The organism is Microbacterium sp. CH12i, assembly GCF_000685355.1.
In the GTDB taxonomy this organism is placed as follows: Bacteria; Actinomycetota; Actinomycetes; order Actinomycetales; family Microbacteriaceae; genus Microbacterium.
Window position 1 is genome coordinate 224,190 of record NZ_JHET01000002.1, and the last position, 57,671, is coordinate 281,860.

The 57,671-nt window shown below is 64.8% G+C and carries 48 protein-coding genes, 1 tRNA gene and 7 pseudogenes (2 of these 56 cut by a window edge); 22 read left to right on the forward strand and 34 right to left on the reverse strand.

The genetic code is table 11. The annotated features are described in order from the left end of the window. Positions 1-1,853, reverse strand: partial view of an FAD-dependent monooxygenase gene (locus DC31_RS02910; RefSeq protein WP_036276746.1) — the 5' portion only. 34 nt of this gene lie to the left of the window's left edge; only the first 1,853 of its 1,887 coding nucleotides appear in the window; its start codon is at positions 1,851-1,853; its stop codon lies off the left edge, out of view. A gap of 173 nt (positions 1,854-2,026) precedes the next feature. Here DC31_RS02910 and DC31_RS19070 point away from each other — a divergent pair, with 173 nt between their 5' ends. Continuing rightward, positions 2,027-2,380, forward strand: coding sequence for a hypothetical protein (locus tag DC31_RS19070; protein WP_235201288.1), 354 nt, complete (start codon positions 2,027-2,029; stop codon positions 2,378-2,380). Continuing rightward, positions 2,377-3,213: an MFS transporter gene (locus DC31_RS02915; protein ID WP_235201289.1), complete on the forward strand. Its 837-nt coding sequence runs from the start codon at positions 2,377-2,379 to the stop codon at positions 3,211-3,213. The genes DC31_RS19070 and DC31_RS02915 overlap by 4 nt, the downstream gene beginning before the upstream one ends. 21 nt (positions 3,214-3,234) lie before the next feature. Here the strand turns inward: DC31_RS02915 and DC31_RS02920 are convergent, their stop codons facing one another. The 9 genes and pseudogenes from DC31_RS02920 to DC31_RS02960 form a co-directional block, all read right to left on the reverse strand. Next, positions 3,235-4,947, reverse strand: coding sequence for a long-chain-fatty-acid--CoA ligase (locus tag DC31_RS02920; protein WP_036276765.1), 1,713 nt, complete (start codon positions 4,945-4,947; stop codon positions 3,235-3,237). A gap of 112 nt (positions 4,948-5,059) precedes the next feature. Then, positions 5,060-5,974, reverse strand: a complete 915-nt coding sequence (locus tag DC31_RS02925) for a diaminopimelate dehydrogenase (RefSeq protein WP_327036793.1) — start codon at positions 5,972-5,974, stop codon at positions 5,060-5,062. A 34-nt stretch (positions 5,975-6,008) separates the two neighbouring features. Beyond that, a pseudogene (locus DC31_RS02930) lies at positions 6,009-7,210 on the reverse strand (thiolase family protein). Further along, positions 7,114-8,115 carry an IS481 family transposase gene (locus DC31_RS02935; protein WP_081813647.1) on the reverse strand — a complete coding sequence of 334 codons (1,002 nt, stop codon included), beginning with the start codon at positions 8,113-8,115 and terminating at the stop codon, positions 7,114-7,116. The pseudogene DC31_RS02930 and the gene DC31_RS02935 overlap by 97 nt, the downstream one beginning before the upstream one ends. 601 nt (positions 8,116-8,716) lie before the next feature. Further along, positions 8,717-8,806 (reverse strand) — tRNA-Ser (locus tag DC31_RS02940). 33 nt (positions 8,807-8,839) lie between these two features. Continuing rightward, positions 8,840-10,510, reverse strand: a complete 1,671-nt coding sequence (gene cydC, locus DC31_RS02945; protein WP_036276768.1) for a thiol reductant ABC exporter subunit CydC — start codon at positions 10,508-10,510, stop codon at positions 8,840-8,842. Next, a complete protein-coding gene (gene cydD / locus DC31_RS02950) occupies positions 10,507-12,183 on the reverse strand; it encodes a thiol reductant ABC exporter subunit CydD (protein ID WP_036276769.1) in 1,677 nt (558 codons plus the stop codon). Before cydD ends, cydC begins: the two co-directional genes overlap by 4 nt. Continuing rightward, positions 12,180-13,190 carry a cytochrome d ubiquinol oxidase subunit II gene (cydB, locus tag DC31_RS02955; RefSeq protein WP_036276772.1) on the reverse strand — a complete coding sequence of 337 codons (1,011 nt, stop codon included), beginning with the start codon at positions 13,188-13,190 and terminating at the stop codon, positions 12,180-12,182. The genes cydD and cydB overlap by 4 nt, the downstream gene beginning before the upstream one ends. Before the next feature lie 11 nt (positions 13,191-13,201). Then, positions 13,202-14,616: pseudogene (locus DC31_RS02960) on the reverse strand (cytochrome ubiquinol oxidase subunit I). Between the two features lie 165 nt (positions 14,617-14,781). On the opposite strand from DC31_RS02960, the gene radA reads away from it, so the two are divergent. Next, a complete protein-coding gene (gene radA / locus DC31_RS02965; protein ID WP_036276774.1) occupies positions 14,782-16,149 on the forward strand; it encodes a DNA repair protein RadA in 1,368 nt (455 codons plus the stop codon). A 66-nt stretch (positions 16,150-16,215) separates the two neighbouring features. Here radA and DC31_RS02970 read toward each other — a convergent pair whose 3' ends face one another. The 4 genes and pseudogenes from DC31_RS02970 to DC31_RS02985 all read right to left on the reverse strand — a co-directional run bounded on the left by DC31_RS02970 (position 16,216) and on the right by DC31_RS02985 (position 20,627). Beyond that, a complete protein-coding gene (locus DC31_RS02970) occupies positions 16,216-16,632 on the reverse strand; it encodes a hypothetical protein (protein WP_036276776.1) in 417 nt (138 codons plus the stop codon). A 204-nt stretch (positions 16,633-16,836) separates the two neighbouring features. Continuing rightward, entirely contained in the window at positions 16,837-17,499 is a 663-nt protein-coding gene (locus DC31_RS02975) for a hypothetical protein (protein WP_051606347.1), read from the reverse strand. Next, positions 17,499-17,998, reverse strand: a pseudogene (locus DC31_RS02980) (amino-acid N-acetyltransferase). Before DC31_RS02980 ends, DC31_RS02975 begins: the two are co-directional and overlap by 1 nt. Positions 17,999-18,095: 97 nt before the next feature. Next, positions 18,096-20,627, reverse strand: a complete 2,532-nt coding sequence (locus DC31_RS02985) for an ATP-dependent Clp protease ATP-binding subunit (protein WP_036276779.1) — start codon at positions 20,625-20,627, stop codon at positions 18,096-18,098. Positions 20,628-20,837: 210 nt separating this feature from the next. Between DC31_RS02985 and DC31_RS02990 the strand changes: the two genes are divergently transcribed. The 3 genes from DC31_RS02990 to DC31_RS03000 are packed head-to-tail and all read left to right on the forward strand — an operon-like array spanning position 20,838 to position 22,316. Continuing rightward, positions 20,838-21,476, forward strand: coding sequence for a hypothetical protein (locus tag DC31_RS02990; RefSeq protein ID WP_036276782.1), 639 nt, complete (start codon positions 20,838-20,840; stop codon positions 21,474-21,476). Further along, on the forward strand, positions 21,469-22,077 hold the full coding sequence (locus DC31_RS02995; protein ID WP_152545320.1) for a hypothetical protein: 609 nt from the start codon (positions 21,469-21,471) through the stop codon (positions 22,075-22,077). Before DC31_RS02990 ends, DC31_RS02995 begins: the two co-directional genes overlap by 8 nt. Next, positions 22,074-22,316, forward strand: a complete 243-nt coding sequence (locus DC31_RS03000) for a helix-turn-helix domain-containing protein (RefSeq protein ID WP_036276788.1) — start codon at positions 22,074-22,076, stop codon at positions 22,314-22,316. The genes DC31_RS02995 and DC31_RS03000 overlap by 4 nt, the downstream gene beginning before the upstream one ends. A gap of 106 nt (positions 22,317-22,422) precedes the next feature. Here DC31_RS03000 and DC31_RS03005 read toward each other — a convergent pair whose 3' ends face one another. Continuing rightward, positions 22,423-23,955 (reverse strand): HNH endonuclease signature motif containing protein, encoded by a 1,533-nt coding sequence (locus tag DC31_RS03005; RefSeq protein ID WP_036276791.1) that lies wholly within the window; start codon positions 23,953-23,955, stop codon positions 22,423-22,425. Positions 23,956-24,023: 68 nt separating this feature from the next. On the opposite strand from DC31_RS03005, the gene DC31_RS03010 reads away from it, so the two are divergent. Beyond that, a complete protein-coding gene (locus tag DC31_RS03010) occupies positions 24,024-24,260 on the forward strand; it encodes a hypothetical protein (protein WP_036276950.1) in 237 nt (78 codons plus the stop codon). 238 nt (positions 24,261-24,498) lie between these two features. After that, on the forward strand, positions 24,499-24,705 hold the full coding sequence (locus DC31_RS18625) for a PIN domain-containing protein (protein WP_200872857.1): 207 nt from the start codon (positions 24,499-24,501) through the stop codon (positions 24,703-24,705). 40 nt (positions 24,706-24,745) lie between these two features. Here DC31_RS18625 and DC31_RS18365 read toward each other — a convergent pair whose 3' ends face one another. The 8 genes and pseudogenes from DC31_RS18365 to DC31_RS03035 all read right to left on the reverse strand — a co-directional run bounded on the left by DC31_RS18365 (position 24,746) and on the right by DC31_RS03035 (position 32,013). After that, positions 24,746-24,922 (reverse strand): hypothetical protein, encoded by a 177-nt coding sequence (locus DC31_RS18365; protein WP_160173195.1) that lies wholly within the window; start codon positions 24,920-24,922, stop codon positions 24,746-24,748. A gap of 84 nt (positions 24,923-25,006) precedes the next feature. Continuing rightward, the gene (locus DC31_RS19075; RefSeq protein WP_235201290.1) at positions 25,007-25,486 is read right to left on the reverse strand and encodes a hypothetical protein; all 480 of its coding nucleotides are present in this window, start codon (positions 25,484-25,486) and stop codon (positions 25,007-25,009) included. Beyond that, positions 25,483-27,555 (reverse strand): GIY-YIG nuclease family protein, encoded by a 2,073-nt coding sequence (locus DC31_RS03020; RefSeq protein WP_235201291.1) that lies wholly within the window; start codon positions 27,553-27,555, stop codon positions 25,483-25,485. Before DC31_RS03020 ends, DC31_RS19075 begins: the two co-directional genes overlap by 4 nt. Beyond that, the gene (locus DC31_RS19080) at positions 27,548-28,375 is read right to left on the reverse strand and encodes an Eco57I restriction-modification methylase domain-containing protein (protein WP_235201306.1); all 828 of its coding nucleotides are present in this window, start codon (positions 28,373-28,375) and stop codon (positions 27,548-27,550) included. Before DC31_RS19080 ends, DC31_RS03020 begins: the two co-directional genes overlap by 8 nt. Continuing rightward, positions 28,376-28,462 (reverse strand): annotated as a pseudogene (locus DC31_RS20445) (hypothetical protein); the annotation flags it as partial. Between the two features lie 7 nt (positions 28,463-28,469). Continuing rightward, entirely contained in the window at positions 28,470-29,225 is a 756-nt protein-coding gene (locus DC31_RS19830) for an Eco57I restriction-modification methylase domain-containing protein (protein ID WP_268748208.1), read from the reverse strand. Continuing rightward, on the reverse strand, positions 29,222-31,369 hold the full coding sequence (locus tag DC31_RS03030) for a GmrSD restriction endonuclease domain-containing protein (protein WP_036276792.1): 2,148 nt from the start codon (positions 31,367-31,369) through the stop codon (positions 29,222-29,224). Before DC31_RS03030 ends, DC31_RS19830 begins: the two co-directional genes overlap by 4 nt. Then, positions 31,366-32,013: an SAM-dependent methyltransferase gene (locus tag DC31_RS03035; protein ID WP_235201292.1), complete on the reverse strand. Its 648-nt coding sequence runs from the start codon at positions 32,011-32,013 to the stop codon at positions 31,366-31,368. The genes DC31_RS03030 and DC31_RS03035 overlap by 4 nt, the downstream gene beginning before the upstream one ends. Positions 32,014-32,084: 71 nt before the next feature. On the opposite strand from DC31_RS03035, the gene DC31_RS16780 reads away from it, so the two are divergent. Together DC31_RS16780 and DC31_RS03045 are read left to right on the forward strand one after the other, a co-directional pair. Next, positions 32,085-32,387, forward strand: coding sequence for a helix-turn-helix domain-containing protein (locus DC31_RS16780; RefSeq protein WP_051606349.1), 303 nt, complete (start codon positions 32,085-32,087; stop codon positions 32,385-32,387). Between the two features lie 89 nt (positions 32,388-32,476). Beyond that, entirely contained in the window at positions 32,477-32,812 is a 336-nt protein-coding gene (locus DC31_RS03045) for a hypothetical protein (protein ID WP_036276798.1), read from the forward strand. A gap of 36 nt (positions 32,813-32,848) precedes the next feature. On the opposite strand, the gene DC31_RS03050 is transcribed toward DC31_RS03045, so the two are convergent. Then, positions 32,849-34,600 carry a cation:proton antiporter gene (locus DC31_RS03050; RefSeq protein ID WP_036276801.1) on the reverse strand — a complete coding sequence of 584 codons (1,752 nt, stop codon included), beginning with the start codon at positions 34,598-34,600 and terminating at the stop codon, positions 32,849-32,851. Between the two features lie 73 nt (positions 34,601-34,673). On the opposite strand from DC31_RS03050, the pseudogene DC31_RS03055 reads away from it, so the two are divergent. After that, a pseudogene (locus tag DC31_RS03055) lies at positions 34,674-35,719 on the forward strand (LLM class flavin-dependent oxidoreductase). 256 nt (positions 35,720-35,975) lie between these two features. Continuing rightward, positions 35,976-36,479: an endonuclease domain-containing protein gene (locus tag DC31_RS16785; RefSeq protein ID WP_235201303.1), complete on the forward strand. Its 504-nt coding sequence runs from the start codon at positions 35,976-35,978 to the stop codon at positions 36,477-36,479. 91 nt (positions 36,480-36,570) lie between these two features. Here the strand turns inward: DC31_RS16785 and pheA are convergent, their stop codons facing one another. Continuing rightward, a complete protein-coding gene (pheA, locus tag DC31_RS03065) occupies positions 36,571-37,509 on the reverse strand; it encodes a prephenate dehydratase (protein WP_036276804.1) in 939 nt (312 codons plus the stop codon). 99 nt (positions 37,510-37,608) lie between these two features. On the opposite strand from pheA, the gene pgm reads away from it, so the two are divergent. Beyond that, positions 37,609-39,255: a phosphoglucomutase (alpha-D-glucose-1,6-bisphosphate-dependent) gene (pgm, locus tag DC31_RS03070; protein ID WP_036276806.1), complete on the forward strand. Its 1,647-nt coding sequence runs from the start codon at positions 37,609-37,611 to the stop codon at positions 39,253-39,255. Between the two features lie 50 nt (positions 39,256-39,305). On the opposite strand, the gene DC31_RS03075 is transcribed toward pgm, so the two are convergent. Next, positions 39,306-39,902, reverse strand: coding sequence for a TetR/AcrR family transcriptional regulator (locus DC31_RS03075; RefSeq protein WP_235201293.1), 597 nt, complete (start codon positions 39,900-39,902; stop codon positions 39,306-39,308). A gap of 96 nt (positions 39,903-39,998) precedes the next feature. Between DC31_RS03075 and DC31_RS03080 the strand changes: the two genes are divergently transcribed. Together DC31_RS03080 and DC31_RS03085 are read left to right on the forward strand one after the other, a co-directional pair. Further along, on the forward strand, positions 39,999-40,820 hold the full coding sequence (locus tag DC31_RS03080) for a sugar phosphate isomerase/epimerase family protein (protein WP_036276808.1): 822 nt from the start codon (positions 39,999-40,001) through the stop codon (positions 40,818-40,820). Beyond that, complete coding sequence (locus DC31_RS03085; protein ID WP_036276811.1) at positions 40,820-41,941, forward strand: Gfo/Idh/MocA family protein; 1,122 nt, start codon at positions 40,820-40,822, stop codon at positions 41,939-41,941. The genes DC31_RS03080 and DC31_RS03085 overlap by 1 nt, the downstream gene beginning before the upstream one ends. A gap of 47 nt (positions 41,942-41,988) precedes the next feature. Here the strand turns inward: DC31_RS03085 and DC31_RS03090 are convergent, their stop codons facing one another. Further along, positions 41,989-42,942 carry a LacI family DNA-binding transcriptional regulator gene (locus tag DC31_RS03090; RefSeq protein ID WP_036276960.1) on the reverse strand — a complete coding sequence of 318 codons (954 nt, stop codon included), beginning with the start codon at positions 42,940-42,942 and terminating at the stop codon, positions 41,989-41,991. 229 nt (positions 42,943-43,171) lie between these two features. Here DC31_RS03090 and galT point away from each other — a divergent pair, with 229 nt between their 5' ends. The 5 genes and pseudogenes from galT (at position 43,172) to DC31_RS19090 (ending at position 47,996) form a co-directional block, all read left to right on the forward strand. After that, positions 43,172-44,305 carry a galactose-1-phosphate uridylyltransferase gene (gene galT / locus DC31_RS03095; protein WP_036276814.1) on the forward strand — a complete coding sequence of 378 codons (1,134 nt, stop codon included), beginning with the start codon at positions 43,172-43,174 and terminating at the stop codon, positions 44,303-44,305. Then, positions 44,302-45,499, forward strand: a pseudogene (gene galK / locus DC31_RS03100) (galactokinase). The gene galT and the pseudogene galK overlap by 4 nt, the downstream one beginning before the upstream one ends. 58 nt (positions 45,500-45,557) lie before the next feature. Then, a complete protein-coding gene (galE, locus tag DC31_RS03105; protein WP_036276817.1) occupies positions 45,558-46,532 on the forward strand; it encodes a UDP-glucose 4-epimerase GalE in 975 nt (324 codons plus the stop codon). Beyond that, entirely contained in the window at positions 46,529-47,848 is a 1,320-nt protein-coding gene (locus tag DC31_RS03110) for a carboxylesterase family protein (RefSeq protein ID WP_235201294.1), read from the forward strand. Before galE ends, DC31_RS03110 begins: the two co-directional genes overlap by 4 nt. Position 47,849: 1 nt before the next feature. Beyond that, complete coding sequence (locus DC31_RS19090) at positions 47,850-47,996, forward strand: hypothetical protein (RefSeq protein ID WP_235201295.1); 147 nt, start codon at positions 47,850-47,852, stop codon at positions 47,994-47,996. Positions 47,997-48,021: 25 nt separating this feature from the next. On the opposite strand, the gene DC31_RS18630 is transcribed toward DC31_RS19090, so the two are convergent. The 4 genes and pseudogenes from DC31_RS18630 to DC31_RS03125 form a co-directional block, all read right to left on the reverse strand. Further along, positions 48,022-48,555: a gluconokinase gene (locus tag DC31_RS18630; protein WP_200872858.1), complete on the reverse strand. Its 534-nt coding sequence runs from the start codon at positions 48,553-48,555 to the stop codon at positions 48,022-48,024. Beyond that, a pseudogene (locus DC31_RS18635) lies at positions 48,535-49,485 on the reverse strand (DNA-methyltransferase); the annotation flags it as partial. The gene DC31_RS18630 and the pseudogene DC31_RS18635, both read right to left, overlap by 21 nt. Then, positions 49,482-50,531 (reverse strand): lipoate--protein ligase family protein, encoded by a 1,050-nt coding sequence (locus DC31_RS03120; RefSeq protein WP_036276819.1) that lies wholly within the window; start codon positions 50,529-50,531, stop codon positions 49,482-49,484. The pseudogene DC31_RS18635 and the gene DC31_RS03120, both read right to left, overlap by 4 nt. A gap of 54 nt (positions 50,532-50,585) precedes the next feature. Beyond that, entirely contained in the window at positions 50,586-51,443 is an 858-nt protein-coding gene (locus tag DC31_RS03125; protein ID WP_036276964.1) for an alpha/beta fold hydrolase, read from the reverse strand. A gap of 73 nt (positions 51,444-51,516) precedes the next feature. Between DC31_RS03125 and DC31_RS03130 the strand changes: the two genes are divergently transcribed. Both DC31_RS03130 and DC31_RS03135 read left to right on the forward strand, forming a co-directional pair. Then, the gene (locus tag DC31_RS03130; RefSeq protein ID WP_036276821.1) at positions 51,517-51,957 is read left to right on the forward strand and encodes a MarR family winged helix-turn-helix transcriptional regulator; all 441 of its coding nucleotides are present in this window, start codon (positions 51,517-51,519) and stop codon (positions 51,955-51,957) included. Positions 51,958-51,962: 5 nt separating this feature from the next. Next, complete coding sequence (locus DC31_RS03135; RefSeq protein WP_081813693.1) at positions 51,963-53,288, forward strand: MFS transporter; 1,326 nt, start codon at positions 51,963-51,965, stop codon at positions 53,286-53,288. Between the two features lie 19 nt (positions 53,289-53,307). On the opposite strand, the gene rocD is transcribed toward DC31_RS03135, so the two are convergent. The 3 genes from rocD to DC31_RS03150 all read right to left on the reverse strand — a co-directional run. Beyond that, positions 53,308-54,501, reverse strand: a complete 1,194-nt coding sequence (gene rocD / locus DC31_RS03140) for an ornithine--oxo-acid transaminase (protein WP_036276826.1) — start codon at positions 54,499-54,501, stop codon at positions 53,308-53,310. After that, on the reverse strand, positions 54,498-55,394 hold the full coding sequence (gene ddaH / locus DC31_RS03145; RefSeq protein WP_036276828.1) for a dimethylargininase: 897 nt from the start codon (positions 55,392-55,394) through the stop codon (positions 54,498-54,500). The genes rocD and ddaH overlap by 4 nt, the downstream gene beginning before the upstream one ends. 178 nt (positions 55,395-55,572) lie before the next feature. Continuing rightward, on the reverse strand, positions 55,573-57,671 hold the 3' portion of the coding sequence (locus tag DC31_RS03150; RefSeq protein ID WP_036276829.1) for a proline dehydrogenase family protein. The gene runs 1,543 nt beyond the window's last position; 2,099 of the gene's 3,642 nt are visible here — the last part of the coding sequence; its start codon lies beyond the right edge, outside the window — the gene reads right to left on this strand; it ends in the stop codon at positions 55,573-55,575.

Below are 57,671 nucleotides of genomic sequence, written 5' to 3' on the forward strand. Positions count from 1 at the left end.
TCTTCGCGTGCGGTCAGCGGCAATACCTGGGCGACGTACTGGTCAGGGCGCACCAGCACAATCGCGCCCTGGTCGCGATCCACGCCGCGCGCGTCGAACAGATCAGCCCCGCGGGTGATCGAGCTGAACGCCTTCTCGTGATCGACGAGCCCGAACCGCCCCTTACGGGGACGAAGCAGCGAGGGCAGCTCGCCGACCTCGACCTCGCGGTGCGGTCGCTGCAGGATGCCGCGCACATCGATAACGGCGTCGATGTCATCACCCTCGGGAGTGTGACGAACGATGGGAGACGCGGGATCCTTCTCCAGCCAGTCGCACAGCGCGGCGAGCGCCGATTCGTCAGCACCGCTGAATGCATAGAGACGCCAGCGGCCGTCGGCACGGTGCACGTGACCGAGCTCGAGGTGTCGAGCATCCGCAATGCGCGTCGCGGGCGACGAGTGGAATCGTGTGCCGACCTCAAATCCGCTGGCGAGCTGCTGATGAGCATCGCTGCCCGTCAGCGTCGAGGGCGTGTACTGGGTCGCGACGCCGGCGGTGTATCGTCCGGCGCTGACGAAGTACTCCTGCAGCTCATCAGGGTCAACGCCTCCACGTTCGGAGTGAGCCGGATCCTTGGGAGGAGCGGCCATCATCGCCGACCACTCCTTGTCGAAAGCGATCAGCCGCTCTGCGACCGGAACGCGCTCGGTCGAATACGTCTCCAGCAGTTCGGGCCGGGCTGCGCCGCGCAGCACAGCGCTGAGCTTCCACCCGAGGTTGAGCGCGTCTTGCATCGACACGTTCATGCCCTGACCGGCCTTGGCGCTGTGCGTGTGGCACGCGTCGCCGGCGATGAACACCCGCGGGTCCTGGCCATCTCGACCAGCCACGTCGTCGAACCCATCGGTGACGCGCTGCGCGACCTCATAGATCGACCACCAGATGGTGTCTTTGACGTCGAGAGAGTACGGATGCAGCACGCGGGAAGCCGCTTCGACGAGCTGCTCCTTGCTCTTTCCGCGCACCTCGGCGCGGTTGTCATCGGTGACCGTGCCGAGGTCGACGTAGATGCGCACGAGGTAGCCGCCCTCGCGAGGAATCAGAAGGATGCTGCCGGCCTCAGACTGGATCGCCGCCTTCACACGGAAGTCAGGGAAGTCACTCACCGCGAGAACATCCATGACACCCCAGGCGTGACCGGCCGATTCGCCGTTGAGCGTGCGGCCGATTGCCTTGCGGACGCCACTTCGCGCACCGTCGGCGCCGACGACGTACTTCGCACGCACGGTGGCGAGCTCACCGGCGGTCGATCGCATTGTCACCAGCACGGGATGCGCGTCGGTGCGGTCAGTCTCGAGACCGGCGAACTCCCACCCGTAGTCGGGCACAAGGCGCGTGGCGCTGCGCTGCATGAAACCGAGCAGGTAGTCGTTGATGCGCGCCTGGTTCACGATGACGTGTGGAAACTCTGACAGTCCGTCTTCGACATCGCGGATGAGCCCGGTGCGCACGATGTCTGTGCGGTTCGACGTGTCCGGCCGCCAGAACGAGGTCTCCGTGACGTAGTAGCTCTCCTGCAGAAGTTGCGACGCGAGCCCGAAAGCTTCAAACGTCTCTACCGTGCGACAGGCTATTCCGTCAGCCTGGCCGAGCACGAGCGGACCTTCACGCTGCTCAATGATGCGCGTGGATATCTCGGGGAACTGCGACAGATACGCCGAGAGCATGAGCCCCGCGGGGCCGGATCCGACGATCAGGACATCAACCTCGGCAGTCGCCGAGGTGTTGAATGCTGGGCGGTCGTCGACACCAGCAGCAGGGATGGCAATGGTCGGGTCACCGGCGTGGAAGCCATTGAGGTGGAACTGCATACGAACTCCTTTGAACGCTTTAGTCGATAGTAGTTTGCATACCAACTATTTGTCCAGTGGAAATTTGAAGTAGCGTAAAACACTGATCGCGCCGCAGCCTGACGAGCACGTTCTGCAAGCCATCCGACAGGACTGAGAGGACTCCGATCATCGCTGATCTTGAACGCCGTCGGATGCTGCCCGCTATCGCCGGCGTAATCGCTCTGAGTCTCGTCGCCGTTGTAATGCGACCGGCGATCACCGCCGTGGGGCCGCTGATCGACCGGATGGCAGCGGACACCGGCATCCCGCTCGCACTGCTCGGCGCGCTGTCGACGATCGTGCTGATCACGTGGGCGATTGTGTCGCCGTTCGCGCACGGGGTCGGGCGACGTCTGGGGCTCGGGGGTGCCGTGCTCGCGGCGCTGGGCCTGCTTGCCGTCGGTGTGATGGTCCGCTCGCTCCCCGGGTCGACCGCGTGGCTGTGGATCGGCACCGCCCTGATCGGCATCGCACTCGCGATCGCGAATGTGTTGATGCGGCGGTGATCAAGCGGGACTTCCCGCTGCGGGTGCCGATGATGATGGGGGTGTACTCAGCGATTCTGGGCGGAGCGGGTGCGATGGCATCCGGCCTCGCGGTTCCCCTTGCTGATCTGACCGGCTCGGATGTCGGGGCGGGATGGAGGCTCTCGCTGCTGATCACTGGTGGCGTCGTCGTGCCACTGGCACTGGCGGGGTGGTGGCTGGTCAGCCGCGGCGAGATGCGGGCGACGCGAGCAGCATCCTTCGAACGCGCGCCACGCACCGGCATCTGGCGTGATCCGGTCGCTTGGCAGGTCGCCGGCTATATGGGCGTGCAGTCGACCACCTTCTATATCCTGGTCACCTGGCTTGCATCCATGTCCCTCGCGACCGGACGCAGCGCCGCAGTCGCGGGTGTCGACGTCATGATCTACCAATTGCTCTCGCTGGTCGGCGCCCTCACTGTGGCCCTGGCGATGCGTGGTCGTGGTGCGCAGATCACACCGGCCGCGTTGCCGATCCTTGGTATCACCGGGATCGTCGGCCTCATGATCTGGCCGGATGCCGTCGGCATCTGGGTCATGCCACTCGGCCTGTTCTCCGGCCTCTCTTTGGGCGTCTCGCTGACGCTGATGGCGCAGCGCGCCCGCGATCACAGCACATCGTCTGCGCTGTCAGGCATGTCGCAGTCCGTCGGCTACGCAATCGCAGCAATCGGCCCGGTGCTCTTCGGAGGCGTGCACGCTTTGACGGGAAACTGGACGGCAGCGCTCGTCATCCTGCTCGTGACGATGACCTTGCAGGGTGTGATTGGTATCTTCGCGGCGCGCGATCGGTTCGTGCTCGACCGGCGCTGAACGCGCCTCAGCGGCTAGATCTCAGTCCGCCGCAGCGCGAGTCGCGTGACGGTCGGCGATGAGGGCGTCGCGCACCTTACGGCGCAGCACCTTTCCGATCAGAGACGTCGGCAGCTCTTCCCAGACCATGTATGAGCGCGGGCGCTTGTACTCGACAAGGTGTTCGCGCGCAGCCTCACGCGCCGCTTCTTCATCGAACGACGCGCCTTCTTCGAGCACGACGACGGCCGTGACAACCTCGGCGCCACCGCCGCGCGGGATGCCGACGACAGCGGATGCCGCGACACCGCCGACACCAACCAGAACCTGTTCGACCTCGCTCGGCGAGACGTTGAATCCACCGGTGATGATGAGCTCTTTCTTGCGGTCAACGACTGTGACGAAGCCGTCCTCATCCTGCACGACGAGGTCGCCGGTGCGCAGCCAGCCGCCTTCGAGCAGGGTGGCTGCGGTTTCCTCCGGACGGTTCCAGTACCCCCGAAACACCTGCGGACCGTGAATCAGCAACTCTCCGGCCTCACCAAGCTCAACCTCACGAGTGGGCTCGTCCGGATCGACGACGCGGATGTCGGTGGTCGGGAACGGGATGCCAATCGCACCGATCTTGCGTGCGTCAGAGAAGGGGTTAGCCAGTGCAACGGGACTCGTCTCGGTGAGGCCGTAGCCCTCGTTGAGCATGCTGCCGGCCTGGTCTTCCCAGCGCTTCACGATCGCCGGCGTCAGCGTCATCGCGCCGGAGATCGCATAGACAACGCCCGAAAGGTCGAGGTTGCCCTCCTTCGCGACGCGAGCCAGCCGGTCGAACATCGGCGGTACCGCCGGCACGAACGTCGGCGGGAACTTCTTCGCTGCCTTCGAGACGAGTTCGGGATCGAACGTCGGAAACAGCACTGCGCAGGAGCCCGTCTCGACCGAGTAGATCACCGAGAGCAGAACGCCGAAAGCGTGGAACATCGGCAGCAGACCGTAGATGCGTCCCTGACCGCGGGTGAACTCCGGCATCCATGCGGCACCCTGACGCGCGTTCGACCACAGGTTGGAGTGCGTGATCATGGCACCCTTAGGCGTGCCGGTTGTGCCAGAGGTGTACTGCAGCGCGGCGAGGTCGCCGCCTTTCGGACGCGGGTGCGATGCCGCAAGCGGTGCACTGCGCTCGAGCTTCGCAAACGGCACAGCGCCAGGCGCCGGGGCGGTGAGCTTGTCGCGCGACTCGCGTGCCTTCGCGATCGGAAGCCGCAACGCCAGCCGCGTAGCGAACGGCATCGCCCGCGTGATGTCGACCGAGATGATGTCCCGGATGCCGAGATCTGCGGGCATCGCGCGGAGGGTAGCGACCATCTTGTCCCACGCGATGACGGTCACTGCACCGTGGTCGCGGAACTGCACCTCGAGCTCGTCGCGGGTGTACAGCGGGTTGTGCTCAACGACGACAGCGCCGAGGCGCAGCACGGCATAGAAGGCGATGACGTGCTGCGGGGCGTTCGGCATGATCAGCGCAACGCGATCGCCCGCCTTCACGCCCATCTCACGCAAACCATTGGCGACCCGCGAGACTCGGTCGCCGAGCTCGCGGTAGCTGACCGTACGGTCGAAGAAAGCGATCGCGTCGCGGTCGCCCCACTCGGCGACGCGTTCGTCGAGCAGATCACTGAGAGATCCGGTGACAGGTTCGATGTCGATCGGCGTCCCCGGAGCGTAGAACCGGTTCCAGGCGCGAGTCTCGTTGAGCTGCATGCGCAAAGCCTACGCTGATGGTGGCAAGCCACCACCAGTCATCACAGCAGTTCGGCGCGCAGCTCCGCCGCAGTCCTGGGCGAGAGTAATCCCGGCGGAACATCCAACACCGTCACTGCACCGAACTGGCCCCGCGCGTCAAACGGAACGCCGCCCGCGCATACGCCACAAGCACGCTCGCGGTGAACTCGGGGTTGCTGTCGAGAGTGAGGCTGTACTCGATGACCTGAGATGCATCCTCGCTGGTATTGCCGCTGCGAATGACGAAACCACCGTGCGGCATCGCCGCATGATCACGAGCGAGTTCCTCCGCGGTGATGAAGTGCACCGTCGTGTCGTACTCGGAGAAATAGTGCGGCATGGTCACGATGGCCTGCTCAACGGATGCCGTATCTGCACCATCTTCGAGCACAACAAAGCACTCGCGGGTGTGCTTATCGCGCGTGCTGAGCTGCGGACGGATGCCGCTGCGCACAGCATCCATCGCCGGCTGCGCGGGCAGCGTGTACTGCACACCGCCCGCCACTCCTGCGACGCGGCGAATCGCGTCGGAGTGTCCCTGGCTCAGCCCCCGACCCCAGAACGTGTAGGTATCGCCGTCGGGGATGAGGGCTTCGCCGTAGAGCCGGTTGATCGAGAACAATCCCGGATCCCATCCGACCGAGATCAACGCTGTTGTCTCGTTTGCCTTCGCCGGAGCATCCATCGCTTCGAAGTACTCGGGGATACGCGCATGCGTGTCGAAACTGTCGACCGTGGTGAACAGCGCCGCAAGCTCCGGCCCCTGCACCGGAAGGTCGGCTTTCGACCCGCCGCAGAGAATCAGTACATCGATGTCGTCCCGTCGGGAGGGTAGATCATCCATCGAGAAGACCGCAGTAGAAGGATGCAACGGCGTGAGCTGAGCCGGGTCACGCCGGGTGAAAACACCCACCAGGCTCATGTCGGAATTCTTACCGATTGCGGCCTCAACACCGCGCCCCAGGTTGCCATAACCGGCGATGCCGATTCGAATTTTCTCGCTCATGCCCCTGCTTTCTGTCACATCAAAACCCTCGCCGCTAGCTTTCTAGGACGACGGCAAGTCCCTGGCCTACACCGATGCAGATCGCGACCACGGCGACCCCGCCACCGCGACGCTTCAGCTCGTGCGCGGCATGGCCGATGATGCGACCCCCGGACGCGCCTAGCGGATGCCCGATCGCCAGCGCTCCGCCGTGAATGTTCAGCTTCTCGGGGTCAAGCTCCGGCCATCCGCGTAGGCACGCGAGCGCCTGCGACGCGAACGCTTCGTTCAGCTCTACCAGATCGACATCTGCCCAGGTGCGGCCAGCGCGAGCGAGTGCTTTGTTCGCAGCCTCAATCGGCGCGAGCGGGAAATCATCCGGGTCAACACCGTGCGCCGCGCGACCGGTGATCCGCGCGAGGGGTTCGATGTCGAGCGCACCCTCAGCGCCGAGCAGCACTGCGGATGCGCCGTCGTTGATCGATGAGGAGTTGCCGGCAGTCACCGTGCCGTCCTCGGCGAACAGCGGCCGTAGCCCCGCAAGCTTTACTACCGTCGATCCGTCGCGAATACCCTCATCGCGGGCCAGTTCCGCGCCAGGAACCTGCACGGTCTCGTCAGCGTAGATGCCGTCGGCCCAGGCCTTCGCTGCCACTCGTGGGAGCGAGCGGCGAAAGCATCCTGATCTTCACGGTTGATGCCCGCAACACGCGCCGCCTTCTCGGCCGCCTCACCATTCGACATCGTCCAGTGCGTCGGCAGAGCGCGGTTCGTCATACGCCAGCCGATCGCCGTGTTCCACATCGTCTGGTTTCCGGTCGCCGGATACGGCTTGGCGGACTTCTCGACCACGAACGGCGCACGACTCATCGACTCGACACCACCGGCCAGGATGACCTGCGCATCTCCGGACTCAATAGCCCGCGAGCCTTGAATGACTGCCTCAACGCTCGAGGCACACAGCCGGTTCACCGTCACACCGGTCACGCTCGTCGGAAAGCCCGCCAGCAGTGCGCCCATCCGCGCCACGTTGCGGTTGTCTTCGCCAGCCTGATTCGCGTCTCCGAAGATGACGTCTTCGATGCGCGCGGGGTCAAGGCCAGTGCGCTCGGCGGTAGCTTTCATGACCACGGCGGCGAGGTCATCGGGGCGAACGCCGGCTAGCTGTACTTCCCCGTGAGGTTGTGAACGCGTTCTGAGGGGGTCTTGCCGCCGATGCCGGTGTGGGGTCTGTGGTGATTGTAGTGATGGAGCCAGGTCTCGTAGGCGGCGGCTCGCTCGGATTCGCTGGCGTAGGGTCTCGCATATGCCCACTCGACGGCGAGGGTCCGGTTGAATCGCTCGACTTTCCCGTTGGTCTGCGGCCGATACGGTCTGGTCCACTTGTGCTTGATGGTTTCGCCGAGCGCGGCAGCGAACGCGTGGGATCGGTAGCAGGCGCCGTTGTCGGTCATCACCGCGGTCACGGTCACGCCGAGGCTGGCGAAGAACGCGTTCGCACGAGTCCAGAACCCGGCCGCGGTCTCCTTGCGCTCGTCGTCGAGGATCTCCGAGTACGCGACACGTGAGTTGTCGTCCACGGCATGGTGCAGGTATCGGTAGCCGCGGGATTCTGCCCCGCCGGCACGGGTGGCTTTGCCGCGGACGACGCCGGCAGCGCGGTCCTGGGCGGATCCGCGGCCGTGGACCCGCCATCCCCCGCCGTCGGGGATGCGGCCCTGCTTCTTGATGTCCACGTGCACCAGCTGGCCCGGTGAAGCGACCTCATATCGTTTCGGTGTCGACTTACGCACCGGCAGCCCGGTGGCCTGATCGACGTGAGTCAGCTTCGGCATGCCATATCGGGCCAGCACACGCCCGACCGTCGAGCGATGCAACCCCAGGTGATACGCGATCCGGTGCGGGCCCCACCGGCGCGTGAGCCGCAACGCGACGATGCGCCGCTCGGTCTTGCGTGGCAGCTGGCTCGGTGACCTCCGCGGCCTCGAGCTGCGGTCCGTCAGCGGCAGCCCAGCCCGACACCGATCCACCCACCGTTTCGCTGTCGCCGGCGAGCACTGAAACCGTTCCGCAGCGCGGCGAAGCGACCATCCATCCTGAGTTATCAACAGGGCAAGGCGCCGGCGCCCCTCAGGAGTCAACGGAGCATTAGCGTGTGTCATGGAGACCTCCGGTTTAGAGATGCGAGTGTGGTAACCCACATCCTTGCCGGAGGTCTTCCCTATGTCACGCGTTCACAACCTCCCGAGGAACTACACCTAGCGCTCCGCGGAGCTCCTGACGACATCGCGGCTGCCATCGCCTTCCTTCTCTCGAAAGACGGAGAATGGGTCACTGGACAGGTGTGGAGCGTCAACGGCCGAGTCGTACTGCGACGTTAGCGTCGAGCGGCACAAGGGGCTAACTGTCCGCTCGCACGTCGTCGAACCAACAATCTCCGCGTGACAAGCATCCCGCGGAGTTGAGGAGCTCTCCTGGCTGCAGAATCGTCCAGAGAAGGCTGCTCGCACGCAGGACGGTCAGCCGTCAACCGACGGTGGGCATCCGCACCAAACAAAGAAGTGTGGGCAAACCGTGGGCACGCCCAGATCGACACCTGTCTCGACCGTTCTCGTACCGTTTCAGCTCGCCTGGATTGAGTTACGAACACTTAAGCTTGTCAGCAAGAAAACCCCTGACCACACCGTGCCCACAGCTGAACCCGAACCAGTCGGAACGAGCCCCGTCCCAGTCGATCAAAATCAACTGAAACGGGGCTCAAAATGGCGGTGACGGTGGGATTTGAACCCACGGTAGGGGTGAACCTACACAACATTTCGAGTGTTGCACCTTCGGCCGCTCGGACACGTCACCGCGAAATAGCTTACGCGACGCTGGCCGGGCGCGCTAATCCGCCAGGCGATGCGGTGACCAGAGGGTGCGGCCCTCCACGATGCGCACGACGCGGTCAACGGTTCCTGCGGGCGGCTCAACGTGTGAGATGAGCAGCACCGATTGCTTCCCCGCTGCCGCCAACAGATCCCGCAGCAGCGCATCCGATGCCTCCGGGTCGACGCCCGCAGTCGGCTCATCAAGCACGAGCACGGGGAACCCGCGCAGCAATCCCCTGGCTAGCGCGATGCGCTGTGCCTGACCACCCGAAACCAGCGCGCCCCGGTCACCGACGCGAGCGTCCAGGCCGCCACGGTCTCGCACCCAGCCGCGGAGTCCAACCCGGTCGAGCACCGCGAACAACTCATCATCGGTGGCGGTGTCGCGGGCGAACAGCAGGTTCTGCCGGATGTCTTCGTCAAACAGCTGCGGGCTCTGCTCGCAGAGCCCGATGATGCTGCGCAGGGTCGGGCCGGCAAGCGTCGCGGCATCCGTCCCGCCGATCGTGAACTCGCCCTCGGCGCGCAAGAACCCGACTAGCACTGACGCGAGCGAGCTCTTGCCCGCTCCGCTGGGTCCCGACACGAGCACGCGCTCACCCTGCGCGAGGTCAAGGTCCACGCCGCGCAGCGCCGGTGCGCCGCCGGGCCACGTAGCGCGCAGGTTCCTGAGGCGGAGGGCAGCGGATGCCGGAATGTCGGCGGATCCGGCATCCGATCGCAGCTCGTCCGGCATCTCGGCGGGCAGAACGTCGACGACGCGCTGGGCGCTGGCGCGCACGCTGCGCCACGATGACGCTGCGACCGGCACAGCCCCGAAGACCTCGAACACGACCATCGGCACGAGCACGACGACGGCAAGCCACGGCCCGTCGATCGCGCCGGTTGCCAGCCCCGGGGATGCCACAGCCAGCGCCCACACCGATGCCACCCCCGCGAGCGCCGAGACGACTCCGGCGGCGAGCGCCTGCGCGAGCGAGGCGCGCGAGACGGTGCGGCGGAGCGACGCATCGGCGCGCTCGATCCGCTCGCGCGCCGGTGGCTCGGCACCGTAGGCGAGCAGAACGTCGAGGCTGCCGAAATAGTCGACAAGGGATGCCGAGAGCTCTGCCCGCTGCCTCGAGATCTGTTCCTCGGATCGAGAGCCGAACACCCAGCCGAGGCCGATCGCGACCAGTGCGGTGGCCGCCAAGCACGCGGCGAGGGTGAGCGCGGCGGGCGGCGAGATAAACGCGATGAAGCCGACGGCGCCGATCGCCACGAACGCCGACACTGCCAAGGGCTGCACCACGCGCAGCGGCAGATTCTGCAGGTTCTCGACGTCATCAACCAGAGCCGAGAGAACCTGACCGTGATCGGTCCGTCCGAGCCCCGCGGGCGAGAGCGGGATGAGGCGGCGCACCATGTCAGACCGTGTGCTGGCGAGTTGCCGCAGCGCGGCGTCGTGCCCGGAGAGTCGCTCGAGGTAGCGGAACACCGCCCTCGACACCGCGAAGAACCGCACGCCGACGACGGCGACCGACAGCGGTACGAGCGAGTCGACGATTGAGGCGCTGACGATCAGCCAGCCGCTGACTGCGAGGAGTGACACCGCAGCGCCAGCCGACAGTACGCCCCAGAGGAGTCCGGGCAGAAACCGTCGAACGGGCGGCTGCGCGAGACGGAGAATGGTGCCGACGCTCGTCATACCCGCACCCCCAACTCGACTACTCGATCGGCGATGACGCGAGCCGTGCGGCGGTGGGAGACGAGCAGGATTGTGGCGCCGGCATCCGCTCGTCCGCGCAACGACTGCCAGAGCCGTGCCTCGGTGTCGGCATCCAGCGCACTCGAGGGCTCATCCAGCATGAGCACGCGTGCCGGATCGTGCACATGGTGGTACAGCGCACGCGCCACAGCGACGCGCTGCGCCTGCCCGCCGGACAACCCACTCCCCTGCACGCCGAGTTCCTGCGTCAGATCGAGGCCTTCGGCGCAGGCCGCGTCGAGGGCTGTGCGGATTCCGGATGGATCAGGGTCAGGGTCGCCGAGAGCGACATTCGAGGCGATCGTGCCTTGCATCAGTCCCGGCGATTGTCCAGCCCAGGCGAGCCACTCCGCGGGCGAGAGCGTGCGGACATCGGCGCCACCGAACGCCGCATCGCCCTCGAAGACAGTTGCACCTCGCAACGCCGCCAGCAGGCTCGACTTGCCCGCACCACTCGGCCCTTCGATCAGGGTTATCGTGCCGGGGGTCGCTTCGAACGAGACCGGCGGGAGGTTGCGGACGCGGAGATTGCGGACGGCGAGGTCTCCGGACTTCTCCGTCCACAACTCCTCCAAAATCGGCGAAGTTCGGGCAGAATCGGGCGCTTCGAGCGGTTTCGGCCGAGTTCTGGAGGAGTTCTTATCGAGAACTGGCGGAGCCACCGCCGCACCCGCCGCCTCCAGCACCTCAAAGATGTCTTCGGTCGCCGCCACGCCCTCAGATGCCGCATGAAACTGCACCCCGACCTGACGGATCGGTAAGAAGGCCTCGGGCGCGAGCAGCAGCACGAACAGCCCCACCTCCAGCGGCATATCCCCCGCCAGCAGCCGGAACCCGACCGTCACCGCGATCAGCGCAACCGCCAAAGACGCGAGCAACTCCATCGCGAAGCCGGACAAGAACGAGAACCGCAGCACCTTCATCGTCTCGCGCCGGTACTGCTCGGCTGTGACTTCGATCTGCGCGGCCGCCCGTCGATCGCGGCCGAACAGCCGCAGCGTCGACAGCCCCTGCACGGTGTCGGCGAAGCGCGCGGCCAACCGTTGCAGCGTCTCCCACTGCGTGCGCTGAACCGTGCGCGTCGCAATGCCGATCAGGATCAGAAACAGCGGAATCAGCGGCAGCGTGATCGCCGCGGTCAACCCGCTCGGCCAGTCCTGCCACCACATCACCGCGACAATCACCGGCGTCGCGATCACCGTCAGCACGAGCTGCGGCAGGTAACGGGCGAAGTACGTGTCGAGTGCCTCTAATCCGTGTCCCGCAGTCACGGCGAGGGATGCCTGGTTGCGCCCCGCCAGCCATCCTGGCCCGAGCGTGCCGACCGCGCGCACCAACGCTGACCGCAACTGCATACCGGTGCGCGCCGCCGCGGAAGTGCCGGCAGCATCGGATGCCGCGATCAGCGCCCCGCGCGTCAGTGCCAGCCCCAGCAGCCACACCAAAGATGCCGCAACAGAGCGGCCAGCGAGCGCCCCGGTGACGGCATCCGTCAGAAACCAGGCGAACGCGATGACGACCGCGGTCTGGAGCACCCCGATCACCGCCGCGAGAGCGAAGAATCCTCGCGCGGCGCTGGCGTAGCGCAGCAGTCTCGGGTCGACGGGTTTCACGCGTGCGCCGGTGCCGCTTCTACGGACTTCCGGGTGACGCGCTTGCGGAACACCCAGTACGTCCAGCCTTGGTAGAGCAGGATCAGCGGCATCGAGACCAGTGCCGTCCAGCTCATGATCTGCAGCGTGTACTCGGTGCTCGAGGCGTTGTCGATCGTGAGGCTGTAGGCGGCATCGATCGTCGACGGCAACACGTTCGGGAACAGTGCCGCGAACAGCGTGACGACGGCGAACAGCGTGGTCGCCGAGCCGAATGCGAAAGCCCAGCCCTCGTTCCCGCGCAGGTTCGAGATGAGCGAGAGCACGAGCGCCACTGCGGCGAGCGCGGCCAGTACGAGTACGGCGATCGAGAAGTGCGCTGCGACCGTCCAGATCAAGAATGCAGCGGCGACGACGAGGGTCGCGAGTCCGGCGCGGAATGCGAGCCGACGAGCATTCGACCGCAGCTCACCGTCGGTCTTCAGGGCGACGAAGGTGACCCCGTTGGTGAAGAAGAGCAGCAGCGTGACGGCACCGCCCAGCAGCGCGTAGGGGTTCAGCAGGTCGAACATGGTGCCGACGTAGACGTGCCGCTCGTCCAGCGCGACACCCTGGATGATGTTCGCGAACGCGACGCCCCAGAGGAATGCCGGAACAGCTGAGCCGATCACGATCATCCGATCGAAGCGCGCCTTCCACTTCGGATCGTCGCGCTGGTGGCGGTATTCGAACGAGACGCCGCGCAGGATGAGCGCGAGCAGGATGATCAGCAGCGGCAGGTAGAAGCCGCTGAACAGCGAGGCGTACCACTCCGGGAACGACGCGAACAGGCAGGCGCCCGCGACGATGAGCCAGGTCTCGTTGAGGTCCCAGATCGGACCGATGGTGTTGATGACCTGGCGGCGTGAGACGTCATCTTTGCCGAGGAACGGCAGCGACATTCCGACACCGAAGTCGAAGCCGTCGAGCACGAAGTAGCCGACGAAGAAGAAGGCGATGAGTCCGAACCAGAGCGTTGCAAGATCCATGGTCACACCTCTCAGTACACAACCGACGGCAGTTGGGCCGTCTCATCGTGGGGTTGCTCGTTCGTGTCTGGGCCCTTTTGAGCGGCCCTGATGATGAGGCGGATCTCGACGACAGCGAGCGCCGCGTAGATCGCAGTAAAAGCGATGAGCGATATCAGCACTTCGAGTCCGCTGACGCCAGGCGAGACGCCATCCTGTGTCGACATCAGGCTGAACACGAGCCAGGGTTGTCGGCCCATCTCGGTGAAGACCCAGCCGACGATGTTCGCGCCGAGCGAGAGGGGGAACGACCAGATCGCGATCTTCCACATCCACTTCGCTGGCGGCTTCTTCGCTCCGCGACGCGTGACCCACAGCCCGACGAGGGCGATGAGCGCGTGCAGGATGCCGAGACCGATCATCCAGCGGAATGCCCAGTATGTGATCCACAGCACGGGCGTGAAGTCGGTGATGCCGGTGTCGGCGAACTGCACGGCGTATTCGGCGTTCAGGTCGTTGATGCCGTGCACGCACGCGTCAAGAGTGTGCGTCGACAGCAGTGACAGCAGGTACGGCACTCTGATCGAGAAGAGTTCGGATGTGCCGTCCGGGGTTCCGAGCGTGAACAGGCTGAACGAGGCATCCGCTCCGCAGACCGTGTTGAAAGTTGCCTCGGCCGCAGCCATTTTCATGGGCTGGGCCGCGTACATTGCGAGGCCGAGCTGGTCGCCGGTAAGGGCGACTCCGGCGGTGGAGACGAGCATGCCCCACAGCCCGAACTTCAGCGAGATGCGCATCGTGTCGGCGTGCTGCCCGCGGTAGAGGTGCCAGGCCGAGACCGAGATGATGACTCCGGCAGCGAACATCAATGCGCCGAAGATCGTATGAGGGAAGGCAGCGAGCGCAACCGGGTTGCTCAGCAGCGCCCAGATGTCGACGAGCTCGGCACGGTTGGTGACGGGGTTGTACTCGTAGCCGACCGGGTTCTGCATGAAGGCGTTCGCGGCGATGATGAAATACGCCGACAGGATGCTGCCGATCGAGACGCACCAGATCGTTGCCAGGTGCAGCTTCTGGGGCAGTTTGTCCCAACCGAAGATCCACAGGCCGATGAACGTCGCCTCGAAGAAGAAGGCCAGTAGTCCTTCGAAGGCCAGTGGCGCGCCGAACACGTCGCCGACGAAGCGTGAGTAATCTGACCAGTTCATCCCGAACTGGAACTCCTGCACGATGCCGGTGACAACGCCCATCGCGAAGTTGATGAGGAAGATCTTCCCGAGAACCGGGTGAGGTGCAGATACTCGATCTTTCCGGTGCGCACCCAGGCCGTCTGCAGGATCGCGGCCGCCAGCGCCATCCCGATCGTGAGCGGCACGAAAAGGTAGTGGTAAATGGTGGTGAGACCGAACTGCCATCGAGACAGAATCAGTGGATCAAGCCACTCCATCACAGGACTCCTTCTCTCCGAGGTGCGTGAACTGCACCCGTGAGGTGGGCCGTGATCGGCCCGTTGACGAGAACGACGTTGGCCTGAACCTAGTATCCCGTGACGCGGCTCGCCAATGAAGCCCTGGACGATAGGGATGTCGGATGCGGCCGATAGCCTGGCAACATGGTCACTCGTCGTCCCGCTCCCGCTGCGTTCGTCTGCACTGAGTGCGGGTGGACGACGTCGAAGTGGGTCGGTCGCTGCGGCGAGTGCCAGCAGTGGGGCACGGTGCAAGAACAGGCGGCAAAGACCGGCATTCTGCGGCAGATGGCGCCTCTTGCTCCGGGGGTCGGCCGCGCAGCGCGGCCGATCACGCAGATCACCACGGCCGAGACTCCCCGTCGCTCTAGTGGCGTCGCAGAGTTTGACCGCGTGCTCGGCGGCGGCATCGTGCCAGGGGCGGCGATCCTGCTCAGTGGTGAGCCGGGTGTCGGCAAGTCAACCCTGCTGCTCGAGGTTGCCGCCCAAGCGGCTCGCGGCGGACGGCGCGTGTTGTACGCCAGTGCTGAAGAGTCGCAGGCGCAGGTGCGACTGCGCGCCGAGCGCACGGGCGCTCTGCATGATGAGCTCTATCTCGCGAGCGAGACTGACCTCGCCACGATCCTCGGTCACATCGACGAGGTGAAGCCGCAACTGGTCATCGTCGACTCGGTGCAGACGGTGGCATCCTCGCTGTCGGATGGCGCGGCCGGGCAACCCAGTCAGGTGCGTGAGGTTGCTGCCACCCTCATTCGCATTGCGAAAGAGCGCAGCCTGCCGATCATTCTCGTCGGGCACGTCACCAAAGACGGTCAAGTCGCTGGCCCTCGCATCCTCGAGCATCTCGTTGATGTTGTGTGCCACTTCGAGGGTGACCGGCAGACGGCGCTGCGGTTCATTCGTGCGCTCAAGAACCGATTCGGCCCGACCGATGAAGTCGGCTGCTTTGAGATGACCGGCGACGGCATCGCCGAGGTGCCAGACCCGTCCGGCCTGTTCCTCGGTCAGGGATCGACGGAACCGGGTACGTGCGTGGCGATCGCGATGGAGGGGCGCCGAGCGCTTCCCGTCGAGGTGCAGGCACTCACCGTTGACACCACCGCACCCAACCCGCGCAGGGTCGTGCACGGCCTCGACTCCTCGCGCGTCGCGATGGTGCTCGCGATCCTTGAACGCAGGGCAGGGATACCAACCGGCAAGCTCGACGTCTATGTCTCCACCGTCGGCGGGGTGCGCTTCACCGAGCCCGCAGCCGACCTGGCGATTGCCATCGCGGTGGCGGGGTCCATCAAGCAGTTCTCGGTTCCGCGCACCGTCGCGGCCGTCGGCGAGCTCAGCCTGGCCGGCGAAGTGCGCGCAGTGACACAGGCGAAGCAGCGGCGCTCAGAGGCAGCGCGGCTCGGCTACGAGCAGGTCGTCGATGAGCGATCGAAGACACTGCAGGCGGCGCTCCACGACGTGAAGGCGCGTAGCACGGCTCGGCGGCCCGAAAACGACATCCCGCCGTTCTGAGCGAAGGTACGTCGCACGAGGCGAAGGTACGTCGTACGAGCAGTCGATCCCTGAGCTGTCGAAGTGTCAGGCGCCCAGCGCCTTGAGCAGTTCGTCCGGCGACGCCTGCATCGGGTGCGGGCCGGCGATGTCGAGGAACACCGTGGTGATGGTCTCGCGGTGCGTAGTGAGGAATGCCTGAAGCCATGCGGCGGAATAGATCCCGACCCCGGGCGGCAGGTTCTCCGGCTTGTTCTTCGCGTCGCTGAACAGCAGGAGTGCGACGTCTCCGCTTGTGGGGTCGCGGTAAGTCCAGACTTCACCACCGTCGAGCGGGTTGTCGCGTGCACCGGCCTTGAGCAGCGGCACCACCGTCGTCCCGTACCGCAGTGCCAACGCAACAGCGGCGATGTCCTGCTTCTCGAGCGCCTGGGCGAGCGCTTCGGAGCGGAACTCTTCCGGTGCGGGCTTCTTGCCGGCCGACTTCGACTTCTTCGCTGCCATGTAGACAGCTTAAACAGATGGGGCCCTCTCGAATCACCCAGTGGGGACTGGATTACTCGAAAGGGCCCTCGAACTCTCGAACGGTGAAATGTCGAAGCGCTGGGGACGCTGAATACGACGCCACTGGGGATGGCTTACACCGAATACTCCGAGAGCTCCTTCAATGGTATCCCAAAGGAGCGAAGGTGTCTGCCCCATTCGCCACTACTCCAGCAGAATCTGCTGGGTCGCTCGTGCCTCGAACCCGCCGATTGCGACGGCGACATGGTATGAAGCGCCGCCACCCGCAGCGCGCGGTCGGTTCTCGTCAGCACAGGTGTTCACATCGGAGCGCGTGCGGTCCCATACGACGGGCGCGGCGCTTGACACCGTCTGTCCCGCGGCAAGTGTGACGACCATGCTGCTCGGATCTTGTTGGCAGTCGGTGGAACGCCACCAGACATCGTCGCCGCTGGAAACGGTGAACACCTGAGTGGCCGAGCCGACGTCAATTGTGCAGTCCGCAGAGCCCGTGTTCGTCAGCGCGATCGAAAGCTGGGGCAGTGAGCCGGCCGGATAGGTGTCGGCATCGGTGACGGCCTCCACCAGAACATCGACGGCCCGGCACGGAATAACAGCCGCCGTCTCGGTGGTGCTCGGCTCTGGCGACGACGACGGCGTCTCGGTGTTGGTGACTTCAGGAGTCGGGGTCTCTGCCGACGCTGACGGCGAGGGTGTCGCAGTGAGCTTTGTCGCGGCATCCGCCCAGGGCTGTGCGACGACGAGCCAGACGCCGACAATGAGAGCGGCGATCAGCACAATCACGGCGCCGAACACGACGAGCCTGCGTCGCCGGTAGACGGCGGCGGTACGACGACGGCGGGCCATCAGAGGTTCTTCAGCATGCGAGTGTTGCCGAGCGTGTTCGGCTTCACGTGCGCGAGGTCGAGGAACTCGGCGACGCCTCATCGGGGCTACGCAGCAGTTGCGAGTAGACGTCCGGGTCGACGACCTGCTCACCGATCGTCGAGAACCCGCGGCGGGTGAAGAAGTCCATCTCGAACGTGAGGCAGAACAGTCTTTGCAGGCCCAGCTCGCCGGCGCGAACCTCAAGCGCTTCGACGATCGCCTGACCGACGCCACGGCGCAGCCAGTCATCGCGCACGATCAGGGTGCGCACCTCGCCGAGGTCTTCCCACATCACGTGCAGGGCGCCACAGCCGATCAGCACGCCGTCGGATTCGGCGACGGTGAACTCCTGCACCGCGCCGTAAAGCACGGCGAGGTCTTTGCCGAGGAGGATTCGTCGCTCAACCAGCGGCTCCAACAGTTTGTGAATGCCGATGATGTCGGCGCTGCGCGCCGGGCGGACGATGTACTCACTCACAGGTCCAGCCTAGAACTCCGCGTCACCGTTTCCCTGTCACGCACCCGAGAACGACGAAACGGCGGATGCCGAAGCATCCGCCGTTTCGCATTCAGAGTTACTCGCCCGACGACGCCGCCAGGTCGGGGGTCGCAGTGATCGCGCCGCCGGTGGTGTCGACGCCGACCGCGACCTTCTCACCGCGAGGAGCAGTCTCGAACAGGAACTTGGTGCCCTCAGCATCCACCTTCACGTGGTCACCGGGGTTGAGTTCGCCGTGCAGGATCTTCTCCGACAGCTGGTCTTCGATCTCGCGCTGCATCGCACGACGCAACGGCCGAGCGCCGAGCGCGGGGTCGAAGCCGATCTCGATGAGGCGTTCCTTCGCCGCCTGCGACAGCTCAATTGTCATGTCACGGTCGAGCAGACGGTCACTCAGACGCTTGACGAACAGATCAACGATCTGCACCAGCTCGACCTTCGACAGCTGCGGGAAGACGATGACGTCATCGACACGGTTGAGGAACTCGGGCTTGAAGTGCCGCTTGAGCTCTTCGTCGACCTTGCCCTTCATCCGCTCGTAGCTGGTCTGCGCGTTGCCCTCGATCTGGAAGCCGACCGGCCCCCCAGCGATCGCAGACGATCCAAGGTTCGTGGTCATGATGATGACCGTATTCTTGAAATCAACGACCCGACCCTGACCGTCGGTGAGACGACCCTCTTCGAGGATCTGCAACAGCGAGTTGAAGATGTCGGGGTGCGCCTTCTCGATCTCGTCGAAGAGAACAACGGAGAACGGCTTGCGGCGCACCTTTTCGGTGAGCTGACCGCCCTCTTCGAATCCAACGAATCCGGGAGGAGCACCGAAGAGCCTCGAAACCGTGTGCTTCTCGCCGAACTCGCTCATGTCGAGCGAAATGAGGGCGTTCTCGTCGTCGAACAGGAACTCGGCGAGAGCCTTGGCGAGCTCGGTCTTTCCGACACCCGTAGGGCCGGCGAAAATGAACGAGCCCGAAGGACGCTTCGGGTCCTTGAGGCCGGCGCGCTGGCGACGGATCGTGCGGGAGAGAGCCGCGATGGCCTCTTCCTGACCGACGACGCGCTGGTGAAGTGCCTTCTCCATGAAGACGAGTCGGCTCGACTCTTCTTCGGTGAGCTTGAACACGGGGATGCCGGTGGCCTGAGCGAGCACCTCGGCGATCAGACCCTCGTCGACGACCGCTGCGGTCGCGACGTCGCCCGAACGCCACTGCTTCTCGAGACGGAGTCGCTCAGCGAGCAGGCTCTTCTCTTCGTCGCGCAGGGATGCAGCCTTCTCGAAGTCTTGCTCTTCGGAAGCTTCTTCCTTCTGCGCGCGCACTGCGGCGATCTTGTCGTCGAACTCACGCAGCTCGGGCGGGCTCGACAGGATCGACAGGCGCAGGCGTGCGCCGGCCTCATCGATCAGGTCGATGGCCTTGTCCGGCAGGAAACGGTCTGCGACATAACGGTCAGCGAGGTTGGATGCCGCGACAATCGCGCCGTCCGTGATCTGCACCTTGTGGTGCGCCTCGTAGCGATCGCGCAGCCCCTTGAGGATGTTGATCGTGTGCGCGAGGCTCGGCTCGGCAACCTGGATCGACTGGAAGCGGCGCTCAAGCGCAGCATCCTTCTCGAAGTGCTTGCGGTACTCGTCAAGCGTGGTCGCACCGATCGTCTGCAGCTCGCCGCGAGCAAGCAGCGGCTTGAGGATGCTGGCCGCATCGATCGCGCCCTCGGCAGCACCCGCACCCACAAGGGTGTGGATCTCGTCGATGAAGACGATGATGTCGCCGCGGGTGCGGATCTCTTTGGTGACCTTCTTCAGTCGCTCTTCGAAGTCACCGCGGTAGCGGGAACCAGCGATGAGCGATCCGAGGTCAAGCGAGTAGACCTGCTTGTCCTTCAGAGTCTCAGGAACATCGCCCTTGACGATCGCCTGGGCGAGGCCCTCGACGACGGCGGTCTTGCCGACGCCGGGCTCACCGATCAGGACCGGGTTGTTTTTGGAGCGGCGGGACAGGATCTGCATGACCCGCTCGATCTCTTTCTCGCGCCCGATGACCGGGTCGAGCTTGTTGTCGCGCGCGGCCTGCGTGAGGTTGCGACCGAACTGGTCGAGCACGGCGGAGCCGCCCTGCGCGGCCTGCGCGTTGTCGTGCGTCTGGGCGCCGACGGATGCCGTCTCGCGACCGGGTGCACCGGAGAGCAGCTGGATGACCTGCTGGCGGACCTTGTTCAGGTCGGCGCCGAGCTTCACGAGCACCTGTGCTGCGACACCCTCACCCTCGCGGATGAGGCCGAGCAGAATGTGCTCGGTGCCGATGTAGTTGTGGCCGAGCTGCAGCGCCTCGCGGAGGCTCAACTCAAGCACCTTCTTCGCGCGGGGCGTGAAGGGGATGTGGCCGGTCGGCTGCTGCTGCCCCTGGCCGATGATGTCTTGTACCTGCTCGCGCACGGCATCGAGGGAGATGCCGAGAGACTCTAGCGCCTTGGCTGCGACTCCCTCACCCTCGTGGATGAGGCCGAGCAGAATGTGCTCTGTGCCGATGTAGTTGTGGTTGAGCATCTTCGCCTCTTCTTGGGCGAGGACGACGACCCGACGAGCTCGGTCGGTAAATCTCTCAAACATGCTGACTCCTTATCGCACGGGGCGAAGACGCTACGGCGCCTGTACATCGAGAATAACTACCGCACGGGCGGGGTATGCCCGTGTTCGCCGTCGGCATAGCTTGCGGCCCCGCTTGACGGCCGGATGCTGAGGTCCTGGTTGACCCGCTTATCGAGATTCGTTATGTTAACGACAAGCGATAACAACGAATATCGATAACCGGAGGATGGCATGACGGAGCACACTCATACGAAACGCGGGGTGAAACTCGCCGAGAAGGCGATCCTTGGCTTTATCGCCGGGGCTGCTGCGGCGATCGCGATCGTCGACCTCGTTGCGCTTGTCGTCCGCGTCAGCACAATCGCCACTTCCGAGGAGGTTACGGTTTATGGCATTCCGCTGATGGACTTCTCGGCCGATCGGGTCGCGGCGGCGTCTCCTCAGGTGTCCAGCGCCTACTTCGAGAGCCTGACTCTCACGGCCTCGGGGCTAGGTGGATCGGTGCGCGGGTTGCTGATCACCGCCGCTATCCTCAGCGCGCTGGTTGCGATAGGCGTCTGCGCCGTCGTCGCCTGGCTGTGCCTGCGCGTCTTCATCGGCCGCCCGTTCGTGCGTTCTGCGACGTGGGGTATTGGCATCGCGTCGATCCTGGTGGTCGCGGGCGGGCTCGGTGGCTTGCTCTTCAACACCATCGCGAATGCCGAGATCGCCGAAACGCTCGGGCTGTCGGATGCCGGTTTGCCTGTGTTCCTCGCGGTGCTCGATTTCACGCCGCTCGGGTGGGGTCTGGCGCTTGCTGTTGTCGCCGGCGCTTTCGAGATCGGTCAACGGATGCAGCGCGACACGGAAGGCTGGTGTGATCATGGCTAAGGATGCTCAGGCTCTCGCGCGGAGCGACCGGAACGACCTCGGCACCGCCGTCGTTGTTGCGGCTTTCGCGGTCGGATTTCTCATCTATAACGGCATCCGTCAGATCGCGATGCTGTTTTCGACTCCGGGTGCAATCACGGTCGAGACGCCGCTCACTGCGCAGCCGTTCACCGCGAATATCGGCGCCGGGGCCTCGGCCACGGCTCACGCAGCCACGTTAATGGTGTCGGATGTGAGTGCCATCGGCGTCATCTTTCTCGTTCTCGGGATCGTGCTGAGCACAGTGGGGCTGATCGTCGCGGCTGTGCTCGGCGCTGTCCTCTGTCGCCGGTTGCTCCGCGGGCATGTCTTCGATGCGACCAACACGCGCCTGACGTTTGCGATCTCACTCGTACTGCTCATCGGGCCTCTGGGCAATGTCTGGTTCACGAACATGGGACTCAATGGGGTGTTTGCTGCTGCTGGCGGGGAGTTCGAGAGCCATCCTCAGCTACTTTTGGACGCTGTGCCGCTGTTTGTCGCGTCGATTGCTGTGGGCGTATTGGTGATTGTGTTCCGGCGCGGCGCTGCGCTGCAGCGCGATGCGGAGGGGCTGGTATGACTCCCGCGGCCGAAGAGGAGGAGACCGGAATCCACTGTCGGCTCGATGAGTTGCTTGCCGCGCGCGCGATGACGCTCACCGAGCTGAGTGCGCGGGTCGGGGTCAGCATCGTGAACCTCTCCGTATTGAAGAACGACCGTGCACGGGCGATTCGATATTCGACTCTGCGTGCGATCTGTGACGTGCTGGAGTGTGAGGTGGGCGAGCTTCTGGTGCTCGCTCCCGGACGAGCCAGCTGAGGTATCGCAGTATCGCGGTACCTCTCGCCTATCGAGATACCCTGCAATACCTCTCGCGTATCCCGATATCTCTCGCCCATCGCGCCATCGCGATAGGGATCCCACCTCACGTGGCTGGCCTAAATCGTTTCGCAGGCAGGTCGATCCCGCCCCACGCATAGGTGAGCACGGTTCGCGGGCGCATTTCGAATGTCTCCGCCGGGCCAGAGCTCTCCCCCAACCCGTGATGCAGCTTGAAGTCGTCTTTACCGCGACGCGTGATGTTCCATTCGCCGTGGTGAAGGGTCATGTGGTGATATCGGCAGAGGAGAATTCCGCGATCGATGTCGGTGCGGCCCTGATCTCTGTCCCACTCGTCGATGTGATGCGCTTCGCAGTACGACGCGGGTCGGTCGCATCCTCGCCATCGGCATCCGCCATCCCGAATTGCGAGTGCGATGCGCTGTTTCGGGGTGAACAATCGCTGTTCTCGCCCGACATTGAGTGGATTTCCGTGAGAATCGACGGTCACCGGCACGAATCCGCTTTCGCAGATGCGTTGATCGGCGACCGACCCGGGCAGCGAGACGAGATGGTCTTCGCTGTGCGCGACCGGAGCGCGGTTGCCCTCGGCATCCACTACCTGCACGAGGCGCACTCCGGCCTGGCGAGTACCGAACACTGCTTCGGTGTCAGCAAGCATGCCCGCGCGCAGCACATCCATCATCAGGTCGTACGCGAGCTGATCATTGGTGCGAGGGTCATCGGCCAGTGACGCGGCCTGCTCTTTCTCATCAGCATCCACAAATCGCGGACCGCCTCGGCGCGGCCGCAGCGCGGCCGCCTGCAACGTCTCAATGAAGAGGTCGCCTTCGTCGTCAAAGATCCAGCTCGCACGCTTCTGCCCGTCAGCGCCACGGTAGGTGCGGAAGGAGCGCTTCTCGAACCGATCGAGGAAGCGCGCTTCCGCACCCTCGGGGTCGAGCAGATCCCGGATAGTCCGCCCTGCCTGCCAAAGCTCTTCGACCGTGCGCTCTGCTGCTTCGCTCACAAGGTGCAGGGCGGCCTGCGCCCAAGCTGCGTGAGCCTCTTCCCGCGCAGCCGCCCGCTCATCAGCATCCATCACGGCATCCGCACCATCAGCCGCCACTTCGTCCGCTTCGATTTCGGGCGGATCACCCAGCCCGCGACGGATCGCATCGAACTGCGCCGCGCTCAGGCCCCCATGCCGCAATGCATCGCGCAGCGGCTGGTACCACGGCCCAAACGAGGTATCGCCGGCGTTGCCATCCTGCGGAGACTCAACTTTCGGGCGCGCGGACTCGTCGTCGAGCAGCGCCTCGCCCACGCGCACTTTTCGGTTCGCTTCGGCTTTCGTTGAGCCGGTGGCGTTCTGTACGAAAGAGGCGGCGGACCGATGCCCGCGCGACTGCGAGAGGCCGGAGTGTCCACGATCGCGGCGAGAGCGCACGGCGACCACTCCCGCGGCAAGCAACTGAATCTGCTCGACCTGCTTCGTCAAGGCAGCAGTCTCGGCAAGAACCTTCACAACATCAGCATCCGCCATCAGCATCATCGAGGCCTGCGCCACCTCAGCGTCATCGATCTGATGCCCACACAGCGTGGGGATCAGCGCCGCGACGTCGGTGAAAGTTGCCATACTTCATACTGACAGAGGCCACAGACATTCCAGGCAGACATCTGCTTGAGTAGCGTATGATGATCTGCATGCGCACGACACTTAACCTCTCTGATGCGCTTGCACTCGAGGCGAAGGCTCGGGCTGCAAGCGAGGGCCGCACGTTCACGAGCTTCCTTGAGGATGCCCTCCGTGAACACCTTGCGCGCGAAATTCCGCAGGCTGCGCCGCAGGCTCTGCCCACTTACACACCGCAGGTTCCCGGCAGCCTCGTCGACCTTGATGACAAAGAAGCGGTGTGGGACGCACTGGATGCCAGCGCATGACGTTCATCGTCGCCGACGTGAATGTACTGGTTTACGCCTTCCGCACGGACGCCCCGGAACACGAGGTATACGCCGGATGGCTCAACAGCGCCCTGCGCACCGACAGCATCGGTGTCGCTGACACTATTCTCAGTGGATTCGTGCGCGTCGTGACACACCCGCGCATCTCCGCGGAACCGACTCCGACGAAAGCCGCCCTAGCTTTCGTCAGGCACCTGCTCAATACGCCGAGCACTGAGTGGCTGCACCAGGCGCCAGCGCCTGGGAGAAGCTCGACGTCCTCGCGTCAGACGATTCCGGGATCCGAGGAAACCTCGTCCCAGATGCCCACATCGCCGCGCTCTGCATCGCCAACGGTGCGCAGTTAGCGACGAGGGATCGTGGCTTCGCGCGGTTCCCCGGGTTGAAATTTTTCGATCCGGCGAAGGCGGATGCTGGGCGCTGAAGCGGCCTGTTACCCAACAGGTACTGGCGCACAGCGAGCCTCACTCATCAGCGCGAGCTGACTCCGCGTCCGAGACCGCTTCGGGTTCAGAGTCGGGTGCGCTCTCGGCATCGGATGCTTTCTGCTTTCGTCGCGCGGCGAACAGCGAAGCGGCCTTTCCTCGCATGCCGTCAGCCGCTCCGGCGATCGCGCTCCCGGCGCCCTTCATCGCGGTCACCGCTCGTGCCTCATCGGGGATGCCGTCGCCGTCGAGATCAAGCGACCGAAACGCATCGGCTCCACCACGGACACCGTCTCAGATTCACCCGTCGACAGCCACCACCGTGTCGTACAACCCATATCGCCTTAGCCCCTCATGCGACTCGATCCCGGTGTACGACAGAGATGCGTCCTCGTACCTACGGAATGCGAACACCGCCTGATTCATGTGGCCGGAGTTGAAGACGTCGAGCGAGACGAGCAGGTTGAAGTCCGTCACCGACAGCCCCGTGACCGCCTTAAACAATTCCGGCTCGATCTTGGTGATCACGTCGTAGAGGGTGTTCTCGCGATAGTCCGTCAGATACATGAACGCCGGGATTCGAGTGGCGAACTTGATCAGCTTCTCTTGAATCTGCTTCCGCTTCGACTTGTATTCCTTCTCCTCAGCGGTGAGCGTTTTCTTCTCACCAGGCGTGATGTCATCTCCGCGGTCCTTCTTGGTCTTCGACACCGCCTCGCTCTTGTTCACCACCGTCTCAAATACCGAAGAACCGAGCGCACGGAACCCCTCGATGTTCATGACGCTTTCATCGCAGCATCCGACGCCATGATTTTCTTGAGGGTCAGATTGTCGACGTTCACGAGCACCGCCGACTCCCACTTGCGCGCGAGGAGCGTTGCAGACGTGCCCGACATCGCGATATCGAGGATGCCGGCGGCATCGACCTGCGTCATGTTTGAACCGTCGTACGCAAGCACCGGCAGGAACGACACGAGCTCTTCGACGGCACGCTCTGGGTTCGGGTTCTCTGGCGCGAGACCGCGGCCGTACTCACTGATCTGGCGTAGAGCACGAGTCGGCGCGAAGTCGAACACGAAACAGACCGGCTTGAGAATTGCCTCCTCATGCGGGTCATTGCCGTTCGGGTTGCGGATGCTCCACGGAGACTGCACACGGAACGCCGCCTGAAAGTACGTTTCCGGAGCCTGCAGGTTCCGCAGCATCAGAATCGAGGACCACTGTGGCACCGTGACTCCGGTCGTCAGCTTTCCAACGGTCAGCGTGATCGTCTTCGTGTCGTGCCCGTTGCCGATCGCGTCGCGCACCGGCGGGAGCGCTGCGAGCCCCACGCCCACGCTCGACGCAGAGACGTTCACGACTGTGTAGTCATGCCAGAACGTGTTCTGCTGTTCGGCGAGCAAATTCTCCATCGCCGCGCAGGATGCCGTGCGCGGCAGCATCCACAGCGAATGCTGCATATAGGGCAGCAGCCGGGTGTCCGAGTACGGAAACGGCGGCCGAGTGCCAGCCTTCATCGCATCAACCTGCGTGGGCAGATATGAGCCGCGGATGATGTCGAGCCATTTCTGCACGTCGTCCTTGTGCACGAACTCTGCGTCGGCGCCGGCACCCTTCGCCTCGAAAAACGCGTTGAGATCAAACTCATCGAACTCACCCTGGTTAGCGATCGCCACGAGCTCGTCGGGCATTTGGTACGTGAGTAGCCGCATCTCGGGCAGCGATGCATACGGGTTCGGTTCGTCCGGATGCTGCGCCGCGAACTGCGCTTTCGCGCGCTGCTCGTCGGTGTAGGTCCAGTTGAAGATCTGCTCTTCGATAAAGCGACCTTCGTTCAGCACCTTAAAGGGCGTGCCAGACAGGTACAGATAAGCGGATGCCTTGATCGGCACGAACGCGTCCTCATCGCTGCCGCGCTCCTCGAGTTCTTCAGCGAAGGTTTCCTCCGCCGGAGAGAATTCGATCTTCTCTTCCTTCTTCGCGTTGTCCTCGCCCTCGAACAGCTCTTTGGCCGCGTCGCGCCATGCGCCGAAGTGGTACTCATCGAAAACGACGAGATCCCAGGTGAGCTCGGTCAACCATTTGTGTTTGGGCTTGAAGTTGTCGGCGGCATCACGCCCCATCAGGTCTTGGAAGGAGCCGAAGAAGACGAGCGGATGCTCCGGGTCAACGTTTGACGGATCGCCCTCGCTCTTGCGTGAGAGGTACTGCCAGCCCTCGAAATCGACGTGTGTTCTGAGGTCGGTGTCCCAGGCATCCTCCACCGCGGGCTTGAAGGTCATCACCAGCACGCGCTTGGCTTCAAGCTTCTTGGCTAGCTGGTACGTCGTGAAAGTCTTTCCGAAGCGCATCTTCGCGTTCCAGAGGAACTCTGGGACGGCGTCGGAGTCCTCTGCCCAGATCGAGCGGTAGTAGTCGTGGGTTTTCTCGACCGCGGCGTGCTGCTCGGCGCGCATCGGGAAGTCTGCGTGGTGCGTACCGCTGTAGCTCTTGTTCGCACGGAGCTCGGCAATCGCAGTGCGCACGTCGTCGGGTGTGCAACGCATCCACTCGCGGCTGGACTCGAAGACTACGTTCTTGAATCCTTTGGCGATCAGGCGTTCGCGAACGTCACGATCGGTGAAAGTGCTGCCGTCTTCGCGATCGGCCGGCTCGTCGATCTCGAGTGTGTAGTCGACGCGTGCTTGTCCCTGCGACTGCTTGATGCGGTCGTTCACATCGGCCTGCGCGGTCTGGCCGACCTTCAGACAGTCACGCCAGCGCTCCGCGACCTCGGTGGATGACCAGGCGTAGATGCGGAGTCGGACGTCCGGTCTGTCTTGGAAGACCTCGTCGAGCGGTTTAGGCATCGACGTCGCCCTCGACTGATCCCAGCTCATCAAGCAGCGTCCGATCGTGCGGCGCTACCTGCGACTCTACAAAGGCAACCTCGTCGGCTGTGAGGCCGTATCGCGCGTACAAGAGCTCGTCGGTCCACACACGGTCAAGAGGCACGTCGGGGACGAACGCATACACATCGCGAGTCGCGTGCTGAGTCGACTTCCGCAAAGAGACAAGAAATCGCACGAATCGAGTGCCCAGCAAGCGTGAGAATCTGTCCGCCTCGACTTCGGTTCCGAACCGGCCCGCAACCAGATATGTCTCCGTACAGGCCGTACCTGGGCCAGCGATGATGGGTCTCGACAGGAACTTCGTCTCTACTGCCGCGCTCGTACCCTGTACCGCAGTCATCAGGACTTTCCAGTCGTCGATCCAGTCGACGTTGGTGGAAATTTCTGCCCGACTGATCCAACTCACTTTTCGCGATCCAAAGAGCTTTACGGGGTCGGCAATGCCGTGACTCAACTCAGCTCCATGCACGAATGTGCGCAGCCCGAAGGGCTTGCCTGTGGAGACCCTCGCATCAAGCGTCGGCTCGCCCTTCGCACGCACTTTGTCGAGGATCGGCACCGCGTCGTTCCAACGCACAAGTACGTCATACGCGTCGAGGTAGCGCTCGACGGCATCGCCGACGGGCGCTCCGTCCCACATCGTTTGGATCCGACAGGGCCCGTTGTAGTCACGATTCCAGAGGAAGTAGGAGATGCCTCCGCGGATCTTCACTCCGGGGAACGCCTCGTACAACTTCGGATAGTCGATGATGTCCCGCATACGGTGATCTTCGAGCATCCGCTTACGGTAGGTATCGAGGCCTTTCCCACCTGCGAACCATCGCGATGGCGTAACGAATACGCCATAGCGCGGTTCGAGCTCCAACGCCTTCTCAACGAATAGTTGATAGATCGGCGCCGCAGAAGTTCCGTAGCCCCCCGTCGCTCAGCTGATACGGCGGGTTCCCAATAATCACGTCGAACTGCATGTCGGCTCCGAAAAGCTCGGCTACGCGAGCCTTGATGTTGTCTGTATGGATGAAGGCGTAGGCGTGGGTTTCGAGGAATTCATCGCGGGCGTATTCGGCTTCCGATGCTCCGCAGAAGCGACACCTCCCGGTGCCGCTCTCTTCCACCAGTTCTTCGTCGGCTGTGAGTGGATTGGAGCGCCGCACCTTCTTGCGCCCCACCCAGGTATGCTCGGTCCGCTCGAACCAGATGTTGCCCCAGTCACGATCGAAGCTCTTCGCGATCGAGTGCTCACCCGTCGCATCCTTCGAGCAGTAGACGCTCCGCCGTGCGAGCAACGATGTGAGCTGGGTGATCCCGATCCCGAAGATCTGCTTCGTGAGGATGTGATCGACGCGCTCGTCAAGGTCGGGGATCTGCGTCGAAAGCCCCTCGGTCAGCCGCCGGGTGATCTCGCGCAGGAACACACCAGACTTCGTAAACGGGTCAAGGAATGTCACGGTCGAATCCGACCAGATGGACTCGCCACCATTCGATTCGGCCCAGGCCTGCTCGAGCGTGTCGAGCATCTGGTTCGCGAATTCCGGCGGTGTGAACACCTCGTCGTTCGAGAGATTCGCGATGCAGGTGAGCACATCGGGGTTGTGGCCTTGGAGAGTGAAGGACGCTTGGAGGCTCATGACTCTTCGACCTCATCGGCAGTTTCAGTCACTGCTTCCGCCTCACCGAGGCTCGCGAGATAGTCGCTGCGAACCTCGGACAGCCGTCGCCCATCTTCGACGAGCATCCAGTGCCACCAGCCGTTTCCTCCGCGACCTCGAAGCGCGCGAAGCGCCCCAGACGGGGAGTCATACGGCACTCCCTCGAAGTGCACGCGACCGTCCTGCGCAATCGCCGCCTCACGCTCAGCGTGTGCCTGCGAAGCAGCGCGCAGGCGCGTGCCCGGTTCGATCCACCCCTCAGACACCAGCTGTGCGAGGTCAACATCCGCACGGCGTTCGGCCATCCGCCGCTCTCCCCCGCCGTAGCTGGTGTGGCCTGCGGGGACCGGCCAGATCATCACGATGCTCTCGATCAAACGCTCGGTTCGCGCCGCTATCTGGCGTTCACTCCAGGTGTCTTCGCCGGCAAGGGCGAGGGCTTCCCCGGTGAGCAGCACATCGTTGATTCCGCGGAAGTGGGCACGCTTCACCTCCCACGCACCGTTCGAGACTTTGCTGTTCAGCGCCTGCGTCACGAGCGTGAGATTGCCCAGACGCTGAACCGCCTGGTCACGCTCCGCACTCTCCTCTGCGGACTCGATCGCCCAGTTCCGCTGCCATGACTGCGGCATCAGGTGCTCGATCGTCGCCTTGCCTCGGGTGATCGGCGACATCGCCAGACGACCACCATCGGGGTAACCCCGCTTGTGGTCTTCAATCGCCTCGAGCACCATGCGCAGTCGGCCCCGACGGAAGTTCCAGTACGCCGGTTCAAGCAGCAGGGCGTCACGCACTTCTGCATCACCAGGCCAGTAGCCGACCACAGTCTGGTTGCCAGCGAGATAGCGCTCCGTCGCCTCCGGCAAAGACTCTTTCGTCTGCTCGCTCAGATAGCGCATCAGATCGAGCGTGAATCGGTTCGCTCCCTGCGAAGTCACCTTCACCAGTGCACGTCGTACGAGCCAGCTCTCCACCATCGCTAGAACGCGTTCGCGCGCTTCGTCGGGCACAGCATCCTGCTCGGGCTCCCCCAGCCAGATCACCAGCGGGCGAACGATATCGGAATCCAAGGCCGCTACCCGATAGCTGAACAGCTCGACTCTGCTGAGAGGCCCGTCCGGGCGCTCAGCGCCTTCGATGATCGACCGGTAACGATCGGCCGCCGCCTTGATCTGAGGAAGAAGGACAGTGACGTCCTTCTCGACCGTGTTGACATAGTGCTTGAACTGCGTGAACACCTCGCGGATCGGAAAGTCGTCGAGTGTGCGCGCCATGAGCCACTGCCAGAGGAACAACGACGAACGCGGGTTCTTGATGCGACCGGACGTGACCTCCCGTTCCCACCACGGCGTCTCGAACTCCGCCCAGTTTGCGAAGTACAGGCGCTCGGCATCCCTCGCCGAAACCTGCTGGAAGACGAAGTTCTTGATGAGGTCGGCCGCGGAAAGCGGCGTACCCCGGGCGTTCAACGTCTCGAAGATCGCTTGAGCGTCTTCATTGGCGTCGAGGCTGATGCTCGCGATCTCCAACCGGTCGGTGACCGTCGCGACGAGCACACGCGCGCGCTTCTCAGCACCCTCATCTTCGCCGAGCCACTCCGCGATCGAATCCGCGAAGAATCGGTGTGCGTCGCGCAGTCGGGATGCCTCGACCGCAGAGTAATCGACAGGTGTCGGCGCTGACATGACCTGGGAGAAGCCATCACGGTCACGGTTGGTCGGCCACAGCTTGAAACGGTCCTCCTCTGCCTCGCAGTGCTCAGGAGGATTCTCGATGAGCGAGTGCACCCGGCTCGCCAGTCCCGTCCAGCCGCGACGTTCGAGCTCGGAGTGCAGGGCATCCAGCAGCAGCTGCAACGTAGTCAGCCGCTGCTGCCCATCGATCACGTTCCACGCGGGCAGGCTGCCAAGAGCAACAGGCACCTGCTGGATGACGATCGCTCCGAGGAAGTGGCTCGCTGCCGCATCATGCTTCTCGATGACTTCGATCAGGCGAACGATGTCCTGCCACAGCGGCTCCCACTGTGTTTCCTTCGACCACACATAGGGCCGCTGGAACAGCGGCACAACGAGCCGAACAGGGTTGAAGAACACCCCTTGCGGTTTGACGACGTCCGTTTTCATGCCGCGATCTCCTTCACGGTCATCACCGGATACGTACGCACCGGTGTGAAGATCTCGTGCTCCTCGAAGTGCGCGAATAGCCCCTCAGACGCGGACGCGCGCTGCGTGAGGCTGTCGTAGCGGAAGTCGCGACGCTGGTATTTTCCGCGTCCGAGATACCCCCATTCGGGGAACGTGATCGGCTCACCGTCGGCCATTGTCATCGCCAGCGCATCGCCCTGCACGATGTTGACGGCGAGCACCGCCGTGGCCGCCTTTACCCACTCGTTGTCACCATCCACGCTGAGATACCGGGTGAAAGTACCCGCGAGATTTTCGCGACACTCGACCGCGTTATCCTCGAGCAGCTCGATGCCGTAGATGCACATAAGCCCGAACAATGCATAGTGCCGCTTCTCGAATTCGCTGCGACCATGCTTCGCCTGCACGGCCGCGAGTTTTCGCTCTAGCACTGGCACAACAAAATTGCCCGACCCGCAGGCAGGCTCGAGGAACCGCGAGTCAATGCGCTCGCTCTCCCCCTTGACGAGATCGAGCATGTCGTCGACCAGCCAACGCGGGGTAAAAACTTCACCATGGTCGGCGACCCGCTGCCGCGACTTCACCAGGCGCTCAGGCTCGACAGCATCCGGGGTTCTACTCACACGCATGAGTGTACAAGTACCCGGCGACATGCACCCTGGTGCGATTCACCGGGGTTGATCACGCTTGGTGAGTGCCCCGAATCCCCTCCGCCGCAGCCGCCCACATCGGGGCGAGAATCGCCGCCGAACGGAAGCGTCGGGGACTCACTCAAGACCAGCTCGCGGTCCTCAGCGACATCGACTCGTCGAACATCCGCAGCTACGAATCCGGGCGCGCGATGCTCAGCGTCCAAACGCTCGTGCGCATCGCCGAGGCGCTGAAGGCCGAGCCGGGCGAGTTCCTCGAAGGACTGACGACGTCGATGTTCCAGAGCACCGCAACCGAGCCCCCGGCCACACGCCGCTCGCCTAGCGCGCACCGACAGGCGAGCTAACCCCGCTCCGCAAGCGAACGCAGCGCATGGGGATCTCTCCCCATCCGCACGCACCTGTCCGAAACCTATGAGCCCGTACGCTTGTTCCTATGAACCGGAACCTGCGCACACGTCCCTCCCGCCTCCTCCTGGCGTTGCCGGTCGTAGCCATCGCGTTCTCACTCGCGGCGTGCTCGGGGGGCGCGCAGCGTCCGTCCGTCGATCAGCTCAGCGACGGCCTCACCACGATCCTCGAAGAAGGCGGACAGGGCGGCATCCTGACCGACGACCAGATTGACTGCGTCGCCGAGAAGTTCCTCGATTCGAAGGTCTCCGATGAAGACCTCTCGAACCTCGCCGCTGGCAAAGATGAGCAGACTTCGCAGGAATCCAAGGCGCTTGTCACCGACACGATGTCGAGCGCCGCCGCGGAGTGCGTCTCCTAATCACCCAGCGCCGGCGACACGCAAGCTAGCGAGAACTCACGCCCGAGACTGCGGCCTGGTCGCACCGCGCGTGTCGAGCGCGAGCTCTTCGGCGTCGATCGCTGTCATGAGCTCGCGCATCAGCTCTTCGTCCAAGTTGTCGGCGTCGCGCTCGGCGAGCAGAATCTCGCGTCGCACGTGCAGCCAGCCCTTCGACAGCAAGACGAGGTCTTCGTACGAGGGCCGCGGGACGGAATCTTCGACCTCTTGCGCTTTGTCGGTGTCAGTCTCGACCCTCGTCATCCGCTTGGTGAAAGCGTCGAACGCCTCCATCTCGACCGGTCCGTACTTCTTCGCCCACTCCTCGCGCTGCTCCGACAGAAAGGCCTTACCTGCTTCGCGGCTGCGCTTGCGAACGGCGGCAATGGCCTCGGCATCCTCATTATGATCCACATCACTCGCGATCCCGAGCCGACGAATCAACCGCGGCAGAGTGAGCCCCTGCAACATCAGCGTGGCGACAGTCACGACGAACGCGACCACCACGATCGCATGCGAGGCATCGGCGTCGAGCGCCGCGAGGTCGGCCGCGGCGAGCGCGGTCGCCAGCGTCACAACCCCACGCATCCCCGCCCACGAGATGACCGCGTTGTCCCGCCAATCAAGATCAGGCTCGGTCAGGCGCTTTTTCATCTCTGCTTCAGTGCGCGGCTGGCGCCTTGACCGCTGCTGTTGATCCGACGACTCGCGTTGATTCGCCTGCTGCTCACGCCGCTCACTGAACCGCCCGCTCGTGACCACACGCTCCCACCGGCGCATGCGCTGACGCTCCTGGAACTTCGCCCACGCGTGCGCCGGATAGACATAGAGCGGCCTCACGACGAGCACGACCAGCAGCACCGCACCGGCGAGCAACAGGAGCTGCTCCGTCGATTCCAGGCTGAGATCGCTGAGCACCCGCCGGAACTGCAGCCCGATATACGCGAATACGAAACTCTCAAGAAGCAAGTCAGCCGACAGCCACAGCGGCACCTCTTGCTGGCGGGTCGTGTAGTCGGTGCGCGGAGCGTTGAAGCCGACGTACAGCCCCATCGCGACGACGGCGAGCACACCAGAGCCACCAAGGTGCTCGGCAATCGCATAAGCCCCGAACGGCACCAGCAGCCCGAACGTGCCGATGACGACGGGATCTGTGACGCGCATGCGCAGCTGGTGCAGGACGATGCCGAACACCAGTCCCACCACGACGCCGACGACGACCGCGAGAACAAACTGCCAGATGCCGTTCCACACTGTCAGCGCCGCCCCGGCGATGATCGCCGCGAACACGCGATAGAGCGTCAGCGAGGTCGCATCATTGATGAGGCTCTCACCAGAAAGCACGGTCATGATTCGTCGCGGAAGCCCGAGCTTTCGACCGATAGCAGCGGCGGACACAGCATCCGGCGGAGCGACGATCGCTCCGAGCAGCAATGCTCCCGGCAGTGTGAGCTCTGGCATAATCCACCAGGCGATCAGCCCCACCGCGGCCGCTGTGAGCAACACCAACCAGATACCCAACCGGCGAATCTGCGGCAAGCTGCGCTTGAACCCGACGAACGAGACGTTCAATGCCGCGGAATACAGCAACGGCGGCAGCACGAGGTTGAGAAGCACGTGCCCGTCGATCTGTAGCTCGGGCACGAAAGGGAGGAAGGATGCCGCGAGCGCGACAACCGTGACGAGCAGAGGTGCGGGCCACCCACGCCACCGTGCAATGGCTGCCACAATGACAGCTCCGACAAGCACGTAGAACAGGGCGGCATCCATTCCGTCAGAGTAACGGGGTCAAACAATGCGCCGGCCGGGAATTCCTCCGACACTAGAACTGTTTGACAGCGAGATGACTTCTGCAGCCCCCGCCCTCTCCGTTCTTGACCTCGTTCCGGTGCGCACCGGCCAGACCAGCAGCGAGGCGATCGCCGCGTCGCTCACTCTCGCCGCGACCGCTGATCGTCTGGCTATCGCCGCTACTGGTTCGCCGAGCACCACAACATGCCGGCCGTGGCATCCACTACTCCTCCGGTGCTGATCGCCGCCGCGGCCGCCCGGACTTCTCGCATCCGACTGGGTTCGGGCGGCGTGATGCTGCCGAACCACGCACCGCTCATCGTCGCGGAGCAGTTCGCCGCGCTGGAGGCCATTGCACCAGGGCGCATCGACCTCGGCCTCGGCCGCGCGCCCGGTAGCGACCCGGTGATCACGCAGCTCCTTCGGGCCACGGGAACTCCGAGTGATGTCGAGCAATTCCCGCGCCACGTGCAAGACATCGCACTGCTCATGTCGGGCGAAGGCGCGACCGTGCGCTTCACGTCGGGCGGCGAGTACACCGTGCGCTCCACACCCGCCGCGACCGGCACTCCAGAGGTGTGGCTGCTGGGCTCGAGCGACTACTCCGCCCAGCTCGCAGCATCCCAAGGTTTGCCGTATGTATTCGCCAACCACTTCTCTGGGCAGGGACTCGAGCGCGCTCTCGACCTGTACCGCACCGGGTATCAGCCAAGCGAGGCGCACCCTGAGCCGCGCACGTTCCTCACAGTGAACGTCGTTGCAGCGCCGACGGCGGAAGAGGCCGAGGCCCGCGCCCTGCCTCAGCTGCGCATGATGTCGCGCCTGCGGTTGAACAAGCCGCTCATCGCCCTCGAAACAGTGGAGGAAGCCCTCGGCGCCGAGCCGGATGCCGCCACCGAACAGGCCGTTCAGGCCGGGCGATCACGCTGGTTCGTCGGAACCGGCGAATCTGTCGCAGCCGAGGTGCGTGCGTTCGCCGAGAAGCATGGTGTCGACGAGGTCATGCTGTCACCAGTGGCCGGTGCGTACGAGGCCGAGCCGAAGGATGCTCCGGCTGGTCGCGCCGAGACGCTCGAACTGGTGGCCGCGGCGCTGTAACGCACCTCGCCGCGCGTCCTCCACCCCAACATCGGTGTGGGGGTAGGGATATCCCCTCCAAGACACCAGGGAGCGAGGGATTTCCGTACGCCATCGCGTGGGCGCAGGGCGCCGGGGCGTCGTTCTGCACGCGCCGGCGATTGTTACGACGTTTTCACAGGCCCGCACCTGGTCGATCAGCGGCATCCCTGTCGTGGACCCCATCTCGGCCGTGTTTCTGTGCGCAGAATCGCTCAGTCACAATGAAGCGGTGATCATGCTCGATGCTCTCGTCACCACCGCAACGAACTACCCGGAGCTCATGCGGCGGCTTCCGAACACACGTGCGGACATCGAACAGCACCTGCGCCGTTGGGGACGATTCCCGGGCTGCGGCACAATCCGCACTGCACTTCCATTCGTGCGAGAGCGGGTGGAGTCCCCGAAAGAAACCGAGACCCGCTTAGCCATCGTTGATGCTGGGCTGCCGGAGCCCAGCGTTCAGCACGAGGTGTTCGAACACGGCAGGCTCATTGCTCGCGTCGACCTGGCGTATCCCGCGCTGAAGATCGCGATCGAGTATGAGGGCGATGGGCACCGAACCAACAAAAAGCAGTGGCGTATCGACATCCAGCGTCAGCGTGACCTTGAAGCGCGCGGGTGGATCGTAATCCGGTTGACGGAGCGCGATCTTCATGCCGGCGCGAAATCTCTCGTCGCCTCCATCCGCAGCGCGATCGCAACCCAAAGCGCCAGGCCCGCTACCGCGCCCGCGCGCTAGGCCCGCTACCCGGTGAAGTATTGTTTTCTCCTCCACGAGCGCCCTCCCCGAGGGGATTTCCCTACCCCACGCGCGGGGGTGGCGCGCGGGGTTACTCCGGCGCCCCGGAGAGGAGACCGCGCAGCCAGTCGCGCGCCTCGACGAAAACGTCATCCGCGTAGCGATCCGGGTAATGCACGATCTGCCGGTCAGCGCGCGGGTACGACCCGAGGAAAACCACGCGCGGGCTGAACCGGCGAATGCCGAGCAGTGCGTCCGCCATCCGCTCGTCCTGCACGTGCCCGTCCGCATCGAGGACGAAGCGGTAACGACCCAGCTCGTCGCCGATTGGCCGTGATTCGATCAGCGACAGGTTGATGCCGCGGGTCGAGAACTGCTCGAGCATCTCCAGCAGCGCGCCGGGACGGTCGTTCGGCAGCTCGACGATCAGCGAGGTCTTGTCTGCGCCGGTCGGGTTCGCCGGCATCACGGTCTGCGCGACCAGCACAAAGCGCGTTACCGCCGAAGTACTGTCGCCGATTTCGGAGGCGAGCACGTCGACGTCGTAGTGCTGCACGATCCCTGGAGGGGCGATCGCCGCCTGCGCTGGCAGCGTGCCGTCAAGCACCCCGATAGCGGATGCCACGTTGCTGGCAGCCGGAACGTGCGAGTGGTTCGGCAGATGCGCGCCAAGCCAGGCGTGACACTGTGCGTAGGCGACCGGATGCGCAGCGATCGATGTCACATCAGCGAGTGTCGTGCCGCGCGGGGCGACGAGCACGAAGTTCACGCGCACCAGGTACTCACCGATGATGCGCAAACCCGGGAGTGTCGCCAGCGCATCCTGAGTCGTCGAGACGCCACCCTCGATCGAGTTCTCGATCGCGATCATCGCCGCGTGGCTGCGGCCTTCCAGCACGTCGGCGAGCGCCTCTCCGACGTTGTGCACGGGGCGCCAGTTCTGACCTCGCGCTTCGGCGACCTGGTCGAGCGCTGCTTCGGTGAAGGTGCCCGCGGGGCCCAGATAGCTGTATGTACGGCGTTCGGTCACGCGTTTTACCTTAGCCCCGTCCGTAATGTCGGTGACCGCTGAGTGCAATATGGGCTCTCGACGGATGCGCACGAGCCAAGATCGGGGCAGACTGATCTCATGACGAGCCGTGCCGGCCTCCCTGCGGAGGAAACTGACCTCATCGATGTCGACGAACTGATCGCCGCCTACTACGATCTCAAGCCCGATCCGTCCGTCGCGGCGCAGCGCGTCGTGTTCGGCACGAGCGGTCACCGCGGCTCTTCACTGTCGCGCAGCTTCAACGAGCAGCACATCCTTGCGACCACCCAGGCGATCGTCGACTACCGCCAGAGTCAGGGCATCACCGGCCCGCTTTTCCTCGGTCGAGACACCCACGCGCTATCACTTCCTGCCGAGCGCACCGCGATCGAGGTGCTGATCGCCAACGGTGTCGACCTGCGCGTCGACTCCCGCGACTCGTATGTGCCGACTCCCGCGCTCAGCCACGCCATCCTCACGCATAATCGCGGAAAAGCGGCGGATGCTGCGGGTCGCGCCGACGGCATCGTCGTCACCCCGTCGCACAACCCCCCGCGCGATGGCGGGTTCAAGTACAACCCTCCGCACGGCGGCCCGGCAGACACCGACGCGACCGGTTGGATCGCCGCACGCGCGAACGAACTCATCGAGGGCGGACTCGAGGGCGTGAAGGCGCACCGCTTTGCTGACATCGACTGGGACACACTGCCCAGCTACGACTTCCGCGACGCCTACGTGCGGGACCTCCCCTCGATAATCGACCTCGATGCCATCAAGAAGGCCGGCGTGCGCATCGGCGCGGACCCACTGGGCGGAGCATCCGTCGAGTATTGGGCGCTCATCAAAGAGATGCACGGCCTCGCGCTCACCGTCGTGAACCCCGAGGTCGACCCGACCTGGCGCTTCATGACGCTGGACTGGGACGAGAAGATCCGGATGGATCCGTCGTCACCGAACGCAATGGCATCCCTCGTCGCCAAGAAGAGCGACTACGACGTCCTCACCGGCAACGACGCCGACGCTGACCGGCACGGCATTGTCACTCCGGATGCCGGCCTCATGAACCCCAACCACTACCTGGCCGTCGCGATCGACTACCTGTTCTCGCACCGCACCGAATGGCCGCGGGATGCCGCGATCGGTAAGACCCTGGTCTCGTCGATGATCATCGACCGCGTCGCAGAGTCGCTCGGGCGCCGCCTCTTGGAGGTACCGGTCGGATTCAAATGGTTCGTACCTGGACTGCTCGACGGCTCTGTCGCGTTCGGCGGCGAAGAGTCGGCCGGAGCGTCGTTCCTCCGCAAGGACGGCACGGTGTGGTCGACCGACAAGGACGGCATCCTGCTCTGCCTGCTCGCCGCCGAGATCATTGCGGTGACCGGCAAGAGCCCCTCGGAGCGCTATGCCGAACTCGAGGATGCGTTCGGAGCATCCGCGTATCAGCGCGTCGATGCCCCGGCCACGCCGGAGCAGAAGGCAACGCTCGGCAAGCTCGCACCGGATGCCGTCACGGCAACGTCACTGGCCGGTGAGAAGATCACTGCGAAGCTGTCGCACGCGCCGGGAAACGGTGCAGCGATCGGCGGACTTAAGGTGCAGACCGAGCATGCCTGGTTCGCCGCGCGCCCGTCTGGCACCGAGGACGTCTACAAGCTGTACGCAGAGAGCCTGCTCGGTGCCGAACACCTTGCCGAGGTGCAGGAGGAGGCTCGAGCGGTGGTGTCGGCCGCGCTCGGTTCAGCCTGACGGCTGCTGTGGCTGCCGCTCAGGCACCGCCAGGAGCATTTCCAGCATGCTCAAGGCGTCTTCGTGTTTGGTGTCGGCGTCGAGGAGCCACTGCGTTTGAAGTCCATCGGATGCCGCGATGATGAGGCTGCGGCGGCCTCAGCATCCACGTCTGCACGCATCCCGCCGGACTGCTGCAGAGCGCGCACCTGTTCGGCGATGATCGCTCGCAGGCGCGCGAAACGTACCGATGCCCACTCGGTGGCATGTTCGTGCCCGTCTTCCAGCGCGGCCGCGACGAGCGACGAGTACAGCTGAACGAGCCCGGGGATCTTCTGGTTGCGCTGCGCGGAGCGGCGCATCTCGCCGACGGGCTGTGGCTCCGAACGATCGTCGGGATCATGGTGCTTTGAGGACTCTTCATACACTGCGATGAGCAGTTCTTCCAGCGACCCGAAATAGTGCCGGAGCGCCGCGTGGGTCACCCCGACCGCCTCAGCGATGGCACGCAGGCTCGTGCGATCGGCGCCACGTTGCGCGAACACCTCGATCGCGCGATCGAGGATTTCTTGCCGCCGCGCTATGCCCTTGGCATATGCCCCTCGGGAGCCAGATTTCACGGCGTCGGTGGCGGCTACCTGAGCGGTGTTATCGCGGTCCGCGGTCATGATCACGATCCTACCCATTTAAAACCTCCACATGGGGGTTTTGTCTGTTAGTCTCGCACCACACCATTGAAACCATCTCCCGAGGAGCACTGCCGCTTGTCTGTTCTCACCTCTATTCAGCTCTTCACCGTCAAATCTGACCTCGAAGAGAATCTCGAAGAAACCCTCGACACCCTCGTATCCCGCGGTTTCACGACGGTCGAGCCCTACGACTTCGTGCGCCGCGCTGATGCACTTGCCGCCGCCCTGTCAGCTCGCGGACTTGCGGCGCCCACCGGCCATGCGTTTGTCGCGTCCGCCTCGTTCGTGAACCCCGATGGCACCCCGACCGATAACGACGTCCCGACTCTCGATGCGACCTTCACCGCCGCCGAGAAACTCGGCATGGGCGTCATCATCGAGCCGTACACCGACCCGGCTCGCTGGACGAGCATCGAGCAGATCCAAGAGATCGCCGAGCTGCTCAACCGTGCAGCCGAGGCGGCCGCTGAACGCGGCATCCGGATCGGGTATCACAACCACGCTCATGAACTGGAAGCACGCTTCGGTGACCTCACCGGTCTCGAAGTTCTCGCGAACCATCTCGATCCCCGCGTTGTCCTCGAGGTCGACCTGTACTGGGCGGCTCGCGCAGGTGTCGACGTACTCGCGCTGCTGCGCACTCTCGGCGAGCGCGTGATCGCCCTACACGTCAAGGACGGCACGCTCGACCCCGAAAAGGTGAACGCCTACCCGCCCGCAGATCAGGTTGCGGCCGGCGAGGGCACGGTTCCGCTGGCGGATGCTCTCGCCACCGCCACCGCGCTGGAAGTCGCTGTCGTCGAGTTCGATCACTTCGAAGGCGATCTGTATGCTGCCGTCGAATCGAGCCGCGCATTCATCGATGAGGCCCTTGCGACTGATTCGGGCACCCGCTGATGGCCGCGAGCGGCCCCGTCGCCGTCGGCATCATCGGCGCAGGCAACATCAGCGATCAGTACCTCACCCACCTCAGCACCTTTCCTGACATCGAGCTGCGTGCGATCGGCGACCAGATCGAAGAGCGGGCTCGTGAGCAGGGCGCCAAGTATGGCGTCCCCCGCGCCGGTGGCGTCGATGTTGTTCTGAACGATCCTGATATCGAGATCGTCGTCAACTTGACGATCCCGGCCGTGCACGTCGAGGTGTCAGAGAGCATCATCGCCGCTGGAAAGCACGTCTGGACCGAGAAGCCGATCGGCGTCGATCGGGACTCGTCTCAGAGACTGCTGCGGGTCGCAGAGGCCGCGGGTCTTCGCGTCGGCGTCGCACCCGACACTGTCCTCGGCCCTGGCGTGCAGACAGCGAAACGCGCAATCGCTCGCGGTGACATCGGTCAGCCGCTGTTTGCGCAGACGACCTTCCAGTGGCAGGGTCCAGAGGTCTTTCACCCCAACCCCGCGTTCCTCTACGCACGTGGCGGCGGGCCGCTGCTCGACATGGGCCCGTACTATGTGTCGACGCTCGTGCACATCTTCGGTCCTGTTGCCGCGGTAGCCGCGCTGGGCCTCAAGGGCACCGAAACGCGCACGGTGCAGGTCGGCCCGCTCGCCGGCGAGATTTTCCCGGTTGAGGTGCCATCCACCGTCTCAGTGCTCATGCAGTTCGAGCGGGGCGGCCAGGGGCAGAGCCTCTACAGCACCGATTCACCTCTGAAGCGGGCGGGCATCGTCGAGATCGCCGGCACGGAGGGCACCATGGTGATCCCGGATCCGAACACGTTCGGCGGTGAGATCACCATCACCCGCCCGCTCAAGGACGCGTCTTCGGTTCAGGACACGGTTGATGTTCCCCAGGAGGGAACGCTCACCGGTCGCGGACTCGGCGTGCTCGACATGGCACGTTCGATTCGCGCCGGCCGTCCGCACGTCGCCACCGGAAAGTTCGGCTACCACGTGCTCGACACGCTTCTCACGATCGAAGAGACCGCAGTGGCCGGCGGGTTCGCCCCGGTTGCCAGCACTCTCGGCGAGATCGGCTCGCTGGCCGCAGACTTCGATCCGACGGCGCGGACGCTTTAGCCTCGAGCGGGCTCGCATTGTTGAGTGGGTCAGCAGCCTTGAGCGGGTCAGGGCGACTTCGTGCTGACCCGCTCGATCAGCTGAGCGGGAATCACACTCGGCGCTTCAACCGCGCCGCCTTCAATCTCCGCAATGAGCGCCGACACCGCGGCTGTCGCTAGCTCAGTGAAGTCCTGCCGAATCGTTGTCAACGGCGGGCGGTAGTTCGCGGCATCCGGCACGTCGTCAAACCCGATCACGCTCACGTCTTCGGGTACCCGTCGGCCCTGATCGGTGAGCGCGCGGATGAGTCCGAGCGCCATCTGGTCATTCGCGCAGAACACCGCGGTCGCACCCTGCAACTCGGCACCCGCCGCGTGACCGGATTCTGCCGACCAATCACCCCGCACCAGCTCGTCAGGCTGAATGCTCATGGCCTGCAGCGTCTCACGCCAGCCACGCTCGCGCTCGTCCGCTGCGAAAGAACCGGCGGGACCAGCGAGATGCCTGACCGTTGCATGCCCAAGCTCAAGCAGCCGACGTGTCGCCGCGGCGGCTCCGCCGGCGTGATCGCTGCGCACAGTGCGACGACCGGCTGCTGTGGGTGCGTCAACTACGACAAGCCGCACTCCAGCAGGCAGGTCATCGGCCTGCAACAGCGCGGACGCCTCGTTCAGCACAATTGCGCCGTCAACGCCCTGCTCGTGCAACCGCGCGAACGCTGTCGCCACCGAACCTTCGGCCGTAACGACCAGCAGTGCGTAGCCGCGCTGTTCTGCCGCCTCTGCCGTGGCCTGCAGCATCCGCGAATTTCCGACCGTCGCGAGTGTCGTCACGACCAGGCCGATGGTCTGCGTGCGTCCGGTACGCAGGGCGCGCGCTGCGCGGTGCGGTCGGTAGCCGAGCTCAGCCATGGCCTGCTCGACGCGGACACGGGTGGCGGGATCAACGCGCGGGCTGCTGTTGACGACGCGCGACACCGTTTGGCCTGAGACTCCGGCGCGAGTGGCGACCTGCGCCATGGACACGCGGCCGGATGATGCGTGGCCCGGCGCGGCCGGTCCGGAAGCGGCGCGGCGGCGCCCATCAGCACGCATCAGCTCATCTTCGCCCGGCATCCCTGGCTCCTTCTCCGTTCCAAACTCCCCGTTCACAACTCCTCCATGTTGACGTTACCACCGCCCGAGCGGTACCGTGTTTACGTGAACACGGACAAATCTCAGGAGTTACGACGACCGAACTCGCGCCGGCGTGCTCCGACGGGCCACGCAACTGGCCGATGGCCGCGACCTGATCTACTACGACGATGCAGGCAGCGCACTCGGGGCAGACCGCGCCGTTGATGCGCGCACGCTCGACCAGCGCCCTGGCACCGCGACGATGCGCCAGGATGTGCTCACGGGCGACTGGATCACTGTGGCCGCCAACCGCCAGAACCGCATCATGATGCCGAGCGCCGATGCCGACCCGCTGGCGCCGCAGACGCCGACGAACCCGTCCGAGGTTCCGTCGATGTACGACGTGGCGGTGTTCGAGAACCGCTCCCCTGCGTTCGGCCCTGCCCTCGCCGAAGCGCTCGGCACTGCCCCGGTCGCTTCCGACGCTCCGCGCGGACTCGACGACCTCGCGGCACTCGGCCTCGGCCGCACCCGCACCTCAGTCGGCCGTTGCGAGGTCGTCTGTTTCAGCCCGGAGCCCTCCGGATCGTTCGGCACCCAATCCGTCACGCGGGCGCGCACAGTTATTGAGGCGTGGGCCGACCGGACAGCCGCCCTTTCGCTAATGCCTGGCATCGAGCAGATCTTCCCGTTTGAGAACCGCGGCGAGGCCATCGGCGTGACGCTCCCTCACCCGCACGGTCAGATCTACGCGTATCCGTATGTCACTCCGCGCACGACTCGTCTGCTGGAAAGCATCGACCACACCGCACCCGATCTGTTCCAGCACATTCTCGAGTTCGAACAGAACTCAGAGCGCGTCGTATTCCAGGGCAGGCACTGGACGGCCTTCGTGCCGTTCGCCGCTCGGTGGCCGCTCGAAGTGCACCTCATGCCGCACCGACACGTGCCCGACTTCGCAGAGACGAACCAGGATGAGCGCGACGAGCTCGCACCGCTGTACCTGAAGCTGCTGCGAGGCGTCGACGCCCTCTACGACACCCCCACCCCGTACATCGCCGCCTGGCACCAGGCACCGGTGAATGTTGGTCGCGAGACGGTGCGCCTGCACCTGCAGCTGACGAGCCCGCGCCGCGCTGCAGACAAGCTGAAGTTCCTCGCAGGCAGCGAATCTGCCATGTGGGCGTGGGCCGCTGAGGTCACTCCAGAACAGGGTGCTGCCCGCATCCGCGAAGCAATCAAACGTGCAGAGCAGGCGAGCGCATGACCGCACCCGCCCCCGAGACGCTAGCCCCCGCCGCGCAGGCCGTCGCGCTGTTCGAAAAGCTCACCGGCCATGCCCCGGAGGGGGTCTGGTCAGCGCCAGGGCGGGTGAACCTCATCGGCGAGCACACTGATTACAACGACGGTTTCGTGTTGCCGTTCGCGATCCCCCACCGCACATATGCCGCTGTCGGCATACGTGCGGACGGTCGCATCCGAGTCTCGTCGATTTTCGCCGAAGAGACCGTCGAGGTCGCGCTCGACGAGCTGAACGGCCTATTCCCGACCGCGACCGGTGAAGAGCCTGCTGTGGCCGAGTGGGCCGCGTACCCGCTGGGCGTCGCATGGGCACTGCAGCTAGCGGGAGCCACCGGCGTCGGCGTGGATATCGCGATCGCTTCGGACGTTCCGGTAGGCGCCGGTCTCTCTTCCTCGGCCGCGATCGAGGGTGCCACGGCATCCGCTCTGAACGACCTCTGGAATGCGCAGCTCGACCGCATCACGCTGGCTCAGATCGGGCGCCGCTCCGAGAACGAGGCCGTCGCGCGCCGACCGGAATCATGGACCAGATGGCGTCGATGCTCGGCGAGCCCGATGCCGCGCTGTTCCTGGACTGCCGCACCCTCGACGCCAACCTCGTGCCCCTCAGCATGCGCGAGGCTGGCTGGCGATTCTGGTCATGGACACCCGGGTCTCACACGCGCATTCCACCGGCGGCTATGGTGAGCGCCGCGCATCGTGCGAGCGAGGAGCCACCGCCTTCGGTGTCCCTGCCCTGCGTGACGTGACCGTCGCTGACCTCGGCCGTGCCGCCGAGATGCTCGACGAGGTCACTTTCCGACGAGTGCGTCACATCGTGACGGAGAACCAGCGGGTGCTCGACACCGTGCGCACACTCCGTGAGCGGGGGCCGCGCGCGATCGGCGACCTCCTCGTCGCCTCGCACGCGTCGATGCGCGACGACTTCGAGATCTCCGCGCCCGAGCTGGATACCGCAGTGGATGCGGCTCTCGCGGCTGGCGCGATCGGCGCGCGGATGACCGGCGGCGGTTTCGGTGGAGCGGCGATCGCACTCGTCGAGCAGTCGGCTGTCGAGACAGTGTCGGATGCCGTGACCGCAGCGTTTGCAGCATCCAGGTTCGCGTCACCGCACATCTTCACCGTGACTCCCGCGGCTGGCGCCCGCCGCGACAGCTGAGAGAATCTAGGTACACGAGCTAGGTACACGAGCTAGGTACCCGAGGAAGAGGGAACGAATGTCCTGGATTGTCACTGGCGGAGCTGGCTATATTGGGGCGCACGTCGTGCGCGCACTGGGGAGCGCTGGGCTCACCCCCGTCATCCTCGATGACCTATCCAGCGGGATAGCGTCGTTCGTACCCGAAGGCGTGCCTTTCGTTCAGGGCAGCATCCTCGATCGTGAGCTCGTCGAGAAGACGCTGCGCGACTACAACGCCGAGGGCGTCATCCACGTCGCCGGCTTCAAGTACGCCGGCGTCTCTGTGCAGCGCCCACTGCACACCTACGCGCAAAACGTCGAGGGCACTCGCGTGATTCTCGAGGCGATGGGAGCCGTCGGCGTCAGCAACATCGTGTTCTCGTCATCGGCCGCGGTCTTCGGCACTCCAGACGTGCCGCTCGTCGTCGAGGAGACCGAAAAGAAACCGGCGAGCCCTTACGGTGAGTCCAAACTCATCGGCGAGTGGCTGCTGCGCGACCAGGCGATTGCGACGGCGGAGTCCGAGCATCCGTTGCGGCACACCTCGCTGCGCTACTTCAACGTCGTCGGCTCCGCGGACCCGACCGTCTACGACGTCAGTCCGCACAACCTCTTCCCAATCGTGTTCGAGGCGCTGCTCGACGGCAAGACACCGCGAATCAACGGCGACGACTACGACACAGCTGACGGCACCAACGTGCGTGACTATGTGCACGTCGGCGACATCGCCGCAGCCCACGTCGAAGCCGCAAAGCGCCTCGCGTCTGGTGCATCGATTGAGGCCGCATACAACCTCGGCTCGGGCGACGGCCTGAGCGTGAAGCAGATCATGGATGCCATGGCGCGGGTGACCGGCATTGACTTCACCCCCGAGATCGCGCCGCGCCGCGCAGGAGACCCCGATCGCATTGTGGCGACCGGCGAACTCGCTGCCCGCGACCTGGATTGGAAGATGCGCTACACGGTCGACGAGATGGTGCGCACCGGGTGGGAAGCGCGGCGCAACGCGTGAGCGAAGCGCCCGTCGTCACCACTGCCGCAGGCCCGGTGCGCGGCTTCTGGCGTGAGCCCGGCACGCCGGCGGCATCCGCGGCGTTCCTCGGTATCCCGTTCGCGAAACCTCCTGTCGGTGACCTGCGATTCTCCGCGCCGGCCCCGCCAGAGCCATGGACCGAAGTGCGCGATGCGACCGAGTACGGCGCGACCGCCCTGCGCACGACCGGCACGGACACGCTGATTCCGGAGCCCGCGATACCCGGCAAGAGCACTCTCAACGTCAACGTATTCACCCCCTCTACCGAGGCATCACTACCGGTGCTGGTCTGGATCCACGGCGGCGGATACACCGAAGGATCACCCGCAAGCCCCTGGTACGACGGCAGCACCTTCAATCGCGACGGTGTCGTGACGGTGTCGATCTCGTACCGGCTCGGCTTCGACGGCTTCGGTTTCATCGATGGCGCACCGCACAACCGCGGAGTACTCGACTGGCTCACAGCCCTCGAATGGGTGCAGCAGAACATCGCAGCCTTCGGCGGCGACCCAACACGCGTCACAATCGGCGGACAATCTGCCGGTGGCGGCGCAGTGCTCACGCTGCTCGGGATGCCGTCGGCGCAGCATCTGTTCCATTCAGCGTTGTCGATCTCGGGTGCTCTCGCCGACGTGCCGCTTGAGACGGCACGCGAGCGGGGCACTCGGCTCGCGACGCTCGGCGGCGTCGAGCCGACCATCGACGGCCTTCGCACTCTCACTGAGCAGCGCATCCGCCAGTTGCAGCCGCAATCGGCGACACCGCGAAAGGGCGTCGGGATGGTCATCGACCTCCTCGCTGACGGCCTGCCTTGGGGGCCGATGATCGACGGCGAGCTGATCCCTCGCCCGACGGTCGATTCGCTACGCGCGGGCATCGGCGCCGACAAGCCGCTTCTGCTCGGCTCCGCAGACGACGAGTTCACGATGGTCGCCGAGAAAGAACGCAGCAAGGTGCGGATGATCCCCTCCGCAGTGCTGCTGAGGCCTTTTTTTGCGGAACGGGACTACCCGGCGCGCATACCTCGCTGCCAACCATGCGCAGCGCGCCAAGGGCAGCGCCGCGATGGTCGGCCGCTATGTCAGCGACCACATCTTCCGAGCTCTGGTGCCGCAGGTCGCCGAGGCACGCGCGCGAGCGGATGCCGAAACCTGGACGTACCGTTTCTCGTGGGTGTCACCGACGAAGGGATGGGCGTGCCACTGCTTGGATGTGCCGTTCTGGTTCGATGGGCTCGACCGAGAGCGCGTCGCGAACCTCGCTGGCCCGCATCCGCCGCAGGCTCTTGCCGATGAGATGCACGCCGCCGCTGTGGCGATGGTCACCGGCAGCGACCCCGGGTGGCCTGAGTGGCGCACGCGGCCCGGCACGACTCGGATCTTCGGCGGTGCCGGTGCCGAAGCGACCGACGACGCCTACGACAGCGTGCTCGCCCTGATCTGAGGGCCGGCTAGCTCCAGACACGAGATCAGCGAGCGGACAGCCGCTCAACAATCTCCCGAACGAGTTCGTCCGGACCGCGGTCGACGTTCACGACGAAACCAGCTTCGTCGTCGTCAAGAGGTTCCAGCGTCGCAAGCTGCGAGTCGAGCAGCGACGCGGGCATGAAATGGTCGGCCCGGGCACCGGCGCGTTCCCGCAGCAGCTCAGGTGACCCGTGTAAATGCACGAACACCACGCCGGGCACAGCCGCACGGATGCGATCGCGATACACCCGTCGAAGCGCACTGCACGCCATGACGAGTCCGGTGTAAGCGGAGTCCTCGAAGCGACCGCCGACCGTGTCGAGCCACGGCCAGCGATCGTCGTCCGTCAGGGGGGTGCCGGCGTTCATCTTCGTCCGGTTGGCGTCAGAGTGCAGGCTGTCAGCATCCACGAATGGCACGCCCAGCGTCTCGGCGAGCGCTATGCCTACGGTCGACTTACCGGCCGCAGACACCCCCATGACGCAGATCAGCGGGACATACTTCTGTCGCGCGTGGGTAACCTCAGCGTGCGGCATCCGCTCGAGCATGACGCGGATCGCCTCGGGATTGTCGTCGACGAGCACGGCATCCCGCCCGAAGACGGATGCCACCGCTCCGGTCGTTCCGCTGCCGGCGAAGAGGTCGAGCACCCGGTCGCCGGGGCGGCTCGATGCCTGCACGATCCGACGAAGAATTCCTTCGGGCTTCTGCGTCGGATAACCAGTCTTCTCACGCCCAGTCGTGGGGACGATAGTGTGCCACCACACGTCCGTCGGCAGCTTGCCGCGCGCAGCTTTCTCTGCAGTGACAAGTCCCGGGGCCATGTACGGTTCGCGGTCGATATCGTCGGCGTTAAAGATGTGCCCACCTGGGGTTTTCACGTAGACGAGGATCGTGTCGTGCTTGGTCGGCCAGCGGCTGCGCGACTTGGCACCGTAGTCGTAGGCCCAGATGAGCTCGTTGAGAAAACAATCACGCCCGAATACCGCGTCGAGCATGACCTTGGCGTAGTGCGCCTCACGGTAGTCGAGATGCAGGTAGAGAGTGCCATTGTCGGCGAGCAGGCGCCAGGCCTCTTCGAGCCGCGGCATCAGGAAGTCGCCGTAGTCGTCGAAACTGTCGTCATATGCGCGCAGCATCCCGCGCACCCGCTCGTACTGGTGTCCGTGGAAGCCGTGGCGGATCTCCTTCGCCGGCGCTTCCGGTTCATAACTCCTCAAAACTTCGCCCGAATCGGCAGAATCGGCGCCATCTGTGCCTGTTGCGGCCGATTCTGGAGGAGTTGTGAACGTGCGTCGGGCCGTAACCACCTGTCGGCTCTGCACCCGGCCGGTATTGAAGGGCGGGTCGAGGTAGACGAGCGTGAAGGATGCCGAGGGCAGCGTGCGCGCGACGGCCAGGTTGTCGCCCTGGATGATCGAGACCGCACCCGGTGCAACGGGCTCAGCGGCCAACGCGGAGCTCACGGCACGCGGTGAAGCCACGCGTCAGTCGCGAACTTCGATTCGACGAGCGCCTCGGCGTCAGCGTACTCATCCGCGGCGACCGTGCCATCTTCGGCGCCCGTCAGCGCGCGGAACGTCTCCTTGAACCGATCAATAATCGCCGCGCGACTGAGACCGGTCTGCGTGCGGAGCGGGTCAACTCGCTTAGCCGCGGACGTCGTGCCCTTGTCGCTCAACTTCTCGCGACCGATGCGCAGCACCTCGGTCATCACCTGACCATCGATGTCGTACGAGATCGTCGCGTGGTGCAGCACTCCCCCATTGGCGAGCCGCTTCTGCGCAGCGCCGCCGATCTTCCCGGACGGGCTCGCGATGTCATTGAGCGGCTGATAGGTCGCGTCGACACCCAGCGAGCGCAGCGCCTGCAGCACCCAGTCATCGAGGAACGCGTACGAGTCAGCGAACGTCATCCCCTGCACGAGGGATGCCGGCACATACAACGAATACGTGATGATCTGCCCCGCGGCCATCATCATCGCCCCACCACCAGAGATGCGGCGCACGACGTCGAAGCCGTGGCGTGCTGCGCCCTCCGGGTCGACCTCGTTGCGGTACGACTGGAAAGAACCGATGACTACGGCCGACTCTTCCCACTCCCAAATACGCAGGGTGGGGAGGCGGCGGCCTTCACCGACGCGGGCGGTGAGCACCTCGTCGAGCGCGAGGTTCATCCGTGGGGAGACTGCCTTGTCATGCACGATTTCCCAGTCGAAGTCGCGCCAGCTTGGCGCGGTAACGAGCGCACGGCGCACGGCGGTGCCGACCGACTCGGGCGTGAAGCCGAGCAACTGCGCGCCGGCGGGAAGGGCTTCTCGCACGGCTGCGGCGATGACCGTGGCATCCGATTCGACGGGAAGACCATTGACCGCGGCGTTGATGTCTTCGAGCGCCGTATCTGGCTCGAGAAAGAAATCACCCGCTAGGCGGAAGTCGCTCAGGACCCCGCCTTCGACCTCAAGATCGACGACGACAAGTTTTCCACCGGGGACTTTGTACTCACCATGCACGTGTACAGCTTAAGGCGTCGGCCCTTCGACAGGCCCAGGTAGCGACGGTGCGGCTCAGGAAGCAGCCGGGACGTGCTTGTCGAGCCAGGCGATGAGGTCGGCGCGTACCTCGTCCTGCTGCAGCTCGTTGAAGATTTCGTGTCTGGCATCCGGATAGACGAGTGTGGTGACGTCGGTGAATCCCGACCGAGTGCGGTATTCCTCGGCGAGCTTGTGAACGCTGTGCGCTCCGCCGACCGGGTCATCGCGACCGACCATCAGCAGCATCGGAATGTCGTAACCGAGGTTTCTCGCGGGGCGTCCGTAGAGCTTCAACGCTTCGAGTGGCCCGAACAGCTTCAACAGCGGAACGTTCGTCGTCAAGGGGTCATCGTCGAACGCCTTGCCGACAGCGGTGTCACGACTGAGCCACTCGTATCCGGTCGCGTCCTTGCCTTCCCAGCGCGCGTTCAATGGCGCAGCATTGAGATCGCGTGGTGTCCGCAATGCCGAACCGGAGAGGACCACGGCATCCCATGCTTCGGGGTGGTCGTTAATCAGCATCTGCGCCAGGAACGATCCCCACGAGTGTCCGAGCAGCACGAGCGGCAGGTCAGGGTTCTCGGCGCGAATAATGCCGGTGAGCTGCCAGATTGCATCCTTCGCTGCGCGCATTCCGCCCTTGCCGAGTCGGCCGAGTTTTGCTGGCCCACCATGCTGGCGAATGCCGGTACGCCCGTGCCCCCGATGGTCATCGGCGTACACGGTGAACCCCCTGGCTGTGAGCGCTGCGATCAGCGCGCCATATCGTCCGGCGTGCTCGCCGACACCATGCAGCAGCTGCACCACACCCCGTGCCGTACCTTCTGCTGGGTGGACGTCGTAGACGATCGAAACGCCATACGCGTCGGTGAACTCAGAGGTCTGGGCCATGAGGTCGAGTCTACGGATGCGCGGCATCCATTTCGTAGCCATTCTCAGAAAGCTTAGTTAGACTACCTAAGTAATGACTGACTTTGATGATCTCCTCCACGACACCGCCACAGATCTGCGCCTGGCGACCTTCCGCCTCGCCAGACGGCTGCGCCGCGAGCGCGCCTACGACAGCGTCAGCGACGCGCACTTCGCCGTCCTCGCGTGCCTGCGCGCGAACGGTCGCCTCCCCGTCGGCGAGTTGGCGCAGCGCGAGCGCGTGAGCGCGCCGACCATGTCGAACACCGTGGATGCCCTCGCCGAGAGCGGTCACGTCGTGCGGGTGCCGGATGACACCGACCGTCGCCGCGTGTACATCGAGATCACAGATGTCGGCACCGCAGTCGTCACTGCCACCGTGCAGAAGCGCGACGCCGCCCTCGCTGACGCGATCGCCGAGCTCAACTTCACTGCCGAGGAGCTCGCAACCCTTCGCGAAGCCTCGGCCCTGATGCGGAAGGTGGCAGAACGATGAGCTCCATGTTCCGCTCCTTCTCGACCTTCAACTACCGGATCTGGTTCCTCGGAGCGCTGGTCTCGAACGTCGGCAGCTGGATGCAGGCGACCGCCCAAGACTGGGTGGTGCTCACCGAGCTGACGAACAATGACGCCACCGCGATGGGCGTCACGATGGCCCTGCAATTCGGTCCTCCGCTCGTGTTGGTGAGCGCCACCGGGTGGGTTGCCGACCGCTTCGACCGGCGCAAGATCCTGCTGATAACCCAGTCGGTGCTGTTGCTGCTCGCACTCGGTGTCGCCGCCCTGTTGTTGACCGGTGTCATGACACTGCCACTAATGTTCTGCTTCGCGCTCGCCTTCGGCGTGACGAATGCGTTCGACGCTCCCGCACGGCAGGCGTTTGTCTCTGACATGGTGACGCTGGAGGACGCGTCGAACGCTGTCGCACTCAACTCAGCATCCTTCAACATGGCACGCCTCATCGGCCCTGCCGTGGGCGGGCTCCTGATCGTCGCAGTCGGCACCGGGTGGGTATTCGTCATCAACGCGGCGACCTTCCTCGCGATGCTGCTCGCACTGGTGATGATTCGCGCCGGTGAGCTGCTCCCCCGCGTCAAGAGCACCGGACGTGGCGGGCTCGCCGAGGGCTTCCGCTACGTCTGGGGGCGCAGTGACCTCAAAGTCACATTCCTGATGGTGTTCCTGATCGGCGCCTTCGGAATGAACTTCCCGATCTTCGCGTCGACCATGGCGATCGAGTTCGGCCGGGATGCTGACGGTTACGGAGTACTGAGTTCGGTCTTGGCGATTGGTTCACTGGCCGGAGCTCTCCTCGCTGCCCGGCGCGAGCGCGCGCGCATCCGCGTGCTCGTCATCGCTGCCGGTGGATTCGGCGTCGCATCCGTAGTTTCCACCTGGATGCCGTCTTACTGGAGCTACGCGGCAGTGCTCATCTTCGTCGGATTCGCCACCGTGAGTATGCTCACCACCGCGAACGGCTACGTGCAGACAACCACTGACCCTGCGCTTCGCGGACGAGTACTGGCGCTCTATATGGCTGTCGTGATGGGCTCGACTCCGATCGGCGCACCGATTGCGGGCTGGATCACCGATGTCGCAGGCCCCCGTGCCGCCATCCTCGTCGGCGGGATCGCCGGGCTCGTTGCCATGGCCGTGGGAGTGACATGGATGCTGTCATCCGGGCGGCTGCGCCGCAGCGAGCACAGTCGGTTCCGTCTCACACTGGATGAGACCAGGCCGATCTCCGTGATGCGCGTCGATCCGGTGGAGTTCAGCGACGAGGTCGCCGCGGCCACCACACCGATCCGCATCCCGCGCTCGAACTGAGCGAAGCGCGCGGGAGGCGTCAGCCTTCGAGCACGAGCCGGAGCTGCTCCAGCGCCCAATCGATCTCGGTGCCGCGGATGACGAGCGGCGGCGCGATCCGAACCGTCTGACCGTGGGTGTCTTTAACGAGCACGCCGCGTTCCATGAGCTTTTCGCTGATTTCGCGCCCGGTGCCGTAGGCAGGATCGATGTCGACACCCGCCCAGAGCCCCACAACGCGCACGGTGGTGACGCCATGGCCGACGAGCTTCTGCAACCCGGCGTCGAGGTGCTCGCCGAGTGCGCGAGCGCGCTCCTGGAACTCGCCCGACTCGAGCATCTCCACCACGCGCAGCCCAACGGCCGCTGCGAGCGGGTTGCCGCCGAAGGTCGAGCCGTGCTCGCCCGGACGGATCACGCCGAGTACATCGCGATTGCCCACGACTGCTGACACCGGCAGGATGCCGCCGCCCAGAGCCTTGCCGAGCAGGTAGAGGTCGGGAACGACGTCCTCACGGTCGCACGCGAACGTCTCTCCGACGCGTCCGAGACCCGCCTGAATCTCGTCAGCGATGAACAGCACGTTGCGCTCGTCGCAGATCTCGCGGATGCGGCGGAGGTATCCCTCAGGCGGAACGATGACGCCGGCCTCGCCCTGGATCGGCTCGACGAGGACTGCTGCGGTGTCATCCGTGATGGCGGCGGCGATGGCATCCGCGTCTCCGAATGGCACCACGTCGAAGCCGGGCGTGAACGGACCGAACCCGCTGCGCGCCGAGTCATCGTCGCTGAAGCTGACGATCGTCGTGGTGCGGCCGTGGAAGTTTCCGGCCGCAACGATGATGCGCGCCTTCTCGGGCGCGATGCCCTTGACCCGGTATCCCCACGCACGGGCGACCTTGATTCCGGTCTCGACAGCCTCGGCACCGGTGTTCATCGGCAGGACGAGATCCTTGCCGCACAGCCGCGCGAGCGCCTCGGCGAAAGGCTCAAGCCGGTCGTTCATGAACGCACGGCTGGTGAGGGTGACGCGCGCCAACTGATCAGTAGCCGCTGCGAGGAGCGCCGGATGCCGGTGGCCGAAGTTCACGGCCGAATACGCGGCGAGCAGGTCGAGGTAGCGCTTGCCCTCGGTGTCGGTTACCCACGCACCCTCAGCGGTCGCGATCGTGACCGGCAGCGGGCTGTAGTTCTCGGCGACGTGCGCCTCGGTGTTCACAGCAGTGGCGTTCATGCGCTCTTCTCCTCCTGGGCCGCACGCAGCTCGAGCGTGCAGCACTTGATTCCGCCGCCGCCGAGCAGCAGCTCGGACAGGTCGACCATGATCGGGTTGTAACCGCGTTCGCGCAGCTGAGCCTCAAAGCCCTTCGCGCGCGGCGAAATGATGACGTTGTAACCGTCGCTGGCGGAGTTCAGGCCAAACACTGCACCGTCGTCATCCGACACGAGGATGGCATCAGGGTAGCGCTCTTCGAGAATCGCGCGACTGGCAGCGTCGAACGCGCCGGGAAGGTAGGCGATGTTCGCGCGCTCCGGTCCGCTGTTCTCCACACCCTCAACCGGGTCAAGCACGGTGAGTGCGGTGTCGAGGTGGTAGAAGCGGGGGTCGATGAGATTGAGGGAGATGACCTCGCGTCCGAAGACCTCGCCGATCTCACGGTGGCTGTCGCCGGTGGAGCGGAATCCGGTGCCGGCGAGGATCGTGTTGCCGACGAGCAGGAAGTCGCCCTCGCCCTCGTTGACCTCTTCGGGGACGACAGTTGTGAAGCCGTTGGCGCGGAACCAGTCGGTGAACGCCGGCGCTTCGCCCGCGCGTTCGGTGAAGCGGAACTTCGGCGCGTACGCCACACCATCGATCAGGAAGCCACCGTTGGCCGTATAAACCATGTCGGGGAAGTCTTCGAGCGGTTCGATGAGCCCGACTTCGTGACCGAGTTCGAGGTAGAGGTCGTAGAGCTTCTGCCACTGCGCGACGGCGTTTGCGGTGTCGGTGGGATTTGCGGGTTCCATCCACGGGTTGATCTTGTAGCTGACCGTGAAGTGCTCCGGGCGGCACATCAGGTATCGGCGGTGCTGCGCGGTGCGCGCGGGGGTGGCGGTGGAGGTTACCGTTTCGGGCGTCGACATGAGTGCTCCTCGTCAGAGATGCGGCGGACGCTGTCCAGGGGCCCGACGGTCCTTCGACCCAATCACTCGATCGAGCGAAGGGGAAGATGCGACACGGGCACGCCAGCATTCATTGTGACATCCGACGCTGTACGTGCGCCAGAGGCGCGTCAGGCGCGCAATGGCACTCATGGGCAACTCAGATGACTCCCGCACTCCAGGCGTCGGGATTGCCGAAGCGGTGCGCGGTGATGCTGATCGCCTGCTCGTGCACGAACGGCAACAGCTCGATGCGCCCGGCGGAGGTGACCTCACCGTCGTAAACCGCCAGATCAGGGTCACCGTCGACGGCCTCAGCCAGGGAACGATGCACTGCCGCGACCGCCGCCCGCGTGCCGACAAGCCGCACCCGCTGAGCGCGCTTGGCGACGGTGAGGTTGAGGATGTCTGCGGGGTCATCGGCGCGCGCCATCCGGTCGATCCATTCCTCGTCGCTCTCTACCGCGACCGACACATCGAGCTCAGAGAGCGCCCGGCGCACCTCGGCGGGCAGCCCGACGGGAGTGCTGAGGAAGAACCCCGCGCCAGCGCGGAGCGCTGCGACGACAACGCGCAACAGCTCATGCCAGGCGGCGTCTCCGGTCGCCCTGATCATGACCGGCACCGGCCGGTACCGGAACAGGTTGCGCTCGACACCCAACTGCGAGACGTCACGCACCTGGCCGAACTCGCGGTCCCAGGCCACAGCATCCGACAGTGCGGAACGGCGCAGCCATTCGAAGCTCTCGAAGTCCAGCGATGACTGCGCCGATTCGATCAACGCGGTGATGCGAGAGTCGAGTCCGCGCAGATGCAGTGTGCTCGATGCCTGCCCGCCGTTGCGCGAGCGCCACGTGCCGAGCCCGATCAGGTAGTTCGGGCCGCCCGCTTTGGTGCCGGGACCGACGGACGAGCGCTTCCACCCGCCGAAGGGCTGCCGCTGCACGATCGCACCGGTTATTCCGCGGTTGACGTAGAGGTTTCCGGCCTGCACGCGGTCAAGCCACGGCGCGAGGTCGTCGGGGTTCTGCGTATGCAGTCCCGCTGTCAGCCCGTAGGCGACCGCGTTCTGCAGCTCGATCGCCCGACCGAGGGTCGGCGCGTGCATGATGCCGAGAACGGGTCCGAAGAACTCTTCCAGATGGAAGCGCGATCCCGGTTGCACACCGACGCGGATGCCGGGACGCCAGAGCCGACCCGTGTCATCACCTTCGACCAGCGCCGGTTTGATCAGCCACTGCTCTTCGCCCTCGAGCTCGGTCAGCGCCCAGGCGAGCTTGCCCTGCGGTTTCTCGATCACCGGCCCCACCTCGGCGAGCGGATCGCTCGGCCAGCCGATGTGCAGTGAGCGCACAGCATCCGCGAGCTGTCGCGCGAAGCGCTTGGATCGACCGACCGGACCCACCAGAATCGCAAGGGATGCCGCCGAGCACTTCTGCCCGGCGTGCCCGAAAGCGCTCTTCACGAGGTCGGCGACCGCGAGATCGAGGTCGGCCGACGGTGTGATGACAATCGCATTCTTGCCACTGGTCTCGGCAAGCAGCGGGAGATCTGGCCGCCACGAGCGGAACAGCGCCGCCGTCTCCCACGCACCGGTGAGGATGACTCGGTCCACTGCGTCGTGCGCGATGAGCTGCTGCCCGAGCTCGCCCTCTTCAATATCGACGAGGGCGAGCACGTCGCGTGGGATGCCGGCCTCCCAGAGCGCTTCAGCGACGACCGCCGCGCACCGACGGGCCTGTGGAGCGGGCTTGAAGATGACGCCAGAGCCTGCGGCGAGCGCGGCCAGCACTCCCCCAGCGGGGATCGCGATCGGGAAGTTCCACGGTGGGGTGACGACGGTGACGCGTGCGGGCTCGAAACTCGCGCCGGCGACGGCATCCAGCTCGCGTGCCTTTGCGCCGTAGTAGCGGGCGAAGTCGACTGCTTCGCTGACTTCTACATCGCCCTCGGCGAGTACCTTTCCAGTCTCGGATGCTGCGACTTCGATGAGCTCCGCACGACGTGATTCCAGGGCCGCTGCCGCTCGCAGCAGCACCTCGGCACGCTCTGCTGCTGGCCGGGAACCCCAGCCAGCAGCTGCGACCTGCACTCGCGCGATGGTCTCGTCCATCGTCTGCGCATTCTCTATGAGCGCTGCGCGTAAAGTGGCGTCCCCGAGAGTAGAAGTGTCGATGCGGGCTCTGATGCCCTCAGCCCACTCGCGGTTCGTGGGAAGCGCCGGGTCGCTGTCTTCGGTGTTTGTGAAGCCAGGCGCGC

Coding starts and splice junctions, on each gene's coding strand:
- DC31_RS19070 (WP_235201288.1), top strand. CDS start 2,027: ATGCTGCCCGCTATCGCCGGCGTAATCGCTCTGAGTCTCGTCGCCGTT.
- DC31_RS02920 (WP_036276765.1), bottom strand. CDS start 4,947: ATGCAGCTCAACGAGACTCGCGCCTGGAACCGGTTCTACGCTCCGGGG.
- DC31_RS02925 (WP_327036793.1), bottom strand. CDS start 5,974: ATGAGCGAGAAAATTCGAATCGGCATCGCCGGTTATGGCAACCTGGGG.
- DC31_RS02935 (WP_081813647.1), bottom strand. CDS start 8,115: ATGACACACGCTAATGCTCCGTTGACTCCTGAGGGGCGCCGGCGCCTT.
- cydC (WP_036276768.1), bottom strand. CDS start 10,510: ATGACGAGCGTCGGCACCATTCTCCGTCTCGCGCAGCCGCCCGTTCGA.
- cydB (WP_036276772.1), bottom strand. CDS start 13,190: ATGGATCTTGCAACGCTCTGGTTCGGACTCATCGCCTTCTTCTTCGTC.
- radA (WP_036276774.1), top strand. CDS start 14,782: ATGGTCACTCGTCGTCCCGCTCCCGCTGCGTTCGTCTGCACTGAGTGC.
- DC31_RS02970 (WP_036276776.1), bottom strand. CDS start 16,632: ATGGCAGCGAAGAAGTCGAAGTCGGCCGGCAAGAAGCCCGCACCGGAA.
- DC31_RS02975 (WP_051606347.1), bottom strand. CDS start 17,499: ATGGCCCGCCGTCGTCGTACCGCCGCCGTCTACCGGCGACGCAGGCTC.
- DC31_RS02985 (WP_036276779.1), bottom strand. CDS start 20,627: ATGTTTGAGAGATTTACCGACCGAGCTCGTCGGGTCGTCGTCCTCGCC.
- DC31_RS02990 (WP_036276782.1), top strand. CDS start 20,838: ATGACGGAGCACACTCATACGAAACGCGGGGTGAAACTCGCCGAGAAG.
- DC31_RS02995 (WP_152545320.1), top strand. CDS start 21,469: ATGGCTAAGGATGCTCAGGCTCTCGCGCGGAGCGACCGGAACGACCTC.
- DC31_RS03000 (WP_036276788.1), top strand. CDS start 22,074: ATGACTCCCGCGGCCGAAGAGGAGGAGACCGGAATCCACTGTCGGCTC.
- DC31_RS03005 (WP_036276791.1), bottom strand. CDS start 23,955: ATGGCAACTTTCACCGACGTCGCGGCGCTGATCCCCACGCTGTGTGGG.
- DC31_RS03010 (WP_036276950.1), top strand. CDS start 24,024: ATGCGCACGACACTTAACCTCTCTGATGCGCTTGCACTCGAGGCGAAG.
- DC31_RS19075 (WP_235201290.1), bottom strand. CDS start 25,486: ATGAACATCGAGGGGTTCCGTGCGCTCGGTTCTTCGGTATTTGAGACG.
- DC31_RS03020 (WP_235201291.1), bottom strand. CDS start 27,555: ATGCCTAAACCGCTCGACGAGGTCTTCCAAGACAGACCGGACGTCCGA.
- DC31_RS19080 (WP_235201306.1), bottom strand. CDS start 28,375: ATGCTCGAAGATCACCGTATGCGGGACATCATCGACTATCCGAAGTTG.
- DC31_RS19830 (WP_268748208.1), bottom strand. CDS start 29,225: ATGAGCCTCCAAGCGTCCTTCACTCTCCAAGGCCACAACCCCGATGTG.
- DC31_RS03030 (WP_036276792.1), bottom strand. CDS start 31,369: ATGAAAACGGACGTCGTCAAACCGCAAGGGGTGTTCTTCAACCCTGTT.
- DC31_RS03045 (WP_036276798.1), top strand. CDS start 32,477: ATGAACCGGAACCTGCGCACACGTCCCTCCCGCCTCCTCCTGGCGTTG.
- DC31_RS03050 (WP_036276801.1), bottom strand. CDS start 34,600: ATGGATGCCGCCCTGTTCTACGTGCTTGTCGGAGCTGTCATTGTGGCA.
- DC31_RS16785 (WP_235201303.1), top strand. CDS start 35,976: ATGCTCGATGCTCTCGTCACCACCGCAACGAACTACCCGGAGCTCATG.
- pgm (WP_036276806.1), top strand. CDS start 37,609: ATGACGAGCCGTGCCGGCCTCCCTGCGGAGGAAACTGACCTCATCGAT.
- DC31_RS03075 (WP_235201293.1), bottom strand. CDS start 39,902: ATGACCGCGGACCGCGATAACACCGCTCAGGTAGCCGCCACCGACGCC.
- DC31_RS03085 (WP_036276811.1), top strand. CDS start 40,820: ATGGCCGCGAGCGGCCCCGTCGCCGTCGGCATCATCGGCGCAGGCAAC.
- DC31_RS03090 (WP_036276960.1), bottom strand. CDS start 42,942: ATGGCGCAGGTCGCCACTCGCGCCGGAGTCTCAGGCCAAACGGTGTCG.
- galE (WP_036276817.1), top strand. CDS start 45,558: ATGTCCTGGATTGTCACTGGCGGAGCTGGCTATATTGGGGCGCACGTC.
- DC31_RS19090 (WP_235201295.1), top strand. CDS start 47,850: ATGCACGCCGCCGCTGTGGCGATGGTCACCGGCAGCGACCCCGGGTGG.
- DC31_RS18630 (WP_200872858.1), bottom strand. CDS start 48,555: ATGCCGCACGCTGAGGTTACCCACGCGCGACAGAAGTATGTCCCGCTG.
- DC31_RS03125 (WP_036276964.1), bottom strand. CDS start 51,443: ATGGCCCAGACCTCTGAGTTCACCGACGCGTATGGCGTTTCGATCGTC.
- DC31_RS03130 (WP_036276821.1), top strand. CDS start 51,517: ATGACTGACTTTGATGATCTCCTCCACGACACCGCCACAGATCTGCGC.
- DC31_RS03135 (WP_081813693.1), top strand. CDS start 51,963: ATGTTCCGCTCCTTCTCGACCTTCAACTACCGGATCTGGTTCCTCGGA.
- rocD (WP_036276826.1), bottom strand. CDS start 54,501: ATGAACGCCACTGCTGTGAACACCGAGGCGCACGTCGCCGAGAACTAC.
- ddaH (WP_036276828.1), bottom strand. CDS start 55,394: ATGTCGACGCCCGAAACGGTAACCTCCACCGCCACCCCCGCGCGCACC.